The following is a 57671-nucleotide window of genomic DNA, read 5'->3' on the forward strand; positions in this document are numbered from 1 at the left end:
TAGAAACGTGAAGAAGTGCTTTTGATGGAATACAACCAACGTTTAGACATACACCACCAAGAGTGCTGTAACGTTCAACTAGTACTGTTTCTAGACCTAAATCCGCACAACGGAATGCAGCTGAGTAACCAGCAGGACCTGAACCAAGTACAACAACTTGGGCTTTAATTTCTTTGCTCATTGTGACCTCTTGTAGTCATTATCCCTAACAGGCTGAGTAGATGTTCTTAAAATTATTGGGCTTTCAAACAGGAAACATTTTACAGGGATGTTAACAGTGTGAAAGTAGCTTTAAGTTAGCCTGTGAGCTAGACAACAATTCCCTCTCGCTTTCTTAGAAATGCGGGAAACTGTTCTCTAAAAATAGTCTTTATATAAAGAATTAAGGTGACCCGAAAGCCACCTTAATAATTACTTTCTCAATTACAGAACTAGACGACGAATGTCAGATAGTGCGCTGTTTAAGAAAGTAATGAAGCGTGCACCTTCTGCACCATCGATCACGCGGTGATCATATGATAGAGACAGTGGAAGCTGTAGACGTGGTTGGAACTCTTTACCATTCCAAACTGGCTTAATCTCAGACTTAGATACACCTAAGATACCTACTTCTGGAGCATTTACGATTGGTGTAAATGCAGTACCGCCAATACCACCAAGGCTAGAGATTGTGAAACAACCGCCTTGCATGTCTGCCGCAGTTAGCTTGCCAGAGCGTGCTTTCTTAGAAACAACCATTAGTTCTTCAGATAGCTCGTAAATACCTTTCTTGTTCACATCTTTGAAAACAGGAACAACTAGGCCGTTTGGTGTATCAACTGCGATACCCACGTTTACGTACTTCTTAAGAATGATGCTTTCGCCATCGTCAGAAAGAGACGAGTTGAATGCTGGGAATGCTTCTAGCGCTTTAGCAACAGCTTTCATGATGAACACAAGTGGAGTGATCTTCATACCAGTGTCTTTCTTCGCTTCGATTGCGTTCTGTTCTTTACGGAATGCTTCTAGCTCAGTGATGTCTGCGTTGTCCCACTGTGTAACGTGAGGGATCATTACCCAGTTACGGTGCAGGTTAGCGCCAGAGATCTTCTTAATCTTAGAAAGCTTCTGAACTTCAGTTTCGCCGAACTTGCTGAAGTCAACTTTTGGCCATGGTAGTAGACCAAGAGCAGAACCGTCACCGCCTTTGCCAGATGCCGCTGCACCAGACTCAAGACGCTTAAGTGCATCTTTAACGTAAGACTGAACGTCTTCTTTAAGGATACGGCTCTTACGACCAGTACCTTTAACCTTAGAAAGGTTAACGCCAAATTCACGAGCAAGACGACGAACTACAGGAGAAGCGTGCGCGTAGTCACCGTTCTCTTGGAAGTCGCCAGCTGCTGGAGCTACTGTTTCTGCTTTAGGTGCAGGTGCTGCTGCCGGAGCTGCTGCTTGTGCTGGAGCGGAAGCCACTACTGCTACTGGAGCTGCGCCTTCCACAACGAAAGTCATGATTAGAGAGCCTGTTGACACTGTGTCACCAGCTGCAATCTTGATCTCTTTTACTGTACCAGCGAATGGTGCAGGCACTTCCATTGAAGCTTTGTCGCCTTCAACAGTAATTAGAGATTGCTCTTCTTCTACTGTATCGCCAACCGCTACCATGATTTCAGTAACTTCTACTTCGTCACCACCGATATCAGGAACGTTCACTTCTTTCTCAGCAGATGCTGCTGGAGCCGCTGCAACTGGTGCTGGAGCAGGAGCTGCTGCAACTGGAGCGCCAGAACCTGCCACTTCAAATACCATCACTAGAGAACCAGTAGATACTGAATCACCAGAAGCGATCTTGATTTCTTTAACGATACCAGCGAATGGTGCAGGTACTTCCATTGAAGCCTTGTCACCTTCAACAGTAAGAAGAGATTGCTCTTCTTCTACTGCGTCACCGATAGCTACCATGATTTCAGTTACTTCAACTTCATCACCGCCGATATCAGGAACGTGAACTTCTTTAAGCTCTGCCGCTGCTGCCGCTGCAGGCGCAGCTACTGGAGCTGCCTCTGCTGCTGGAGCAGGTGCAGCTTCAGCTGCACCCTCGGCTTCGAAAATCATGATAAGAGAACCAGTAGAAACAGAATCGCCTTCAGCTACTTTGATTTCTTTAACAATACCTGCTTGAGACGCTGGAACTTCCATAGAAGCTTTGTCGCCTTCAACAGTGATCAGAGACTGCTCTTCTTCAACCTTGTCGCCAACGCTTACAAGAATCTCAGTAACTTCAACCTCATCCGCACCGATGTCAGGTACATTAATTTCGATTGCCATTGCTTATTTACCTTCTAGTTAAGCGCTGTATTAAGCGTATTGTGGGTTTGTTTTTTCAGTGTCGATATCGAATTTAGCAATTGCTTCAACAACTACAGATTTCTCGATATCACCACGTTTAGCCAGTTCAGTTAGCGCTGCAACTACGATGTAGCCAGCGTTAACTTCGAAGTGACGACGTAGGTTTTCACGGCTGTCAGAACGGCCGAAACCATCTGTACCAAGTACTTTATAAGACTCAGTTGGCATGTACGCACGTACTTGCTCAGCGTAGTTCTTCATGTAGTCAGTCACTGCGATTGCAGGTTCTTTACCAAGAACAGTTGTGATGTACGGTACTTTTTCTTCCGCTTCTGGGTGAAGCATGTTGTCACGCTCTACCGCTTGACCATCACGAGTTAGTTCGTTGAACGACGTTACAGAGAATACGTCAGATGCTACGCCGTACTCTTCACTTAGAATTGCAGCCGCTTTACGCGCTTCGTTCATAATAGTACCAGAGCTCATTAGTTGAACTTTGCCCTTAGCACCAGCGTGAGATTCAAGCTTGTAAATACCTTTACGGATGCCTTCTTCAGCGCCTTCTGGCATTGCTGGCATTGCGTAGTTCTCGTTCATTACTGTTAAGTAGTAGTAAACGTTTTCTTGCTCAGGACCGTACATGCGACGGATACCGTCTTGCATGATTACCGCTAACTCGTAAGCAAACGTTGGGTCGTAAGAGATACAGTTAGGTACTGTGTTCGCCATGATGTGCGAGTGACCATCTTCGTGCTGTAGACCTTCGCCGTTTAGCGTTGTACGACCAGCAGTAGCACCCAGTAGGAAGCCACGAGCTTGTTGGTCACCTGCTAGCCATGCCATGTCGCCAATACGTTGGAAACCGAACATTGAGTAGTAGATGTAGAACGGGATCATCGGTAGATCGTTTGTGCTGTATGACGTTGCAGCAGCAACCCATGAAGCCATAGAACCTAGTTCGTTGATACCTTCTTGAAGAACTTGACCAGACGTTGCTTCTTTGTAGTAAGAAACGATGCCTTTATCTTCTGGAGTGTAATCTTGACCGTGTGGGTTGTAGATACCAACCTGACGGAATAGACCTTCCATACCGAATGTACGTGCTTCATCACAGATGATAGGAACGATGTTCTTACCAATGTTCTTATCTTTAAGAAGGATGTTTAGCGTACGTACATAAGCCATAGTTGTAGAGATATCACGCTTCTGCTCACCTAGTAGAGGTGCGAATGCGTCTAGCTCAGGAACCTTGAACTCTTGTGTAAACTTAGGAAGACGTGCTGGAGTGTAACCGTGTAGAGCGTTACGACGCGCGTGCATGTATTCGTATTCAGCAGAACCTTCTTCCAGTTTTAGGTATGGAAGTTCAGCGATTTTCTCATCTGATAGTAGGTCTTCAAGGCCTAGGCGATCACGCAGGTGTTGAACATGAGTCATGTCCATTTTCTTAACACCGTGTGCAATGTTCTTACCTTCAGCTGCATCACCCATGCCGTAACCTTTAACAGTTTTAGCTAGGATTACCGTTGGCTTACCGTTTGTCTCTTTTGCATTGTTGAATGCAGCAAACAGTTTAGAAGAATCGTGACCACCACGCTTAAGAGCGAAGATTTCGTCATCAGTCATATCAGCAACGAGTGCAGCTGTTTCTGGGTACTTACCAAAGAAGTGCTCACGTACGTATGCGCCATCTTTAGATTTAAATGTTTGGTAATCACCATCGATAGTTTCGTTCATTAGTTGAAGAAGCTTACCAGTAGTGTCTTTAGCCAGTAGTGAATCCCAGTTGCTACCCCAGATAACTTTAACAACGTTCCAACCTGCGCCTTTGAATAGGCCTTCAAGTTCTTGAATGATGCTACCGTTACCCATTACAGGACCGTCTAGACGCTGTAGGTTACAGTTGATTAGGAAACATAGGTTGTCTAGCTTCTCACGCGCAGCGAAAGAGATAGCACCACGTGATTCTGGCTCATCCATCTCACCGTCACCTAGGAACGCGTATACGCGTTGCGCTGAAGTTTCTTTCAGGCCACGGCCGTCAAGGTACTTAAGGAAGCGCGCTTGGTAGATCGCAGAGATAGGACCAAGACCCATAGATACTGTCGGGAATTGCCAGAACTCAGGCATCAGTTTCGGGTGCGGGTAAGAAGGGATACCTTTACCATCAACTTCTTGACGGAAGTTATCTAGCTGCTCTTCAGTTAGACGACCTTCAACGAATGCACGAGAGTAGATACCTGGAGAGATGTGACCTTGGTAATAAACTAGATCGCCACCGTCAGTCTCGTTTGGAGCACGGAAGAAGTGGTTGAAACATACTTCGTAGAACGCTGCTGCTGACTGGTAAGAAGCCATATGACCACCAAGGTCTAGGTCTTTCTTAGAAGCACGCAATACGATCATGATTGCGTTCCAGCGAATAATCGAACGAATACGACGCTCAAGAGTTACGTCACCAGGGTAAGCTGGCTCTTGTGCTGCTGGAATTGTGTTGATGTAGTTTGTGTTGATGCCTGTAGCCATATCAACACCATCTAAACGCGCTTTATCTAGAACTTGTTCTAGTAAAAACTGTGCACGTTCTACACCTTCTTCACGTACTACTGACTCAAGAGCTTCTAACCAATCTTGAGTTTCCAGAGCATCAACGTCATGCTTCATGTCAGACATGGCGATCTATCCTTTTTGTTAGTTGGATTCTACTAAACACGTAAAAAGCCGAAGTATTACGGCTATTTACCCTGTTGAATTCGACGTAGGGAACGTTCGCGACGCGACTCTTCCTTCGTCAAATCCAGCAATGTTTCTTCGATGTAAGCTAAATGAGAATGTGACATTTCACGTGCCTGTTCTGGCTGCCCTGAAACAATCGCATCTACAATGTTAGCTCGATGTATACTCACTTTCTCCACAACGTCTTTACGACGATGCAACAGCTTTAAATTCTCTAAGACGTTTTGTTCGAGTAACGGAGCCAAACTACGAACAATGTGCAATAACACCACATTGTGTGCAGCCTCTGTTAAAGCAATAAGAAAAGCCATCACTGCTGCAGATTCGGCTTCAATATCACCCTTATCTTGCGCACCATGAATCTTTTCTTGGCATGCTTGAATTCGAGCAAAGTCTTCATCAGTACCACGCAATGCCGCAAAGTAAGCCGAAATCCCTTCCATCGCATGACGCGATTCCAACAAGTCTAGTTGGGTTTCAGAATGGGATGACAACAAATTAAGCAAAGGATCTGAAAAGCTTTTCCAGATATTTTCGCTCACAAACGTACCTCCACCTTGACGGCGAGTAAGCAAGCGTTTTGCTTCTAAACGTTGTATGGCTTCTCGAATTGAAGGACGAGACACATCGAACTGTTTCGCCAGTTCGCGCTCTGGTGGCAGCTGCTGCCCAGGAGCCAGTGTTCCCTCCACAATCAACCTTTCTAACTCTTGTTCGATAACATCGGAGAGTTTTGGCTGACGAATCCTTTGATAAGCCATAGTTTGTTATTCTTCTTTTTCTTCGCTGACAATTGGTAATACCAATTTTAAGTTGCGCAGAAATTAACATAATTAAAACGCCACTGTCCAGTCTAAAATTGACCTGCATCATAGAATGCAGTGTGAATTAACCGTGATTTAACAAATGAAATTTAAAACAGCAACCAAATTGGTCTTACCATTTACAGGGGTAATACTTTTGGGGAGGATTCGTGCTAGAAAGTTTCAGGATAAAAATGAATTGTTTCAGAAAGATTAGTCAAACTAGGTCAAAAATCGAACCGAGCGCACATTAGAGACAGAAATTCTGTTCATAAGTCTTAATATTTAGGCGTTTGATAAGCGCGTCACACTCTGGATTTATTGATGCTTAGCTCCCAACCACTTTATTTACATAGCAACAACAAAAATTCACAAGTCATTATGCTAGGCGTTGATTATTCATACCTAGCTGTCAGTAACATCATTTAAAACTCGAAGCTTAGGCCTTGAGCTTTCTTTTGAATTTCTGCCAGTCGAAAACCAAACCAGGATCAGTCTTACGCAAAGGGGCAATATATTGATGTCCTGTGATGCGTTGTTCTGTGATCTCTGGAAAATTCGACATTAGAGTTTCAGTCAGCTGCGACAAGGATTGATACTGCTGCTCGGTATAAGCCGCAAAGTCACTGCCCTCGAGTTCAATACCAATAGAGTAATCATTACACCTTTCACGCCCAGCAAAACTCGACTGGCCAGCATGCCAAGCTCGGTCTAAGAACGAAACAAACTGCACCACTTCACCATCACGACGAATCAAACAATGGGCAGACACGCCCATTTGGTGAATCACCTGAAAAAACGGGTGTTCAGCGGGGTTCAATTTCCCAGTAAAAAATTGTTCAATATACGGGCCTCCAAACTCACCGGGAGGCAAACTAATATTGTGAACCACCAGCAAAGAAACATCATCAACACTAGGCCTAGCATCAAAATGCGGGGAAGGAACATGCCGAGCGTTGTCATACCATCCGTTGGAGCTGATCGTCATCTTAATCTCACTTTCTTTTCCGCTAACACAATAGATTGTGACTTTGCCCATAGAGCCGTCGTGCTAGCCTCTTTAATTTGAAGTTAAGCAAGAGTATCATTCCATTCCCACTCCCTTTCAAGATTAGATTTGCGATGAAAAACACACATAACAGCCACCAACGCCTTGACTACTTAAAAGAGCAACTGCCTCTAGAGATCACTCGTGCAGTCGCTGAGACTATCCGAGAAGATCTAGGCGGAACACTCGATCCAGCGGCTGATATTACGGCAAGTCTAATCCCAGCAGACGCAATCAACAGCGCGACCATCATTACCCGTGAACACGGTGTGTTTTGTGGTAAAGCTTGGGCTGATGAAGTGTTTAAGCAATTAGGCGGTGAAGTGACTATCGAGTGGAACGTAGAAGACGGCGACAAGGTTGAACCAAACCAAACACTTTGCACGCTAACTGGCCCTGCACGCGCGCTATTAACCGGTGAACGTAACGCAATGAACTTCATTCAAACGCTATCTGGCTGCGCGACGACGACGGCAATCTACGCAGATAAAATCAAGCACACAGAATGCCGCCTGTTAGATACTCGTAAAACGATCCCAGGCCTACGCAGCGCTTTAAAATACGCAGTCGCTTGTGGTGGTGGTTTCAACCACCGTATTGGTGTATTCGATGCTTATCTAATCAAAGAAAACCATATCATCGCCTGTGGTGGCATTGAGAAAGCGATTTCTACGGCAAAAGAGCTTAACCCAGGTAAGCCTGTAGAAGTTGAAACAGAAAGCCTAGAAGAGTTAGAGCAAGCAATCAACGCTGGCGCAGACATCATCATGCTAGACAACTTCACTACCGACATGATGCGTGAAGCGGTTAAAATCAACGCTGGCCGTGCCGCACTAGAGAACTCAGGCAATGTAACTCTAGACACTATCGCAGAGTTCGCTGAAACGGGTGTTGATTACATCTCGGTAGGCGCACTCACTAAGCACTTAAAAGCAATGGATTTATCTATGAGATTCAAAGCTTAATTTATTGAAATATAAATAGCTTATCTTTAAAGGCACGGTTAAATACCGTGCTTTTTTTATTGCTTAAATTATCAGCATTTCAATCACTTATTTAAGTCGATCGCATAATTTTGCGCGCCATATGAAACATCACACTAATAAATACCAAACCACTCGCGACCACACCTGAATCTCATTCCACTTCTCCATTCCGACTTCTATTCTGTCCATCAACCAGTGCCTGCACTGAAATAAACTAAACAATGGAATAGAACAATGAATAACAAAAGTAAAAGAACAAATCAGAAAGGTTTTACGCTGATTGAATTAATGATTGTAGTGGCGATTATTGGTATTTTGTCAGCATTTGCTGTGCCTGCTTACCAAAACTACACAATGAAAGCACACGCTAGTGAAATGTTAAGTGCTTCATCTGCGATGAAAATGTCTCTCGGTATATGTCTAGTAAATGGCGAAGCTAATTGCTCATCAGGTAACGGTGGTGTGCCAGATTCACAGACTCTAGGAGAATTTACTGTCTCAGCAGTTGCTGGTGTTAGTGATGCGGCTACAACGATTCAAGCAATTGTCGATGCAGGCCAAACAAAAGGAAGATTAGTTGAAGGAGACAGCATAACCATAACTCCTGACTTAACAACCTCAGGAGTAACATGGGAAGTGACATGTACAAATGGAGGAACACAAAACGCGGATGTATCTGATTGGTGTCCAGCTAACTAATGCTCACTAACCTCCCAACCGTTCTACGTCAGGCTGGCTTACTTAGCCTGACTCAAGAACAAGCCGTTGCGGAACAAGTACAAGCTTCAGGCATTTCGACACCTGAAGCTTTGCTCGCTCTGGATTTCTTCAGCGGCGATTCCTTAGCAAACAACATTAAAACCATCTTCGGCTTACCCTTAGTACAACTTGCCAATACGGACTATGAAACCTTACGTGACCAATTAGGGCTTCGCGAACTGATTACTAAATATCGTGCTATCCCGATTTCAGTTTCTAGCTCCACCCTCACACTCGCTTCTGCCGACCCTACGGATTTACAAGCTGAAGATGACTTCCGCTTTGCGACAGGATTACAGATTGAATTGGTTGTTGCTAATTACTCTGAATTAGAAGGTGCGATACGCAAGCTGTATGGCCGCTCTATTTCAGGGCAAGATTCTAAGCGTAAAGAGATCACCCAAGATGAGTTAGCTAACCTCGTGAAGGTATCTGACGACGAAATAACGTCGATTGAAGATCTCAGCCAAGATGACTCTCCTGTGAGTCGCTTTATCAATCAGATTCTGGTTGATGCGGTGCGTAAAGGCGCATCGGACATCCACTTCGAACCTTACGAAGAGCATTACCGTGTGCGACTACGTTGTGACGGCATATTGGTTGAGATACAGCAGCCTGCTTCCCATTTAAGCCGTCGTCTGTCCGCTCGTCTGAAAATACTCGCCAAGCTTGATATTGCCGAACGTCGCTTACCTCAAGATGGTCGTATTAAACTGCGTTTAAATGACGAACTAGCAATTGATATGCGCGTATCAACGCTGCCTACCTTATGGGGCGAGAAGATCGTACTGCGATTGCTTGATAGCAGTGCGGCCAATCTCGATATCGATAAGCTCGGTTACAGCGAGGCTCAAAAAGCCCTCTACCTCAATGCACTAAAGCGCCCGCAAGGGATGATCTTAATGACCGGGCCAACCGGCAGCGGTAAAACGGTTTCTCTTTATACTGGACTTCGAGTACTCAACACCTCTGAACGCAACATCTCAACAGCTGAAGACCCAGTAGAGATTAACCTGTGTGGTATCAATCAGGTACAGGTGACGCCTAAGATTGGCTTTGGTTTCGCCGAGGCACTACGATCGTTTTTACGACAAGACCCAGACATCGTGATGGTTGGAGAAATCCGAGATTTAGAAACCGCCGAAATCGCGATCAAAGCCTCCCAAACCGGGCATTTAGTACTTTCAACACTGCACACTAACTCAGCCGCAGAAACCGTGACTCGGCTTGCTCATATGGGAATAGAGCCCTTCAACCTTGCTTCGTCATTGAGCCTAATCATAGCCCAACGACTGGCAAGACGCTTGTGCAACCATTGCAAAGAAACAGACGACTCGCCGGACATATTTCTGCGTCACTCGATTCCTAACAGCCAAATAATCTACAAAGCTAACTCTCAAGGGTGTAATGAATGTAACCAAGGTTACTCAGGTCGAGTGGGTATCTATGAAGTGATGCCGTTTACCGACAAGCTAAAAACCAGCCTTATCAATAAACCCAATGCGCTAGCGATTGAAGATCTCGCACGCCGAGAAGGCATGAGAACTTTACAAGAGTCAGGGATAGATAAACTGCTTGAAGGCACCACCAGCTACCAAGAGCTACAACGTGTTCTATACCTATAATTCACGGAGCGAAAATGAGTAGTAAAAGCAAACAATCACAACTAAAAAACTACCATTGGAAGGGAATCAATAGTTCTGGCAAGAAAGTGTCTGGGCAGACCTTAGCGCTTACTGAATTAGAAGTACGGGAAAAGCTCAAAGAACAGCATATCCAGATTAAGAAAATCAAAAAGAAAAGTATTTCAGCCGTCACTCGTTTAACTCATCGAGTCAAAGCCAAAGACATCACTATTTTGACGAGACAGCTTGCTACCATGCTCGCTACGGGTGTGCCTATTGTACAAGCCATCAAGCTAGTCTCAGACAATCACCGCAAAGCTGAAATGAAATCTATTTTGTCTCATATATGTAAGGGCGTTGAGGCAGGAACCCCGATATCAAAAGCAATGCGAACCGCAAGCCGCCACTTTGACGATCTCTACACCGACCTAGTCGCCACGGGAGAGCTTTCCGGCAACCTCGCACAAGTCTTTGAACGCTTAGCGACATATCGTGAAAAAAGTGAACAGTTAAAAGCTAAGGTGGTGAAAGCGCTTATCTATCCAGCAATGGTGGTCACGGTTGCGCTGACCGTCTCCTATCTCATGCTAACCATGGTCATCCCAGAGTTTGAATCGATGTTTTCAGGCTTTGGTGCCGATCTTCCCTGGTTCACCCAACAAGTCCTCGACCTGTCTCATTGGATGCAAGCTTACAGTTTTTATACCGCCCTAGGCATCGGGGCTACCACGCTGGTTGTTCATCAACTGTGCCAACGTTCTTACTCGATTCGACTATCAGCCAGCCGCTTAGTGTTACGCTTTCCTGTACTTGGTAGCGTAATGGCAAAGGCCTCTATCGCCAAGTTCAGCCGCACCTTATCAACCAGCTTTAGCTCTGGTATTCCCATCTTAATGAGCCTCAAAACCACCGCAAAGACTGCAGGTAATCTGCATTATGAATCTGCGATCATCGAGGTACACCGAGAAACAGCCGCGGGTATGCCGATGTATATCGCGATGCGCAATACCAATGCCTTCCCTGAAATGGTGTTACAGATGGTGATGATTGGTGAAGAGTCAGGTAACCTTGATGATATGCTGAATAAAGTCGCTTCCATCTATGAATTTGAAGTCGACAATACCGTCGACAACTTAGGCAAAATTTTAGAGCCACTGATCATCGTGTTTTTAGGTACAGTTGTGGGTGGGCTTGTTGTCGCGATGTACTTACCAATCTTTAATCTTATGAGTGTGTTAGGATAGTTAAAAGCAACTAAACACCCATGAGTAGAAACCTCTGCTCACCTTGAACAAGTGGTAAAGGACACTATGGAAGTATTTCACTACTATCCTTGGCTATTCCCCGTATTAGCTTTCATTTTTAGCCTCCTTATCGGTAGCTTCCTCAATGTGGTCATACATCGTTTACCGATTATAATGGAGCGTGAGTGGCAACAAGAGTGCTCGGAGTATTTTTCTCAATATAAAATTCCAGCACCAGAGGGAAAGTTTAATCTCAGCATTCCTCGTTCTACCTGTCCGAAATGCAAAACCCAATTAAGAATCGTCGACAATATTCCAGTCTTAAGCTGGTTGTTCTTAAAGGGGAAGTGCCACAGCTGTGCTAATCCAATCAGTGCTCGCTACCCTTTGGTCGAACTGCTTACGGCGATACTTTGTACCGTAGTCGCTAGCCACTTTGGTTTCAGTTATTACGCGATTGCTCTGATATTTTTCACCTTTGCTTTGATTACCGCGACCTTTATCGATCTCGATACTATGTTACTGCCGGATCAAATTACCTTACCTTTGGTTTGGTCTGGTATCGCTTTGGCCTTATTTAATATCAGCCCGGTATCACTGCAAGATTCCGTCGTTGGAGCGATGGCTGGTTACCTAGCACTTTGGTCTGTTTACTGGCTGTTCAAGCTGCTCACTGGCAAAGAAGGGATGGGGTACGGTGATTTTAAATTGCTAGCGGCATTAGGGGCATGGCTTGGTTGGCAACATCTACCAATGATCATCCTTCTATCATCGCTAGTGGGCCTTGTGTTCGGATTGATTCAACTGCGACTGAAGCAACAAGGCATAGATAAAGCCTTTCCGTTTGGCCCCTACCTTGCGATTGCGGGATGGGTAAGCTTGATGTGGGGTAACGACATCATGGGTTGGTATTTCACTTCTGTACTAGGAATTTAACCATGGCAACGATCATAGGATTAAGTGGTGGTATCGCCAGTGGCAAAACCACCGTGGCTAACCTCTTCAACGAACATTTTAATATTGATATTGTCGATGCTGATATTGTGGCTCGTGAAGTCGTAGCACTGGGCAGCGAAGGTCTCAAACAGATTACTGCTCATTTTGGGGAGGCTATCTTACTTGAAGATGGCACGCTCAACCGAAGTAAACTGCGTGAGCTAATCTTCTCAGATCCCAAACAGAAGATGTGGCTCAATGACCTCCTTCATCCCATGATCCGCGATAAAATTGACAGTGACCTGTCTAAAGTGACCTCTCCTTATGCTTTATTAGTAGCACCTCTATTAATCGAAAACCATATGCAAGGCATGGCTGATCGCGTATTAATTGTTGATGTGCCAGTAGAAGTACAAATAGAGCGTACGATGAATCGTGATAACGTTTCTAGGGAACAAGTTGCGTCAATTTTAAAATCACAGGCTTCAAGAGAACAACGCTTAGCAGTTGCAGATGATGTGATTAAAAACCATACTAAAAACCAAGAACTTTTGCCTCAAATCACAGATTTACATCAAAAGTATCTGGCAATCAGTACAGTAGATGGGTCAGAATAGAACAATGTTGAATGAAGGTTTGCTCGATGATCACCCACAAATTTGAACATCCTCTAAATGAGAAAACACGAATCTACTTAAGAGTTGAATCACTCTTGAGGCAGCTGCACTTGTCTTCTACATTTTCCGATGCTCAACAGTATCAACTCTTTTTCCGTTCGATCTTTGATCTGATTGAAATCTTTGAACAGATCCAACTCAAAAGCGAGCTCGCAAAAGATATTGAGAAGCAGCGTGTAACCTACAAAAGCTGGTTAGATGTTGAAGGTGTCGATCAAGAAATGCTGACTTCACTGCTCAACGACATTAGCAATATCTATCGTGAATTGATGCAGGCAGAGCGTTTTGGCCAGTCACTTAAAGAAGACCGCTTCCTAAGTGCTATTCGTCAACGCTTTAACCTACCTGGTGGCTCATGCTGCTTTGATTTACCTGCGCTACATTATTGGTTACACCTTCCTCTCGATAAGAGAATGAGAGACGCCAAAACGTGGATGGATAGCCTACAGCCTTTGTATGAGGCGCTAACGCTATGGCTGAAACTAACCAGAGAAACAGGTCACTTTAAAGATCAAATTGCGCGTGCTGGTTTCTTCCAGAGCGATGCTGATGAAGCGAATATCCTACGTCTTTCTATTCCAATGCAATACGGCGCCTACCCGATGATCTCGGGGCACAAAAACCGTTTTGCCGTGAAATTTATGAGCTTTGAGACTGGACAAGCCTGCACTCAAGATATCGAATTTGAATTAGCAATCTGCACCTAATTAATTGTCTTTTATCGTTTGGCTTGAGTACTTATTCAGGCCTAAACTCATTGTTATTGTACCTCCAAATAAAGAATCACTATGTCGAAAAAAATCACCATCGTTAAATGCCCTCAATGTAATGCTGACGTTGAATGGGGTGAACAAAGCCCACATCGCCCGTTTTGCAGCAAGCAATGTCAGATGATTGATTTTGGAGAATGGGCAGACGAAGAGAACAGTATCGCTGGCGCACCGGATATGTCGGATAGCGATGGTTGGTCAGAAGATCCGTACTAAGCGAATAGCGAATAGCGAATAGAATTTGAAGGATTGGCGTTTAACGTCAGTCCTTTTTTTATTGTCTCTAACATGGCGCTAGTAGAGATTCCCTACTCCTTCCTTCATCGGTCTAGGGAATGACGGTTAAATATGAGTTTAGGTTTTGTCCGTAATCCTCGCGAGCAAGAGATGAGCGAGCTGGGGATCTTTTACCTACGAAACGCTAAATAGCAGGCACAAAAAAGCGGAGCCAAATGGCTCCGCTTTTATCGATAGAATGCAAAAAGAATTACTTCTTAGTAAGCTTCTCTTTAATACGAGCTGACTTACCAGAACGCTCACGTAGGTAGTACAACTTGGCACGACGTACTGCACCACGGCGTTTAACTTCGATGCTATCAACCATTGGAGAGTGAGTTTGGAACGCACGCTCTACGCCTTCACCGTTCGAGATCTTACGAACTGTGAATGCAGAGTGTAGACCACGGTTACGAATAGCGATTACAACGCCTTCGAAAGCCTGTAGACGCTCACGGTCACCTTCTTTTACCTTAACCTGAACTACAACAGTGTCACCTGGTGCGAATTTAGGAAGGTCTGATTTTAGTTGCTCTTCTTCAAGAGCCTTGATGATGTTGCTCATTTGTATAAATTCCTAGAATAAACTGATACTAAATTTAATAGGTTACTGCTTGCTTTTCGTTAAGAGCGATGCTCTTTAATGAATTCAGCCAGTAATTGTTCCTGTTCGTCAGTCAGAGCTAGGTTTTCCAGGAGTTCTGGTCTTCTTAGCCAAGTTCGGCCCAGCGATTGTTTCAACCGCCAGCGACGAATATCCTTATGGTTTCCAGACTTGAGTACCGATGGCACATCTTTATCGTCTAGCACCTCAGGGCGCGTATAATGGGGACAATCTAGCAAACCATTTGCAAAAGAATCTTCTTCTGCTGAAGCGAAATCTCCAAGTACACCCGGAACAAACCGAGATACCGAATCAATCAACGTCATGGCTGGTAGCTCACCACCCGTCATCACAAAATCGCCAATCGACCATTCTTCGTCGACTTCAGATTGAATGATGCGCTCATCTACCCCTTCATAGCGACCACAAATAAGAAGTAAATTCTCGTTTGTTGCCAGCTCTTCAACACCTTTTTGGTCGAGTTTACGACCTTGAGGTGAAAGATAGATAACTTTCGTCTTCCCCGGTGCTGCTTGCTTGGCAGTTTTGATAGCGTCGCGCAAAGGCTGAACCATCATTAACATGCCAGGACCACCACCGTAAGGTCTGTCATCAACAGTGCGATGTTTATCATGAGTGAAATCACGAGGATTCCATGTCTCAATAGATAAAAGACCTTTCTTAACCGCTTGACCTGTTACTCCAAAATCAGTAACAGAACGGAACATTTCAGGAAACAGGCTAATTACGCCAACCCACATGTGTTCTCTCGCTCTGTAATTTGGAGTTAAAATCCAGGATCCCAGTCAACTTCGATCCGGCGAGCTTCGCGATCAACTTTCTTGATCACTTGCTCTTCAAGGTACGGTACTAACCGTTCCTTTTGGCCAAAAGCATCTTTAAGATTTGCTTTGATTACTAGAACATCGTTCGAGCCAGTTTCTAACAGGTCAGTGACCTCACCAAGGTTGTAGCCTTTAGTTGTAAAAACTTGCATACCAAACAATTCGCGCCAGTAGAATTCATCTTCTGACAATTCAGGTAACGAAGCAGGGTCAATAGCAATTTCAAAGTTAGTCATCAGTTGCGCGTCTTCACGAACATCTAATCCCGCTAGCTTACATACATAACCTTGGCCATGACGTTTCCAGCTCTCAACTTTGTACTCAACCCACTTACCCTTTAGGTTTAAATACCAAGGGCTGTAATCAAATATGCTTTCAGCATTGTCTGTGTAGGAGAACACTTTAAGCCAGCCACGAATACCATAGGTAGACCCAAGTTTACCCATGACAATTCTATTGTTTTGCTCGCTCATAGTTTCTTTACCCTTCATCGACATAAGCTATTTCTCTTTAAAAAAGAATTAAGCCGCTTTTTGAGCGTCTTTAACTAGCTTAGCTACACGATCAGATAGAGATGCGCCTTGACCAACCCAGTGGTTAACACGATCTAGGTCTAGACGTAGACCTTCTTCTTGACCTTGAGCAGTAGGGTTAAAGAAACCTACTTTCTCGATGAAACGGCCAGTTGCAGCGTTACGGCTATCCGCAACTACGATTTGATAAAATGGGCGCTTCTTTGCACCGTGACGTGCCAAACGAATGGTTACCATGTCGTCCTCTTTGCTTTCTTAATAAAATAATTAACCCCAAGTATAAGTAAATAGCTTGGGGTCTCGTGCCAAATTAAAGCCCCGGAATTTTACTCTTATTCCGGTGCAATGCAAGGGCTTTAGCTATTTTTTCACCAACATAGCTGCCGAACACTTTCTGTGACACGGCTAACACTATGAAAAGTAACGTAGCTAAAGGTTACATTTGTAGATTATCGACCAAACGGGTTAAAACCACCACCCATTCCGCCCATACCTCCACCGCCGCCCATCATGCCTTGCATGTTGCGCATCATGCCTTTCATTCCACCTTTTTGCATTTTCTTCATCATCTTCTGCATTTGGGTGAACTGTTTAAGCATACGGTTTACATCTTGTACCTGAGTACCAGAACCAGCAGCAATACGCTTTTTGCGAGAGCCTTTGATTAGGTCAGGGCGTTGACGCTCTTTCATTGTCATAGAGTTGATGATCGCTTCCATCTGCTTGAACATCTTGTCATCAACTTTATCTTTAACGTTATCTGGTAGCTGAGACATACCTGGAAGCTTATCCATCATGCCCATCATGCCGCCCATATTTTGCATCTGACCAAGCTGTTCACGGAAGTCTTCTAGGTCAAAACCTTTCTTCTCTTTGAACTTCTTCGCCAGTTTCTCTGCTTTCTCGTTATCAACGTTCTTTTGTAGGTCTTCAATTAAAGACAGTACGTCGCCCATACCTAGGATACGAGAAGCAACACGATCTGGGTGGAACGGTTCTAGTGCATCAGTTTTTTCACCAACACCTAAGAATTTAATCGGTTTACCCGTGATATGACGAACAGACAGTGCAGCACCACCACGCGCATCACCATCAACTTTCGTCAAGATAACACCGGTTAGTGGTAGAGCATCACCAAAGGCTTTAGCCGTGTTCGCTGCATCTTGACCTGTCATAGCATCAACAACGAATAGAGTTTCTACTGGCTTAATTGCCGTATGAAGCTCTTTGATTTCGCCCATCATCTCTTCATCGATAGCTAAACGACCCGCCGTATCGACAAGCAGCACGTCGTAGAATTTCTTCTTCGCATGGTCGATTGCAGCGTTTGCAATATCAAGAGGCTTTTGATCCGCTGAAGACGGGAAGAAGTCTACGCCCACATCGCTTGCTAACGTTTCAAGTTGTTTTATCGCCGCAGGACGGTAAACGTCGGCAGACACAACCAATACTTTCTTCTTGTCACGCTCAGTCAGGAGCTTAGATAGCTTACCTACCGATGTGGTTTTACCCGCACCTTGTAGACCCGCCATTAAGATGACTGCTGGCGGTTGCGCTGCTAGATTAAGAGCTTCGTTAGACTCACCCATCACCGCTTCAAGTTCAGCTTGAACGATCTTAATGAATTCTTGACCCGGTGTTAGAGATTTAGATACCTCAACACCCACAGCGCCTTTTTTTACGCGCTTAACAAAATCACGGACAACTGGCAATGCAACGTCGGCTTCAAGTAGCGCCATACGTACTTCACGCAGCGTCTCTTTAATATTGTCTTCGGTCAGACGACCTTTACCGCTGATGTTCTTCAGCGTTTTGGATAGACGATCCGTTAAATTATCAAACATAGTTTTCTCTTCGCTCAAAACTGCGACTATTACTGTGAGTATACATTAGCGCGGATTAGAGTCATACCCGTTGTAGAGCGTTAATCATCCGTGCTTGTGATGTGAGACATTATTCACTTGGAATTGAATGAGGTTCACCATAGCCCCAAAGAGCGATGCGAGGTATAATTCACCAATTAGTAATCATTTAAATGGATACCATGGACAGTCTTATTGCGATCGCAGCAGCCTTTCTTTATATAATGGCGATTTCCACGATCATTCCAGGTCTCGTGCACCAAACAGGGATCCGTGTAAAAACGGTGCTTATCAGCGCATTACTTGCTCTAGTTTTTCATGCTTTGTTGCTTGGCGATTTGATTTTTAATGCCAGTGGCCAAAACCTAAGTATCTTGAACGTTGCTTCATTAATCAGTTTAATTATCTCTGTGGTAATGAGCGGTGCCATGCTCAAAACCCGTTTGTGGTTCATCTTGCCCGTTGTTTATAGCTTCGCTGCGTTGAATTTGATGGCGGCCACTTTTCTTCCAAGCACCTTCATCAAACATTTAGAGAACGATCCAAAACTGCTCGTACACATCTCTTTGGCGTTGTTCTCGTACGCAACGCTTACCATCGGTGCGCTATACGCCCTACAGCTCGCTTGGCTCGATCACAAACTTAAAAAGAAGAAAGCCCTAGTGATAAACCCTAACTTACCTCCTTTAATGATGGTGGAAAGGCAGCTTTTCAAGATCATTTTGATTGGTAATGGTTTATTAACGGGTACTTTATTGACTGGCCTTATCTTCGTACAAGATATGTTTGCTCAAGGAAAAGCACACAAGGCTGTATTGTCTTTTATCGCTTGGGTTATCTACTCCATCCTTTTGTGGGGTCACTACCAGAAAGGTTGGCGTGGACAAAAAGTGACTTGGTTCGCCTTAGCAGGTGCCAGCATGCTGACATTAGCCTACTTCGGTAGTCGCTTCGTTCAAGAAATAATCCTGAACTAATCTGTAAAATAAAGGCAAGGTCTCGTGTACCTTGCCTTTAATATATTGAGTGCAAGACATTCAATTGACATCTCGGCCATGTTCGGTCATAAATTAATCAAGATACACAAATAGGAAAAGAATAGTTTTGGACGACATATCAACGGGTATCTTATTTGCGCTACTCGCGTGTCTCATTGTAATTTCTGGTTATTTTTCTGGTTCCGAAACGGGCATGATGTCCTTGAACCGCTACCGTTTAAAGCACTTGGCCAATACGGGTCATAAAGGTGCGAAGCGTGTAGAAAAACTTCTGAACCGCCCAGACAGATTGATTGGCCTCATTCTCATCGGTAACAATCTCGTCAATATTCTAGCATCAGCGATCGCGACTATTCTAGGTATGCGCATCTACGGGGATATCGGTGTGGCTATCGCTACAGGTGTCCTGACTCTCGTGATCCTTGTGTTTGCCGAAGTCACCCCAAAAACCATCGCCTCTCTGTTTCCTGAACGTGTCTCTTACGCCAGCAGTATTCTATTGATGATACTGATGAAGGTACTGTCACCACTGGTGATTTTAGTGAACTTCATTACTAACGGGTTCATTCGTATCTTAGGAGTCAAAGCCAGTCACGATGCAACCGACCACTTAAGCTCAGAAGAGCTGAGAACCGTGGTAAATGAAGCGGGAAGCTTAATACCTCAGCGTCACCAAGATATGTTGGTCTCTATTCTAGATTTAGAGCACGTCACCGTGAATGACATCATGGTGCCACGTAATGAGATCACCGGCATCGACATCAATGATGATTGGAAATCAATCGTCCGCCAACTGACTCACTCACCTCATGGCCGTATCGTGTTATACCGCGATCAAATAGATGAAGTGGTTGGCATGCTGAGACTGCGAGAAGCTTATCGTTTGATGCTTGAAAAAAACGAGTTCAATAAAGAGACGCTGTTACGTGCTGCAGATGAGATCTATTTTATCCCTGAAGCGACACCACTCAACATTCAACTACTGAAATTCCAACGCAATAAACAGCGTATCGGTTTAATTGTTGATGAGTATGGCGATATTAATGGATTGGTTACACTAGAAGATATTCTTGAAGAGATCGTTGGTGAGTTCACGACTTCAATTACACCTAGCTTGTCGGAAGAAATCACTCCGCAAAGTGATGGGAGCTTCTTGATTGAAGGTAGCGCTAACATCAGAGACATAAACAAAGGCTTACAGTGGGCTCTGCCTACCGACGGTCCAAGAACGCTTAATGGTTTGATATTAGAGCACCTCGAAGATATTCCTGAGAGCCACTTAAGTGTTCAAGTTGCGAGTCACCCAATGGAAATCGTAGAACTTGAAGAGAACCGTATCAAACTGGTTCGCGTGTTCCCGCAGGTCGTGAATGGGTAATGATTGAGTGACCACTATCGGTTGAGAGCAATTGCTTACTCTCACGCTTAGATAAAAATAGATTGATAAACAAAAGAAGGCCCGGTTCATCGAACCGGGCCTTTTAATATCTAGCTAATTTAAAATAAATCTAAATGATTAGTCGATTTTAAGCTCTTGTAGCATAGACTCTGGCAACGCCAGTTCGTCATTTTTGTTTACAGAGATACCAGCTGAGATGATCGCATTGGCAATCTCTTTCGCTTCATCCAAAGAATGCATTGCCGCAGTACCACATTGGTATTCGTTCAACTCAGGAATTTTATTTTGATTCTCAACTTTCAGCACATCTTGCATTGCTGCCAACCAGCCGTCCGCTACCTGTTGCTCTGTAGGTGTACCAATTAGGCTCATGTAGAAACCAGTACGACAACCCATCGGTGAAATGTCGATAATCTCTACATCTGAACCGTTCAGTTGATTACGCATGAATCCAGCATATAAGTGCTCAAGCGTGTGGATACCTTTCTCAGATAGGATATCTTTGTTTGGCGCAGTAAAACGCAGGTCAAACACAGTGATGGTATCCCCTTTCGGGGTTTGCATTGTTTTAGCAACACGAACGGCTGGTGCGTTCATGCGTGTGTGATCAACAGTGAAACTATCTAATAAAGGCATTGCTCTTCTCCATGACGGTTGGCTTTAGAAAAACCAACTTCGATTGTCTTCCAGTTCTTTGCGGCACTGTTTAAGTTGCCAGCCATAATCTTTTGCTTGTTGTTCTACTTTGCGAGCCACCTTAATTAAAGATGGTTTGCTGTTGTATGATTTACGCTTATAACCACCACGCCCTTCATGATAAGCCAGGTATTGGTTATAAGGATCCCACAAAGAAATTCCAAGCTGACGGCGCGTCTCGTTGGTGTACCAACCAATGAACATCAATGCATCATCGAAGTTGGTTCTTGAGCCACCGTTATTGGTCGCTTTTTGGAAATCTTCCCAAGCAGGATCTTGAGCTTGCGCATAACCGTAGGCACTACTTACACGCCCCCAAGGAATGAAGCCCAGAATATAATCTTTTGGTGGGCGCGCATCATGACGAAAGCTACTTTCTTGTTTCACAAAAGCCATCGCTACGTTGATTGGTGTGCCCCACTTTTCTTGCATATCCAAGGCATCTTCATACCACGATGGGTGTTCTCTGAAGATGCTACACAGATTATCTTGCTGTTTAGGCGGTGGCGTTGCACAGCCAACCAACAGGCTAGAGACAACACCAACAGTGATGACAGGTAACCATTTACCACTCGCATGAGTAGGCTGACCTAATAAGGCTTGCTTCCTTTCCACCAAAGTCTCGCTATGCTTTTAAATACGAAAAATAATCCGCTAAGAAGCTATCAAAGTCTTGAGTGCTAGCTTCTTCACTTTGTTGCTGAGCAATCATAGAGCGTTGAACTTCCGCTTCCATCAACTCAGCTGAATACACTTTGTACTGGTGCGCTTTATGTTGCTGAGCGTAAGTTTTTCCTAACGCACAACCTACATTACCCAAACCACCTAATTTTTTGGTTTCTTCAAGCAACTGACCTGAAATAGTCAGCTCTGGATTATCAATCCAAGTTTCAAGCGTATCGCAAGTTTCTTGGTAAGCGCGGCCACCTTGCTCTGCATCCATCATTTCAGCAATAGAACGCAAATCTTTGAATACACGCTTAGCCCAGTCTTGTAATGATAGTCTCTCGCCGTCACAACCAATTTTCAGTTCTAAACCAACCTGACGACCTTCTAAGATTACCTTGTTCCAGTTATCTCGCCAGCATTCCAACTCACAATTATCCATCTCAGCAGAGTCTGTTAACACGCTCCACGTTAGGAACAGGTCAAGGAAACGAACCTGCTGCTCATTGATACCAACTGAACTGAATGGGTTTACATCTAAAGAACGAACTTCTATGTACTCAACACCACTGCGAGCCAATGCTTCAGACGGCTTCTCACCGTTTTTCGCTACGCGCTTAGGGCGAATTGGCGCATACAGCTCATTCTCAATTTGAAGAACGTTAGTATTAAGTTGACGATATTCACCATCAACCTTAGTACCAATCTCAGCAAACTCTTCTGATGGTGTACGAATCGCTTCATTCAAACCTTCGAGGTACTGACCTAGGCTGTTGAAACCAATTTTCAATACACTTTGAGCGCTGTTAGTGTAGCCAAGATCACTCAGGCGAAGTGCCGTTGCTTTTGGCAGGTATAGTGTCTCACCAATTTTTTCAAAAGGTAGGTTTGTTTCTCTTCCTTTAATGAAAGAAGGGCACAATGCCGGTGAAGCACCAAAGAAATATGGGATTAACCAACCAAAACGGTAGTAATTACGAATCAAACCAAAGTACGCATCTGACTTAGCTTCACAACGCGCTTCTTCTGTTTGCTCACCAAACAAGCTATCCCAGAAACTTTCAGGGAAAGAGAAGTTAAAATGAACACCTGAAATGATTTGCATCAGACTACCGTAGCGGCGCTTTAAGCCTTCACGATATAGCGTCTTCATTTTTCCGTTGTTAGAGGTGCCGTATTGCGCCAGCTGAATGTCATCTTCACTCCCTACGTAACAAGGCATTGAAAGCGGCCACATTTTCTCGCCATCTAACTTGGTTTGTGTGAAATGATGGATATCAGATAACTGATTCAAAAGAGTCGGAACGTCGTTAGAAACAGGCGTAATAAACTCCAGTAGCGACTCGGAAAAATCGGTCGTTACCCATCCGTTCATCAACGCAGATCCCAAAGCCTTTGGGTGCGGCCCAGTAGCAAGATGCCCATCTTCCGTGTAGCGTAACGTTTCCCTTTCAACACCACGACCAAATTGAGAGAAGGTCTTAGGGTTGGTTGCAACTTGCTTTAGTCGCGCAGCAAAATCAGTCAAAATTCAGTTCACTTATCTTATATCGTTCTGATTAGAACTATCATAAATTAGGTTGGAGGAGAAAAGTAGAGTCTATTCCCTCCCCCTTTAATGTGTACTCTAACGAATGATTTCAAGCTCTTCTATTGGAATATCTAACTTTTCTAATTGAGGACGAAGCGAAGTCGCATCGCCAACAACAATTATTTGATAATCATTCGGGTCAAACCATTTCTTCGATAGCTCGTTTAACGTCTCTTTTGAGACGGTTTCAACTATCTGATTACGTTGTTGTAGGTAATCTTCATCTAGGCTCAATGCGACAATATTACTCAACAAACCAGCCTTTTGACTTGGTGTTTCGTATTTAAGCGCATCTTGTTGACCGACGGCAAGGCGCATAAATTTCACCTCTTCGTCAGTTAATCCACTCTGACTAAACTCATTCAGTTCATTAATAAACTCTTGAATCGATGGAACCGTCGCATTGGCTCTCACTTGAGCACTAAATACTACGGCACCGGTTTCTCGAGTACTCGCGAAGTAACCGCTTGCACCGTAAGTGTACGCCTTGTCTTCACGTAAGTTTTGGTTAATGCGGCTATTGAAGTTACCGGCCAAGTTAAAGTTGGCTAGCTGGCTCAAATACAACTCACCAGTCGCGTCGAAAGGTAAACCTTTACGCACTAAACGAACGATGCTCTGTGGTGCTCCTGGCTTATCCACTAAGTACAAACGTTGCCCTGAAAGCTCTTTGATGATCTGAGGACGCGTTAGTGGTGCCGCATCGCCTTGCCATTGTTCGAAGAATTGAAGCTGCTTGCTGGCCTCTTTCTTCGAGATGTCGCCTACAATAACAATATTAGCCCCCTCAGGAGTATAGTGCTGACTGTAAAACAGTTTTACATCGTCTAAGGTTAACGATTCTAAAGAGGCCTTAGTACCATCACTAGCTCGACCAAAGATGCTGTTGCCAAACAAAACTTCACGTGTGGCTTGAGAAGCCATCCAGCTTGGTTGTTGATGCTGATAAACCACCCCTTCTAACATCTGTTTCTTAACGCGTTCGAAATCTTGCTCATCAAACTTAGGCTTAAATAGAACCTCTTCTGCTATTGCTAAGGTTTGAGGCAAATTTTTCTCTAACGTTGAGATAGAAATATCCGTGGTGTAGCTGCCCGCGTTTATGCTAACGCTACTGCCCAATTTATCTAAGGTTGCTTGTAACTCTTCAACCGTTCGTTGAGTCGAGCCTTCTTCCATCATCGCTGCGGTTAGGTTTGCTAGGCCTTCTTGACCTTGACGAACATAACGCTCACCAGCAGGAAGCTGAATTTGTAGCTGTACTGTCGGTGTTTCATTGGTCTCGGTACCAATCAAGTCAGTACCGTTTGCAAAGTGCATGCGATAAAGATCAGGCATAGTTGCTTCAACACCAAAGTTCACTTCAGGCATCACACTGCGATCAAAAGTATTCGGTGCTTTTCTGATATCAAGCTGATCTTCCGTTACCTTGCTGTATTCAGGCAGAGTACGATCGGGGGTAGTGAAAGTGGCTTCACGAACCGCTAAATCGAGCTGTTTTTTCGGAACGACACTCAACGTCACCTTATGCTTACCCTCGATAAAATCTTGATAAGCTTTGCTAACACTTTCAGGCGTAACCGCTCGAATTTGATCTAACTGCGATTCAATACGATCCGGTTGGCCATAGAAAGTTTGATTAGAAGCGAGTTGTGACACCTTGCCTTTGACACTTTGCAGCGCAAAAACCGCATCCGCTTCAGCCATACCAGTAATTTGGTCTAAACGCTCTTGTTCAACACCCTCTTTAGAAAATTGTTCTAAGGTATCCATCAATTCTTTATTAAGAACCGTCAAATCACCTTTTTTACCCGAGTTGCCCATCGCATAAACATACATAGTACAAGCGAGTTCAGCACAATCATGGAAAGATCCTGCGCTTACTGCTTTTTGTGTTTTTACTAGGTTTTGATACAGGTAACTGTTGGTACCAGAACCCAATACGTTAGACAAAGCATTTATTGACGCTTGTGTTTCTTCACCGCGATAAGTAGTCGGCCAGCCGACAAGCACCATCGGCTGACGAATATTATCTTCTAGGGTGATGTATTTATCTTCTTTTAGTATCGCTGGTTGCTTCTCTGCAGCCTTAACTTCCGGGCCTCTAGGGATAGGACCAAAATACTTGTTAATCCACTCTAGCGTGTCATCAACATCGATATCACCACCAATCGTCAATACTGCATTATTTGGACCATACCAACGTAAGAAGAAAGCCTTAAGATCATTCACATCAACGCGGTCTAGATCTTCAACATAACCAATTGGTTGCCACGAATATGGGTGGCCTTCAGGGTAAAGAGCTTCACCCATTCGTTCCCACATTAAACCGTAAGGGCGGTTTTCATAACTCTGAGCTCGTTCGTTTTTAACCGTGCCTCTTTGAACCTCAAATTTCTTTTGAGAAACCGCGTCCAATAGGAAACCCATTCGGTCTGATTCTAACCACAACATTTTCTCAAGTTGGTTAGAAGGAACCGTTTCAAAGTAATTGGTACGATCGCGGTTAGTAGTGCCGTTTAGCGAACCACCCGCTTCGGTAATAATCTTAAAGTGTTGCTGGTCACCGACGTTCTCAGAGCCTTGGAACATCATGTGTTCAAAGAAGTGTGCAAAGCCCGACTTCCCAATCTGTTCACGAGCAGAACCGACGTGATAAGTCACATCGACATGCACCAATGGATCAGAATCATCAGGGGAAAGAATAACAGTTAGACCATTCTCAAGTTGATACTTAGTATAAGGGATCACAACTTTATCTTTGGAAGGTTTAACTTCTTCTAATAAAGTGACGCCTTCCGGTAATGAAGAAAAGAAGGGTGTTGAGCTAGGTACATTGTAAGAACAGCCTACGATGGCGATAAGAGAAAATGTACCAAGTAAAACCTTTTTCATAGGTTCTCCTTAGAAAAAACCGAAGTAAATAGCAGCTAGTAAGCTATAGCGAGCGGCCTTGCCAATTGCTATCAAGATAACGCTAGGGATGAATTTCATTCTTAGCCAACCCGCAGCAAGACACAACGGATCACCAATGATCGGTAACCAACTAAACAACAGAGTCCAATAACCATAGCGGCTCAGCCAAGCCATAGCCTTATGACCATGTTTTTCAGATTCAGTTCGGTTAGGCAACCACAAACCAATCCAATAATTGGTCAAGCCGCCTAAGGTATTGCCAAGTGTCGCCAAAAGGATAATCGATGATGTTGAGAACTGATCTAAGCTCAAGGCAGCCACAAGGCTTGCTTCTGAACCGCCGGGTAACAATGTGGCACTCAAAAAGCCACTGATGAAGAGTACCCATAGCGCTGAATCTGAAAACCACAACGCTATATTTTCAAAAAGAGAATTGAAAAACTCTAGCACTGCATATCAACCTTCTTGCATTTTAAGTAGTACCTTGCCTCTGGTGTGTCCGGTTTCAACCTGTAGGTGAGCCGACTGCGCTTCGTCTAACGGGTAAATACCTTGAATTTCTGTTTTGAGCAATCCAACGCTAACCATGTAAAGCATGGTATCCATTTGCTCTGGGTTTGGCTCAACCAGCATACCTGATGCAGTAAAGCCTAATAATGTTGCTTTTTCGCAAATCAATTCAGCAGATAAAGTTGGGACTGTCACAACTCTTGCACCATCTTTTAAGCACTTCAGTGCATCAAGAGCGGTGTCTCCACCGACAAGATCGATCAAAACATCAACATCAGAGACTCGTTCAGATGCCGGAGCAAATTTATAGTTGATCGCATGAGCCCCTAATGTCGCTAGGTAATCAAGGTTGGATTCACTACAAGTTGTGTAGACTTCAGCTTTTGCCGCCACAGCGATTTGAACCGCTAGGTGACCAACGCCGCCTGCCCCCGCCAGAATGAGTACGCGATCGCCCTCTTTCACTTCAGCTTTGTTTAATGCTTGTGCTGCTGTTTGGCTAGCGAGTGGCAGTGCAGCTGCCGCTTCTAGCGTAACTGAATCAGGTACCATGCTTAAGGCTGCTTCTGGAACACACACATACTGGCTGTAGCCGCCACCTTGCAGTGGGAAACCAATAAAGCCAGCTACATTATCGCCAATAGCAAAGCGCTCAGTCTGATCGCCTACCGTGACGATTTGCCCTGAAATGTCGTAACCAGGAACCCAAGGAAGGTTCTCTTTGTTCTGCGCCGCGGCCCAACCGAGGCCTGCACGAGTTTTAACATCAATCGGATTAATGCCCGAAAAAGAAACTTTAACCACCACTTCTCCAGCTTTAGGCTCAGGAATAGCACGGGTTTGAATACTAAGGTTTTCGACGCCGCCGAATTGAGTAATCGCTATCTGTTTATTTTCCATTTCCACATTTCCTTGATTGATAAAGCCCTAGTGAGCAAACACCCTAATTGATAAAAAGAAAGGGATGCGAAAGCATCCCTTTGACTATAAACCATTTAATAAGGCTAAGTTAACCGCTCATTCGTAAATTGACGACCAATTAACGTAACGATACATGACCTAGTATTTTATTAGCCTACTAGCGCTAATAAAATACCCGCAGCAACCGCACTACCAAGTACACCAGCCACGTTAGGTCCCATTGCATGCATTAACAAGAAGTTCTGAGGGTTTGCCTCAAGTCCAACCTTGTTCACAACACGAGCCGCCATCGGAACGGCTGATACACCAGCTGCACCAATAAGTGGGTTAATGTCTTCTTTCGAGAAGCGGTTAAGCACCTTCGCCATCAAGACACCACCGGCCGTACCAATACTGAACGCCACGGCACCTAAACCGAGAATACCAAGCGTCTCTAAGTTCAAGAACGTATCTGCTTGAAGCTTAGAACCAACGCCTAGACCTAGGAAAATAGTCACGATGTTAATCAGTTCATTTTGGGCTGTTTTTGAAAGACGATCCACTACACCAGCTTCACGCATTAAGTTACCCAAACAGAACATACCTACGAGAGGTGTTGCTGAAGGTAGGAACAAAATCGTCATCAATAGTACAGCCAGCGGGAAAAGAATTTTCTCTGCTTTGCTAACATGACGAAGTTGAGCCATCTTAATCTTACGTTCTTCCGGTGACGTTAACGCTTTCATAATTGGAGGCTGAATAATAGGAACCAAAGCCATGTAGCTATATGCCGCTACGGCGATTGCGCCTAATAGATCAGGAGATAACTTACTCGCCAAGAAGATCGCAGTTGGGCCGTCGGCACCACCAATGATCGCAATTGACGAAGCATCTGCCATCGAGAACTCCATTCCAGGAACATAATTCAGCAAGATTGCACCAAATAATGTTGCAAAGATACCAAACTGAGCAGCAGCGCCTAGCCACAATGTTTTAGGGTTCGCAATTAACGCACCGAAGTCCGTCATAGCACCAACACCCATAAAGATTAGTAGTGGAAAAATACCCGTCTCAATACCGACGTAGTAGACGTAGTAAAGCAAACCACCAGGCTCAGTAAATCCAGCATTTGGAATGTTTGCTAATACTGCACCAAAACCAATCGGTAACAACAATAAAGGTTCAAACCCTTTTCGAATAGCCAAAAACAACAATAAGCAACCAACCAGCATCATACAGATTTGGCCGAACTCAAAGTTAGCAATTCCTGTTTCAGACCATAAGGTCATCAATCCTTCCATGGTACTCCCTTACGCCAAGCTTAGTAGTGGAGCGCCTACAGTAACTGCATCGCCTTCCTTAACATTCAATTCTTGAACGATACCACCACGAGCAGCACGAACTTCCGTTTCCATCTTCATCGCTTCCAAGATAAGCAGAACATCGCCTTCAGCAACCTCCGCACCCGGTTGAACGATAACTTTAAAGATGTTGCCCGCCAATGGCGCAGGTACGGATTCCGCATCAGACGCTGCCACTGGTGCCGTTTGAGTCGCTTGAGCCGGTTTTGCCGATGGTGTTACTGATGTAAGTTCACCTTGTGGGCCAACTTCAACATCATAAACTTGACCATCAACCTTCACGCTATAGCTTTCAATACCACCAGAAGCTTGTACAGGAGCTGCTGCAACTGGAGACGCTGTTTCTAGTGTTGGCGCAGGCTCAAATGCTTCAGGGTTATGACGATTTTTAAGGAACTTAAGACCTACTTGTGGGAACAATGCGTAAGTAAGAACATCATCAACCGTGTCTTCAGCTAATGAAATACCGTCTGATTTTGCTTTTTCTAAAAGCTCTGTCGTTAGCGTATCCATCTCTGATTTAAGTAAATCAGCAGGGCGACAAGTGATTGGCTCAGCACCATCGAGAACTTTAGCTTGCAGTTCAGTATCAACTTCAGCAGGAGCTTGACCGTATTCACCTTTCAGTAGACCAGCCGTCTCTTTAGTGATGCTCTTATAGCGTTCACCCGTTAGCACATTGATAACCGCTTGAGTACCGACAATCTGAGAAGTTGGAGTTACCAAAGGAATGTACCCAAGCTCTTTGCGTACGCGTGGTATCTCTTCCAGTACCTCATCCATACGATCGGCCGCACCTTGCTCTTTCAGCTGGCCTTCCATATTCGTTAGCATGCCACCAGGAACTTGAGCAATTAAAATACGAGAATCCACACCTTTTAACTGACCTTCCCATTTTGCGTACTTTTTACGTACATCACGGAAATAAGATGCAATAGGCTCAATCTGATCAAGTTTAAGGTTAGTATCGCGCTCAGTACCCTCTAACATCGCCACAACAGTTTCAGTTGGCGTGTGACCGTAGGTACAGCTCATTGAAGAAATAGCGGTGTCTAGAATATCGATTCCCGCTTCAACGGCTTTAACCGCGGTTGCTGTCGATAGACCTGTTGTTGCGTGGCTATGTAGCGCTAGAGGCACGTCACACGACGCTTTGATACGAGTAATCAGCTCTTCAGCTTCATACGGCTTCAATAAGCCGGACATATCTTTAATACATAGAGAGTGACACCCTAAATCCTCTAAGCGTTTAGCCAAATCAACCCAAGTATCTGAGTTGTGAACCGGACTGGTTGTATAAGACAAAGTACCTTGAGCGTGACCACCAACGTCGATCGTTGCTTTCACTGCTGTTTCAAAGTTACGTACATCATTCATCGCATCAAAGATACGGAAAACATCCATACCATTCTGGTGTGCACGTTCAACAAATTTTTCGACTACATCATCCGCGTAGTGACGGTAACCCAGCAGGTTTTGACCACGCAGTAGCATCTGCATTGGTGTGTTTGGCATCGCTTTTTTCAGTTCACGCAAGCGCTCCCATGGATCCTCTCCAAGAAAACGGATACACGAATCAAACGTCGCTCCGCCCCAAGTCTCTAATGACCAGTAACCGACTTTATCCAGTTCTGCCGCAATTGGCAGCATATCTTCGATACGCATACGAGTAGCAAATAGTGACTGGTGCGCATCACGAAGTACCACATCTGTGATAGCTAGTGGTTTAGACATGCTCATAAACTCCTTTTTAATCCTTTAAATGCTACTTAGCAGTAGACGCACGGTATTGATGAACCGCGGCCGAAATTGCTGCCACAACTTGTGGACTAACAGCTGAAGGGTTTGATTGTGATTTTTTAATTTTTTTAGGTGCTGCGATCGGTTCAGGTACTTCTTCTGGTACCAGTTTTGACATCAACCGAACGAGGTAAACTAGAATAGTTAGGAAAATAAAGACAACGGACATACCCGTTATCATTAGAGTTGCCGCATCTCCTAGCAGGCTTCCAATATTAGTCATGTTGCTTCCTTTCTTCGTCATCCTGACATGTGCACAGGATTTCAGCGAATAGTTATCCCGACCCATGGATTATCTCGATTGCTAAAAGTTTGTCAATTTTGTTTAAGGTTCTGTTACGGATAACGCACACATCAGGTTAATTATTCGCCTATCAGATCACATAAATCTGTTAAATACGTCATTTTTAGATATTTAAACTGTGACTTAAACGGGGCTCTTCTGGGAAATAATATGAGAAAGGTAGAATAAGAAGGAAGTACTCAAGAACTACTTAAAATACAATAAGTTAAATAATCATTAAATTTAACATTACAGTAACAATTTTATAGCAAGTATAAAAAAAGCCTCGCATAAACGAGGCTTTTTTTAATAATGTGGCGCGCTCTGGAGGATTCGAACCTCCGACCGCCTGGTTCGTAGCCAGGTACTCTATCCAGCTGAGCTAAGAGCGCACGGTTTTAATATCAATTTATTGTTAGTAACAACATATCAATATAAGGATTTCATTCTCATAAGAAAGAAGCCCTAAAGAGTGGCGCGTCCTGGAGGATTCGAACCTCCGACCGCCTGGTTCGTAGCCAGGTACTCTATCCAGCTGAGCTAAGGACGCGCAGTTTTCGATATCGGTATTTCCAATATCAGGAGTTCACAAGGAAACCCTAAAGAGTGGCGCGTCCTGGAGGATTCGAACCTCCGACCGCCTGGTTCGTAGCCAGGTACTCTATCCAGCTGAGCTAAGGACGCGCAGTTTTCGATATCGGTATTCCCAATATCAGGGGTTCATAAAAGAAACCCTAAATAGTGGCGCGCTCTGGAGGATTCGAACCTCCGACCGCCTGGTTCGTAGCCAGGTACTCTATCCAGCTGAGCTAAGAGCGCACGGTTTTAGTATCAACTTGTTGTAATCAACAATTCAATACAAGGATTTTCATTCTCGTAAGAAAGAAGCCCTTAAATAGTGGCGCGTCCTGGAGGATTCGAACCTCCGACCGCCTGGTTCGTAGCCAGGTACTCTATCCAGCTGAGCTAAGGACGCACGGTGTTCATTCACTTAGAATGAAGTTGTGAAATATATCACATTCTTCTTGCTACGAAGAAAAAAAAAGGCCATCGGCCTGTAATGAATGGCGGTGAGGGAGGGATTCGAACCCTCGATGCGGCTACAAACCACATACTCCCTTAGCAGGGGAGCGCCTTCGGCCACTCGGCCACCTCACCTAATTCATTATTCCCAAATCACTTACAAGTAAGAGAAAAGAGAATGGCGCGTCCTGGAGGATTCGAACCTCCGACCGCCTGGTTCGTAGCCAGGTACTCTATCCAGCTGAGCTAAGGACGCACATTTACATTTGTCTAAGTTGCTAATTTTAGACTCGCAAGAAATGGCGGTGAGGGAGGGATTCGAACCCTCGATGCAGCTACAAACCACATACTCCCTTAGCAGGGGAGCGCCTTCGGCCTCTCGGCCACCTCACCGTCTTGCGGAGGCACATATTACGTTTTACCGAAAATATGTCAAACACTTTATTGAAAAAAATTGGACAAAAACACTCAACCGTTTGCTATTTAATCAAAGCGCTTGCAAATTGAACTTCCAAGATCAATTTAACGCATTTTCCCTTAAAAATTAAGGCGAAAGATTGACGATAATAAACAGTCGAAAACAATTATCTATTTTATCCAGTAACAAGTGTTACCGCTGTTTGCACCATACTACGGGATGCATTATTGCGCCATAGGGCAAGCTAACAAAACTTGAGTTTTAGCCAACAAATAAACCGTCAAACGAACGACTTCAATCACATCTGTGTCTCACCACTTTATGAAGTATTCGTTTCACTGCCGCAGTGATCATCTAGCTGGTCGTCAATTTATATAGAAATACTCTTTTCTATTCTGCAAGATCAAAAAAGGCTAGCAATAATGCTAGCCTCTTCTCTACGCAAAAGTATTAGTAGTTGCCAGGTGCAACGTTACCATTACCTTTTTCAGCTTGAATGCGCATGTAAATCTCTTCACGGTGAACAGATACTTCTTTAGGTGCGTTAACACCGATACGTACTTGATTACCTTTAACGCCCAGTACAGTAACTGTTACTTCATCACCAATCATCAGTGTTTCGCCAACGCGGCGAGTCAAAATTAGCATTCTTTGCTCCTTGAGTAATCTCTAAATTTATCTAGCTACGAGAGCATTATCCAACAAAAGTTATATTTTCGTAAACTATCGATTGAGTTTATTTAACCAAAATGCACTTCTTTTTTAGGATAATCCTGTGTTTCACGCGCTACGATGTATGCATTGTGTAATATGTTAGCAGCCATATCGACTTGCGTTGGTGATATCACCAAAGTTAAAGACTGCTGCTGCAATAAGTGATGTTGTACATCAATTTCGCCTTCAGACAACAATCCATGTGAACTGACCACAATATCTTGTGTTCGGCTTCCTACCACAGTTAACAAACTAACCTGTTCACTATTACGGATTTTTTCGGCAAAAACTAGTTTTAATTTAGCACTTATGTCTTGTTTAATAATGAGCGCTGCCCGTTCTGTTTCCTCGATCACACTACAGACTTCGATCCCTAACAAATGGCATTGCGATATAAAAGACGGTAAATCATCATTCAAACACTCAATACGCACCATATCTCTTTGAATGGCGATGCCAGCGATCTCATTCAAACACTGATTGCCCGCAATTAACGTGCCCTCGCCTGATTCAAAACTTGATAGCACTCTCAATGGCAGATTATGTTGCCACGCATACTGGACACACGGTAGATGCAGCACTTTAGCGCCTCTACGGGCCATCTCTTCCATCGAGGGAAAATCTAGCGTATCCAGTTTTTTAGAATGCTTAACGACTCTAGGGTCACAAGAATAAACACCATCAACATCAGTATAGATTTGGCACTCTTTAGCCTGCAGTGCGCCCGCTAGTGCAACCGCCGTGGTATCTGAACCGCCACGGCCTAATGTCGTTATATCGCCTTTGGCACTGAAACCTTGAAAGCCAGCCACTACGACAATTTGACCATCATCTAACAGGGCTTGAATTGGAGCGGTATCAATACGCTCAATCGTCGCATTATTATGATTTGAATCGGTGTGTATCTTAGCTTGATAACCCGTCATCGATGTCGCTTCATAACCTAACTTGTGCAACGTCATCGCCAACAAAGCCATGGAAACTTGCTCTCCAGCCGTTAACAGCACATCCAGTTCTCTAGCGTTTGGTACGCTATCAATTTGCGAGGCTAAGTTAACTAACCGATTTGTTTCACCTGACATAGCAGAAACGACAACCACTACCTGGTTACCTTCATTTTTCGCTTCAATGATTTTATCTGCTACATGATGGATTCGCTCTATTGAACCCACCGACGTTCCACCAAATTTCTGCACGATAAGAGGCATTTTCACCCTTCCTCACCTTCCCAAGACCAATGTCTATATATGACAAAAAAACACTCGCTCCGCGTCATAGCGAAGCAATAAAAATTAACCAAGGAGTCTAACGTTACCATTAGACTTCTTGGTTAATCTCAATCAAACCTTGTTTAAAAGCTCTTGCTATAGGCAAAATAAAAGATGCCCAATCAATTGATTGGGCATCTTTATATCAATTACTTAAGCTTAAAGGCGCTCTTCAAGCCAAGTACGTACCGATTTAAGCGCTTCTGGTAGTGCTTCAACGTCTGTACCACCCGCTTGAGCCATATCAGGACGACCACCGCCTTTACCGCCAACTTGCTCAGCAACCATCTTAACGAGGTCACCCGCTTTTACTTTGCCAACAAGGTCTTTGGTTACGCCAGCAATCAAGCCAACTTTGCCGTCAGCGATATTCGCGATAAGGATGATGCCGCTACCTACTTGGTTTTTAGCGTTATCAACCATAGTACGTAGGTTCTTGTTGTCTGCGCCTTCAATTGCAGCAACCAAAACTTTAGTACCAGAGATATCTTCTACTTTGCCCATGATGTTTGCGCTTTCTGCCGCAGCCATCTTTTCTTTAAGCAGTTGGATTTCTTTCTCTAGCGATTTTGCTTTCTTAGCTGATTCAGCAAGCTTCTCTTCGTAAGCGTTAGCCTGAGCTTCTACTGCATCTAGAGCTGTTTCACCCGTTACCGCTTCAATACGACGAATACCCGCAGCAATACCACCTTCAGAAGTGATCTTGAATAGGCCGATATCACCCGTATTGCTTGCGTGGATACCACCACAAAGTTCAGTAGAGAAATCGCCCATAGATAGAACGCGAACTTCATCATCGTACTTCTCGCCAAACAGTGCCATTGCACCTTTTTGTTTCGCTGACTCGATATCCATGATGTTGGTTTCAATCACGTGGTTCTTACGAACTTGTGCGTTAACCAAGCGTTCTACTTCTTTAATCTGTGCCGGTGTTACCGCTTCAAGGTTGGAGAAGTCAAAACGTAGATTGTCTGGCTTAACTAAAGAACCTTTCTGAGCAACGTGCTCACCTAGCACTTCGCGCAGTGCAGAGTGAAGTAAGTGAGTTGCAGAGTGATTCAGTGAAATAGCAGCACGACGCTCAGCATCAACGCGCGCTTCGACTTTATCGCCTTGAGCAAATACGCCTTCAATTAGCTCGCCGTGGTGTGCAAATGCGTTACCTAGCTTCTGAGTATCTTGTACTTTGAAGAGACCCGACGCAGTGCTTAGCGTACCAGCGTCACCACATTGACCGCCTGACTCTGCATAGAATGGTGTCTCTTCAAGGATGATGATTGCTTTGTCGCCAGCCGATAGTGAAGATACTTCTTCACCGTCAACGAATAGCGCAGAAATTTCACCAGCACCTTCAGTACTTGTGTAACCACAGAACTCAGTGTTCGTGTCTACTTTGATCGTCGCGTTGTAATCAGTACCGAACTGACCGGCTTCACGTGCACGCTTACGCTGTGCTTCCATCGCCTTCTCAAAGCCTTCTTCATCGATGGTAAAGTCGCGTTCACGAGCTACATCGTTCGTAAGGTCAGCAGGGAAGCCGTATGTATCGTAAAGTTTGAATACTGTTTCACCGTCAAGCTCTTTGCCTTCAAGTGCGTCTAGTGCGTCGTTAAGGATAACCATGCCGCGCTCGAGCGTGCGACCAAAGTTCTCTTCTTCAATGCGAAGTACTTTTTCAACAAGCTCTTGCTGTTTCTTAAGTTCATCTGCCGCAGAGCCCATCACTTCAGCCAGTACACCCACAAGTTTGTGGAAGAACACGCCTTGTGCGCCAAGCTTGTTACCGTGACGAACTGCACGACGAATAATACGACGTAGAACGTAGCCACGACCTTCGTTTGAAGGCATAACGCCGTCAGCGATTAAAAATGAACAAGAACGGATGTGGTCAGCAATAACGCGTAGCGATTGGTTAGATAGATCGTCATGACCCACAACTTCCGCTGTCGCTTTGATTAGCTTTTGGAATACATCAATTTCGTAGTTAGAGTGAACGCCCTGCATGATTGCAGAAATACGCTCAATACCCATACCTGTATCTACAGCAGGCTTAGGTAGCGGTTCCATTGTGCCGTCAGCGTGACGGTTGAACTGCATGAATACGTTGTTCCAGATCTCGATGAAACGGTCACCATCTTCTTCAGGTGTACCAGGACGGCCGCCCCAGATGTGCTCACCGTGATCGTAGAAGATTTCAGTACATGGACCACAAGGACCTGTGTCACCCATCGTCCAGAAGTTATCAGACTCGAACTGTTTACCGCCTTCTTTGTCGCCGATTCGAACGATACGGTCAGCAGGTACACCTACTTTCTTGTTCCAGATATCGAATGCTTCATCATCTGTCTCGTATACCGTTACTAGTAGACGATCTTTTGGCAGTTGAAGAGTTTCCGTCAGGAATTCCCAAGCAAACCCAATCGCTTCTTCTTTGAAGTAGTCACCAAAGCTGAAGTTGCCTAGCATTTCGAAGAACGTGTGGTGACGAGCCGTAAAACCTACGTTTTCAAGGTCATTGTGTTTACCACCCGCACGTACACAACGCTGAGCCGTAGTTGCTCGAGTGTAGGCACGTTTTTCGGCGCCTAAGAAGCAATCTTTGAATTGGTTCATACCTGCGTTAGTGAATAGCAGGGTTGGATCGTTATGTGGAACTAACGATGAACTGTCTACGATTTGGTGTTCTTTGCTCTCAAAGAACTTAAGGAACGCGTTGCGAACCTCATCAGTGCTCATGTACATGCAGCTCTTCCTGAAAATAGTCGAGTTAGAATTTTGCCGTATTGTAGATCATGGTTAAGGCTTCGACTAGTTTTCTTGTAGAAAAGACACCCTTGGGCAGGATTTTAGTTGAAATTCGATAAAACGTAGAATATTCCACTATACCTAGCCGTAGAAAAGCAGAACTAAATTGGCGACATAATCACTAAAAACTCAGGTAACGAGAGAGAGTTGATTAAAGAGATATCCGATAGGCTATTCCAATAAAAAAGCCCCGCAAAATATGCGAGGCTTTAAATTCTTTCCAAGTGAATGCTTATTTCAAGCATTCACTTTATAAAACGTTAGCTTATAGCTCTTCGCTTTCTTCTTCTTTCTCTGCGCCCTTCTCTTCAAGAACAGCAGGAGTTAATAACAACTCACGAAGTTTAGTATCGATCTCAAGAGCAACCTCTGGGTTTTCACGTAGGTATTTACCAGCGTTAGCTTTACCTTGACCGATCTTGTCGCCCTTGTAGCTGTACCAAGCGCCTGCTTTTTCTACTAGCTTATTCTTAACACCTAGGTCGATAAGCTCGCCTTCACGGTTGAAGCCTTTGCCATAAAGAATTTGAGTTTCAGCTTGTTTGAATGGTGCAGCAATCTTGTTCTTAACAACCTTGATACGCGTTTCATTACCAACAACTTCATCACCATCCTTAATCGCACCTGTACGGCGAATATCAAGACGAACAGATGCGTAGAACTTAAGCGCATTACCACCAGTTGTTGTTTCTGGATTACCGAACATCACACCAATCTTCATACGAATTTGGTTAATGAAGATAGCCATACAATTAGACTGCTTAAGGTTACCTGTTAGCTTGCGCATTGCTTGAGAAAGCATACGAGCTTGAAGACCCATGTGGCTATCGCCCATTTCGCCTTCAATTTCCGCTTTAGGTGTCAGTGCAGCTACTGAGTCAATAACAAGAACGTCGATAGCACCTGAACGAGCTAGAGCGTCACAGATTTCTAATGCTTGCTCACCCGTATCAGGTTGAGAAACAAGAAGCGCGTCGATATCAACACCAAGCTTCTGAGCGTAAATAGGGTCAAGTGCGTGCTCCGCATCAACGAATGCACACGTTTTACCTACTTTCTGTGCTGCAGCAATAAGCTCAAGCGTTAACGTTGTTTTACCTGATGATTCTGGGCCGTAAACTTCAACGATACGACCCATTGGAAGGCCACCAGCACCTAGTGCGATATCTAGAGATAGAGAACCTGTAGAAATAGTTTCTACGTCCATTGTGCGGTTGTCACCAAGACGCATGATCGAACCTTTACCAAATTGTTTTTCAATCTGACCAAGGGCTGCGGCTAACGCTTTTTGTTTATTCTCGTCCATTTCTATCTCCACATAATCGGTTGTCTCAACAAGCGATTTAGAATCTATTTCTAACCCACATAGGGGTGACTAATTGGCTTTCATTATACTGTTGATTCATACAGTGTCTATACCTGTGTGAAAATAATTTGTACAAATGTTATCTGTCTTCCATTGAGAGGTAATCATAAATAACTTGCAGGGCATGGTGCGTCGCTTGTTGGCGTACTTGTGATCTATCACCTGTAAATACATTCGTTTCTACTTTATTCCACCCATCACAGGCCTTCCAAGCAAAACACACCGTCCCTACAGGTTTATCTTCCGAGCCACCACCAGGACCGGCAATACCACTTATCGATACCGAAATTGTGCCATTTGAATTTTGCAACGCACCATCAGCCATTTCTATTACTACAGGCTCACTGACAGCACCAAACTTAACTAAGGTTTCAGACTGAACACCGATCATCTCTTGCTTTGCTTCATTACTGTAGGTCACAAAGGCGCGATCAAACCATGCTGAACTTCCAGCAATATCTGTAATAGCGGTCGCTACACCTCCACCAGTGCAAGATTCAGCCGTCACTAAGATATGTTGGTGTTTAGCGAGTAAATGTCCAAGCTGTTCACTAAGAACTTGAATCGTATACATCATCGGCTCCCTTTATCTACGGTCATATCATTTGGATTTGCATCTTTTCGCATGTGTCGCTTTTCGCACGAAACGCTTTCACGTATCCTAAGCCGCAATAGAAATAAACGAAAGAAGTTAACTGTGAAAGCCGATCAAAAACATACTCCCATGATGCAGCAGTATCTGAAACTCAAAGCAGAAAACCCAGAAATTCTGCTGTTCTATCGCATGGGCGATTTCTACGAGCTTTTCTACGATGACGCTAAAAAAGCCTCTCAACTACTCGATATTTCACTGACTAAGCGTGGCTCTTCAAATGGTGAGCCAATTCCTATGGCGGGTGTTCCATACCATGCTGTTGAAGGGTATCTTGCGAAGTTAGTGCAGTTGGGCGTGTCCGTAGCAATTTGTGAGCAGATTGGTAATCCAGCAACTTCAAAGGGCCCTGTTGAGCGCGCGGTTGTGCGTATCGTGACACCGGGTACCGTAACCGACGAAGCCCTGCTTTCTGAGCGAGTCGACAACTTAATCGCCGCTATTTACCACCACAATGGTAAATTTGGCTACGCGACGCTTGATATTACTTCTGGTCGATTCCAGCTATGTGAGCCGGAAACCGAAGAAGCAATGGCGGCAGAATTGCAGAGAACGTCACCACGTGAACTGCTATTCCCTGAAGATTTCGAACCTGTAAATTTGATGGCAAGTCGTAATGGCAATCGCCGTCGTCCAGTATGGGAATTTGAATTAGATACAGCTAAGCAACAACTCAATCAACAATTTGGTACTCGCGATCTTGTTGGCTTTGGCGTAGAAAATGCGAAGCTCGGTTTGTGTGCTGCGGGTTGTCTGATCCAATACGTTAAAGATACCCAACGAACAGCCCTTCCGCATATCCGTTCACTCACAATGGATAAGCAAGATCACTCAGTGATCCTTGATGCGGCAACTCGCCGTAACCTAGAGATCACTCAAAACTTATCGGGCGGCACTGATAATACCCTTGCCGAAGTGCTTGATCACACCGCAACCGCTATGGGCAGTCGTATGCTTAAGCGTTGGTTACATCAACCAATGCGCAATATCTCAGCACTCGATCAGCGCCTAGACGCGATAGGTGAAATGAAAGATTTGGCTCTATTCACAGAGCTACAACCAACCTTAAAACAGATCGGTGATATCGAACGCATTCTTGCTCGATTAGCACTTCGTTCAGCGCGTCCTCGCGATATGGCTCGTCTTCGCCAAGCAATGGAATACTTACCAGAGCTTGCTGAAACACTGACGCAACTTAAACACCCATATCTTACTCAACTTGCTCAATATGCTTCTCCTTTGGGTGAAGTTTCTGAACTACTTGAGCGTGCGATCAAAGAAAACCCACCGGTGGTTATCCGAGATGGTGGTGTGATTGCAGAAGGCTATAATACCGAGTTAGACGAATGGCGTGACCTTGCAGCGGGCGCAACAGAGTTTCTTGACAAGCTTGAGCAAGAAGAGCGTGAACGCCATGGCATCGACACGCTTAAAGTTGGCTACAACAACGTACACGGATTCTTCATTCAAGTAAGCCGCGGGCAGAGCCACCTTGTGCCACCACACTATGTTCGCCGTCAAACGCTTAAAAATGCAGAACGCTACATTATTCCCGAGCTAAAAGAGCATGAAGATAAAGTCCTCAACTCAAAATCGAAAGCCCTGGCTATCGAGAAGCAGTTGTGGGAAGAGTTATTTGATTTGTTACTGCCTTATCTAGAGCAACTGCAAAATATCGCTTCTTCTGTATCTCAGCTTGATGTTCTGCAAAACTTAGCGGAACGTGCAGACACTCTTGATTACTGCCGTCCAACGATGACAGAGTCAGCTGGTGTGCAAATTCAAGCAGGTCGTCATCCTGTAGTGGAACAAGTGATGGACGAACCTTTCATTGCGAACCCTATCGACCTCAATGATCAACGTAAAATGCTGATCATCACAGGTCCAAACATGGGTGGTAAGTCGACCTACATGCGTCAGACCGCACTCATTGCGCTGATGGCTCATATCGGTTGTTATGTACCAGCAGAAAGCGCGACGATTGGCTCTATCGACCGTATCTTTACGCGTATTGGCGCATCGGATGATTTAGCTTCGGGTCGTTCAACTTTCATGGTTGAGATGACAGAGACCGCGAATATTCTGCATAACGCTACACCAAATAGCCTTGTGCTAATGGATGAGATCGGCCGCGGCACCAGCACTTATGATGGCCTATCACTGGCTTGGGCAAGTGCTGAATGGCTAGCTAATCAAATCAATGCGATGACACTATTTGCAACGCACTACTTTGAACTAACTGAACTGCCTAACCAACTTCCAACCTTAGCGAACGTACACTTAGACGCAGTTGAACACGGTGACAGCATTGCCTTTATGCACGCAGTGCAAGAAGGTGCTGCAAGTAAATCTTACGGCCTCGCTGTAGCTGGATTGGCTGGTGTACCTAAAGCGGTCATCAAGAATGCACGCACGAAGCTGACTCAGTTAGAGTCATTGAGTATCGACTCTCCAACCTCAAAGCCAAGCGGCGTCGATATAGCGAACCAACTGAGCCTGATACCTGAACCAAGTGAAGTAGAACAAGCACTGGCGAATGTTGATCCTGATGATCTAACCCCTCGCCAAGCATTAGAAGAGCTCTACCGCTTGAAGAAACTACTCTAATTAAAATAACCAAGCGCTGTGTTTTCTAGCTAAGATAGAGCTAGACCAAAAACTAAAAAACGCTGACATTTGGTCAGCGTTTTATTATTTCGAGATCGTGGAATATCGTTTAGTCGTTTTCAACGTTAAACAGGTTTTCCATGTTCAGACCTTGCTTGATCAGAATCTCTCGTAGACGGCGAAGACCTTCAACTTGGATTTGACGAACACGTTCACGAGTCAGGCAGATTTCACGGCCTACTTCTTCTAACGTTGACGGTTCATAGCCAAGTAGTCCAAAGCGACGTGCAAGCACCTCTTTCTGTTTCGGGTTCAGCTCATCTAGCCAGAAAATCAACGAGTTCTTGATATCGCTATCTTGAGTTGAAACCTCAGGATCGGAATTGTTGATGTCCGGAATAATATCCAACAGTGCTTTCTCACCGTCACCACCAATTGGCGTATCAACGGAGCTCACTCGCTCGTTTAAACGAAGCATCTTGCTCACATCACCAACTGGCTTGTCTAGCTTAGTAGCAATTTCTTCAGCCGTTGGTTCATGGTCAAGCTTTTGTGATAACTCTCTTGCTGTACGTAGGTAGATGTTCAGCTCTTTCACAACATGGATTGGCAAACGGATGGTGCGAGTCTGATTCATTAAAGCACGTTCAATGGTTTGACGAATCCACCATGTCGCGTAAGTTGAAAAGCGGAAACCTCGCTCTGGGTCAAACTTCTCTACGGCGCGAATCAAGCCTAGGTTGCCTTCTTCAATTAGATCGAGAAGTGCCAAACCACGGTTGCTATAACGACGAGATATTTTAACCACCAAACGCAGGTTACTTTCAATCATGCGTTTGCGGGCCGCTTCATCACCGCGTAGAGCTCGACGTGCATAAAGCACTTCTTCTTCAGCGGTTAGTAGTGGTGAGAAACCAATTTCGCCTAAGTAGAGTTGAGTAGCATCTAAACTTTTAGACGTAACTTCAGCTTCTTCTTTCGCTTCGGTTTTCTTAGTGACTGTTCGTTTTGCTTTTCCAAGTGTTTCCGATTCCGTGGTTACTTGGTTAAGATCGAACTCTTCTTTGGTTACTGCATTGCTTATACTCATAACGCCTCCCCCTGGCGAAATTAGCATGACATCACAACTTTATATGTCGCTAAATGACTATGTCACTCCATACAATATGTATTATTTGCATATTGTATTTAAGGCAAATATCGTTTTGGATTAACGGACTTACCTTGGTAACGAATCTCAAAGTGCAGCCTAACACTGCTGGCTCCAGAGCTTCCCATTGTTGCAATCTTCTGCCCTGGTTTCACACTTTGCCCTTCAGATACTAATAGTCGGTCGTTATGCGCGTATGCACTTAAGTAATTATCATTATGCTTCACAATCACTAGATTGCCGTAGCCTCGTAATGCATTACCCGAATAAACAACCGTTCCCCCTGCAGTAGATACTATTGGCTGACCTCGCTGTCCTGCTATGTCTATGCCTTTATTTCCTTGTTCGCCTACAGAGAAATTCTTGATTACTCTCCCTTTAGTTGGCCATAACCATTTGGATACTTTATCACTTGTTGGTTTGGTGGACGGTGTAACATTCTGTTTACCTTTAGAACCAACATACTCCTTTGATTTGGATTGTTCAACCTTCTTTGGTGGATCTTTTTTAACCACTTTAGTCGTAGTTTGAGTTGGCGCAGGTTTAGAGTTTTTACTCTTTTTAGGCGTAGTTTTAGGGGTACTTGCTGTCGATGACGTAGTGGATGCCGATGATGTAGTGGATGCCGCGACAGGCGCAGCAACTGCTGCAACCGCCACTGTTGATTTACCATACGCTGGTGCGCTGTAGCTCGGGCGCCACAACTTAAGCTTCTGCCCTGGGTGGATTGTATAAGGAGCAGAGAGCTTGTTATAACTAACTAAATCGTTAACGTCTTTGTTCGTCACATAAGCAATAAAATAAAGCGTATCGCCTTTTTTCACTTCGTAGTAACTACCGCGATAGCTGCCACGATCAATCGAAGAGTATTTTTTATTTAAGCTTGAAACTGGCGCAGGCGAATTCGCTGCACACCCAACAAGGGCACAGCTAAGTAGTAAAGCACTTACTTTTAACAACTTCGAACGCATCGACTCTCTACCCACCTACACCATTAGTCTTGTTATTAAGCTAGTTCACCGGGAACAAGAGGTACAAATCTCACCATCTCGATCACGCTCGATAAAAACTCGTCACCATGGCGAACAATCTTCAACAATTGTTGTTCGTCATCACCAACAGGGATTAATAAACGGCCGCCATCTTTCAACTGCTGTAAAAGAGCCTGAGGAATCGACTCTGCAGCTGCGGTGACAATAATCGCATCAAAAGGCGCCTTGGAAGACCATCCTTGCCAGCCATCACCATGTTTGGTTGAAATATTGTAGAAATCGAGTTGCTTCAACCTGCGTTTAGCATCCCATTGTAGAGACTTTATTCGTTCAACCGAATACACATGGTCAACAAGTTGAGCTAGTACAGCGGTTTGATAACCAGAACCCGTGCCAATTTCCAAAACACGGCTATCTTGTTGTAGTTCAAGTAACTCTGTCATTTTAGCAACGATGTACGGCTGAGAGATCGTCTGCCCTTGTCCAATAGGCAGCGCATTATTATCATAAGCTTGATGATGCATCGCCTGCGACAAAAAACTCTCTCTTGGTAATTGGTAAATCGCATCAAGCACTTTCTGATCTTGAATGCCATTTTCAATCAGAAAAGTAACTAAGCGCTCTGCTTGTGGATTACTCACTTACTTCTCTCCTAACCATGTCGCCATCGCACCCAACGACTCATGCGCCGTTAAATCAACCTGTAGCGGTGTTACCGATACAAAACCATGCTCTATCGCATAAAAGTCCGTACCTTCACCAGCATCTTGTTCTTTTCCCGGAGGACCAAGCCAATAAATATCATGCCCGCGAGGATCTTTCTGCTTAATCATATCTTCAGCATGATGACGAGCTCCTAAGCGCGTCACTTGAGTACCAGACAGTTGATCCAAGGCTAAGTCAGGAACATTAATGTTTAGTAGGCGATTGGTCGGGATTGGATTTGCTAAATGTTGTTCGACGATACGACGAGCAATAACTGCCGCTGTCTTAAAATGTTTTTTTCCAACCAGAGAAAACGCCACTGACTGAACACCTAAAAAGTGCCCTTCCATTGCTGCTGCTACTGTACCTGAATAAAGCACATCATCACCAAGGTTAGCACCGTGATTAATACCCGTTAAAACCAGATCAGGCATCTCATTTTTGAGTAGTTCATTTAACGCAAAATGCACACAATCTGTTGGTGTCCCTTGTACCGAATAGGTATTTTCAGCAATCTCTTGAACACGAAGAGGTTGTTCTAAAGTTAATGAATTTGAAGCTCCCGAACGATTACGATCAGGTGCAACAATGATAATTTCAGCAAGATCACGTAATTCATTTGCCAGCTCATGAATACCTTGAGCGTGCACACCATCATCGTTGCTGAGTAAAATCTTCATCTTGTTTCCTTTCTTTTGTTCCATGCCAAGTGACTCAAATTCCCATATCAAGCCACTTAGCTCCAAACTGAATCATTACTGCTCGTAGCTTCTCTCTACGTGAACTTCTTCGACAAGTTCACGAACGATAGCGGTAGCAAAACAACCCGCATCAAGAGAAAACTTAAGAGTAATATTATCTTCGTCCACTTCCCAAGTTAAACCAGTAGGCTTCAACGAAGCTTCACGGCGATCATGGCGCATGCGGTTACCGCAAATAAGCGCCATTAGATCCGGTTCAGCATCAAGGTGTTTTTGCTCTAAAGCTTGAGACGCATCAATTGTAGGTAACGCATTATCTCCAGCCAAAGCAACCGTAATAAACGAAGAGCCGTTCTCGATGTCTTGATTTACCGCTTCGATATTATCCGCAGTTACCACTAGTTGAGCACCGTCTTTCACGACAATATCGCCAACCAGTGCCGATGCAAACGCATCTTGCTTGATACGGTCTGAAAGGATCAGGTTGTAAATCCAAGAACGAGCTGCAGAAAGGTACAAGCTGCGCTTATTCTGATTACGCGTACGAACATTTTCACGCCCCCAACGTCGAGCTTCAGATAAGTTGTTACCTTCATTACCAAAACGCTGAGCTCCGAAGTAATTTGGCACGCCGACTTGAGCGACTTTTTCTAAACGCTTTACCACATCATCACAATCAGTTACTTCAGACAAAGTCAGCTCAAATTGGTTGCCAACTAAATCACCTGGACGTAACTTTTTGTTGTGTCGTGCCATCGCCAAGATCTCAATGCTTGGATACTGTGCTAAGAAATCTGAAAAGTCAGGCTGACCTTTAGGTAGGTGTACGCTCAACCATTGCTCGGTAACCGCGTGACGGTCTTTCAAACCAGCCCAACTCACGTCCTTCGACTTAACACCACATGCTTTAGCCAGCTCATTTGCTACGAAGCTCGTGTTTTCACCAGTTTTACGAATACGAACCATTAGGTGTTCGCCTTCACCAGTAAACTCAAAACCTAAGTCTTCATTAACGACAAAGTGTTCGGCTTTTGCTTTTAGTTTTGCTTTCGCAGTTGGTTTACCGTTTAGGTAAGCCAATGAAGATAAAATATCTGACATGCTGTTCTTTTCGTGTTGGTGCTTACGCACTTTTAGTAATTAGGACTACCGCTTCACATGCGATGCCCTCTTTGCGACCTGTAAAACCTAAACGCTCAGTAGTCGTCGCTTTTACATTCACATTGCCAATGCTGGTTTCTAAATCTTGTGCAATAGCTTGGCACATAGAGTCTATATGAGGAGCCATTTTAGGCGCTTGCGCCATGATAGTAATATCTGCATTACCAATCACATAACCTTGCTCTTTTACTCGACGGTACACATCTTTAAGCAATTCACGACTATCTACGCCTTTCCATTCATCATCCGTATCAGGGAAATGACGACCAATATCACCCGCTGCAATTGAACCCAGTAAAGCATCGCATAATGCGTGTAGGGCAACATCACCGTCTGAGTGTGCGATAAGCCCTTGCTCGTAAGGAATACTAACGCCACCAATAATTACCGGGCCTTCACCACCAAACTTATGTACATCAAAGCCGTGACCAATACGAATCATCATTATTCCTTATTCTGACTTAAATAAAACTCAGCCAAAGCTAAATCTTCAGGCTGAGTAATCTTAAAATTATCTGAACGCCCCGCTATTAAGGCTGGAGATAAACCTTTCCACTCAAAAGCAGAGGCTTCATCTGTAATTGAAACACCTTGCTCTAACGCCTGACTCAATGCGTTACGTAAAGGCTTAGTTCGAAACATTTGTGGTGTAAGGGCGTGCCATAAATCGGCTCGATCAACGGTATGCTCAACCTGCCCTTGGGCACCTCGCTTCATCGTATCGCGAACAGGCGCAGCTAAAATAGCCCCTACCTCATGGTTCATCGCACCTGAAATCAACTTGTCGATATCACTCAATTGAACACAAGGTCTTGCTGCATCGTGGACCATAACCCAATCACCGAGTTGCTGTCGCGCGATATAATCTAAGGCAGAGAGCACGGAATCAGCTCTCTCGCTCCCACCAGACACTCTGAGCACTTGTGGATTATGATTAAGCGTAAGCTCTGGGTAGTAAGGATCATCGTCACTAACCGCAACCACAATTTGCGACACTTGTGGATGAGAAAGTAACTTCTCAACGGTGTGCTCTAAAATGGTTGTGCCGTGAATCTTAAGATATTGCTTAGGTCGGTCAGCCTTCATTCGGCTACCAATACCAGCTGCTGGTACGACCGCTACAACGCTTTGAAGTTGTGTAGACATTAATGAGATTCCTCACCAATTATGCGGTAAAACGTTTCGCCTTCTTTCACCATCCCAAGCTCATGACGAGCACGCTCTTCTATTGCGTCTAAGCCTTGGCGCAGATCATCAATCTCAGCAAACATTTCTGCATTTCGAATATGCAGCTTTTCATTTACTTGTTGTTGAACTTGGATTTCGTTGTTCACACCGTAGTAATCAGAAATACCATTTTTACCGAGCCACAGTGTATGTTGTAGCCAGCCAAACACTATGAGCAGTACTAAAGCAAAAATTCGCATAACACCTTTCGCCGGTTGAAAAAGAAGGAACTAGAATAAGGCACATATATACCATAATGCGCTTATTGGTGCGAGATATGTGGAGCTAGGGAATAAATAAGTCGGGGGACTATTATTGTTCGTAACACGCGATGAGATTATCAACGCCCTCCTCCGTAGGTCTCGAGAATGACGAATTGTAGGTATAAAAAGGACAGTTTAATAAGTTCACTTTTATACAGGCAAAAAAATACCCCGCATAAGCGAGGCATTTAAAAAGCTTAGATGAATAATTCGCTAGGAATTATTGACCTTTAACTTCTTTAAGACCGTTGAAAGGAGCTTTAGAACCTAGAGCTTCTTCGATACGGATAAGTTGGTTGTACTTAGCAACACGGTCAGAACGGCTCATAGAACCAGTTTTGATTTGACCTGCAGCTGTACCTACCGCTAGATCAGCGATAGTTGCATCTTCAGTTTCGCCAGAACGGTGAGAGATTACTGCAGTGTAGCCAGCGTCTTTAGCCATCTTGATAGCAGCTAAAGTCTCTGTTAGAGAACCGATTTGGTTGAACTTGATAAGGATAGAGTTAGCTACGCCTTTCTCGATACCTTCAGCAAGGATCTTAGTGTTTGTAACGAACAGATCGTCACCAACGATTTGAAGCTTGTCGCCTAGAAGTTCAGTTTGGTGCTTGAAGCCATCCCAATCTGACTCATCAAGACCGTCTTCGATAGAAACGATTGGGAAGTTGTTCGCTAGCTCAGCTAGGTAGTGGTTGAACTCTTCAGAGGTGAAAGTTTTACCTTCGCCCTTCATGTTGTAGATACCAGCTTCTTTGTCGAAGAACTCAGATGCTGCACAGTCCATAGCAAGAGTAACGTCTTTACCTAGTTCGTAACCAGCAGCTGCAACAGCTTCTGCGATAACTTCTAGAGCTTCAGCGTTAGACTTAAGGTTAGGAGCGAAACCACCTTCATCACCAACTGCAGTGCTGTAGCCTTTAGACTTAAGAACTTTAGCTAGGTTGTGGAATACTTCAGCGCCGATACGTAGACCTTCTTTAAGAGTTTTAGCGCCAACTGGTTGGATCATGAACTCTTGGATGTCAACGTTGTTATCTGCGTGCTCACCACCGTTGATGATGTTCATCATTGGTAGAGGCATAGAGAACTGACCAGCAGTACCGTTTAGCTCAGCAATGTGCTCGTATAGAGGCATGCCTTTCGCAGCAGCAGCAGCTTTTGCGTTAGCTAGAGATACAGCTAGGATAGCGTTCGCGCCAAACTTAGACTTGTTATCAGTACCGTCTAGGTCAAGCATGATTTGGTCAACGTCAGCTTGTGCTTTAGCGTCAGAACCTACTAGAGCTTCAGCGATTGGGCCGTTTACAGCTTCAATAGCTTTAAGAACACCTTTACCTAGGAAACGTGATTTGTCGCCGTCACGTAGCTCAAGAGCTTCGCGAGAACCAGTAGATGCGCCAGATGGAGCAGCAGCCATACCTACGAAACCGCCTTCTAGGTGTACTTCAGCTTCTACAGTTGGGTTACCACGTGAATCGATGATTTCACGACCTAGAACTTTAACGATCTTAGACATTGAATGTTTCCTTCTCGTTGAATATATATAAATGTCAAATTTAAAAGGTAGCAGCACAACTTACGCAGCTACCTGTATTCCTTTTTACTTTTCTAATTCGCCGCGCTGATATTCACCAGCTGCTTTAACGAAACCTGCAAACAATGGGTGACCATCGCGAGGTGTTGAAGTGAACTCTGGGTGGAATTGAGCAGCAACGAACCATGGGTGGTTCGGGTTCTCAATAACTTCAACCAGTTTCTTGTCCGCAGATAGACCTGATACTTTTAGGCCCGCTTTTTCAATTTGTGGACGAAGATTATTGTTCACTTCGTAACGGTGACGGTGACGTTCATGGATCGTCGCGCTACCGTATAATTCGTAAGCCTTAGTACCTTTAGCAAGGTGACAAAGCTGTGAACCTAGACGCATAGTACCACCTAGGTCGGATTTTTCAGTACGTTCTTCAACTTTACCTTCGCCGTCGATCCATTCAGTGATTAGGCCAACAACAGGGTATTTAGTTTCCTTACAGAATTCAGAAGAGTGTGCTCCTTCCATCTTCGCAACGTTACGAGCGTACTCAATAAGAGCAACTTGCATACCCAGACAGATACCTAAGTAAGGTACTTTGTTTTCACGAGCGTATTGAGCAGCAAGAATCTTACCTTCAACACCACGATCGCCAAAGCCACCAGGAACTAGGATTGCGTCTAGGCCTTCTAAAATTTCTACGCCTTTTGACTCAACATCTTGAGAGTCTACGTATTTAATTGTGACGCTTAGGCGGTTTTTCAAGCCTGCGTGCTTAAGTGCTTCGTTTACTGATTTGTATGCATCAGGTAGTTCAATGTACTTACCAACCATACCAATCGTCACTTCACCCGTTGGGTTAGCTTCTTCGTAAATTACTTGTTCCCACTCAGACAGATCAGCTTCTGGTGCATTGATACCGAAACGCGTACACACAAGATCATCAATGCCTTGTGCACGGATTAACTGTGGGATCTTGTAGATAGAATCTACGTCTTTCATCGAGATAACGGCTTTTTCTTGTACATTACAGAAAAGAGCAATTTTCTTACGTTCGTTTGCTGGGATAACACGATCTGAACGACAAACTAGGATGTCAGGTTGGATACCGATAGAAAGTAGCTCTTTTACAGAGTGTTGCGTTGGCTTAGTTTTCACTTCACCTGCAGCCGCTAGGTAAGGAACTAGAGTTAAGTGCATGAACATTGCGCGTTCACGACCTAATTCGACAGCTAGCTGACGAATCGCTTCCATGAATGGTAGAGATTCGATGTCACCAACAGTACCACCAACTTCAACAAGCGCGATATCGTGGCCTTTAGCACCAGAGATTACGCGTTCTTTAATAGAGTTAGTAATATGAGGGATAACCTGGATTGTTGCACCTAGGTAATCACCGCGACGTTCATTACGTAGAACGTCAGCATAAACACGACCTGCTGTGAAGTTGTTACGCTTAGTCATCTTGGTGCGAATGAATCGCTCGTAGTGACCAAGGTCAAGGTCAGTTTCAGCGCCATCTTCCGTAACGAACACTTCACCGTGTTGAGTCGGGCTCATAGTGCCTGGATCAACGTTGATGTAAGGGTCAAGCTTCATCATAGTCACTTTAAGACCACGAGCTTCTAAAATAGCCGCAAGAGATGCTGCTGCAATACCTTTACCTAGAGAGGATACAACCCCGCCAGTAACAAAAATGTAATTTGTCGTCATGTTTAACCTGAAATTGGTTGAATGAGGGAAATGGATTACTTCTGGACGGGATGAAAATATACCAGAAGCCCCTTATCGCCACAACGTGAAATCTATCACACTGCTATTTTTTATTTTTTGCTTCAAATCAATTCATGATAAATGCTTTGGTTATCTTTTCTCCGCCACTTTGACTTCATCCCACATAGAATCAAGCTGTTGTAGTGAAAAATCGGTTAAATCCTTATCTTGTTGGCGAACTATTTGTTCGACGCCTTTAAAACGTCGTGAAAATTTCAGGTTTGCTTTTGTCAGAGCCGATTCCGGATTTTTTCCCAGATGTCGGACCAAATTAACCGTCGCAAACAGTAAATCACCCAACTCTTCTTCAACCAGGTCTTCATTTGGTGTCACTTGAAGCGCTTCTTCTAGCACCTCATCGACTTCCTCTAAAACCTTATCTGCAACTGGACCGATAGAGTCCCAATCAAAGCCGTATTTTGCGACTTGTTTTTGAATCTTTGTAGCACGCGAAAGTGCAGGCAGAGAGTTTGGTATTGAGTCTAGAATACTTTCCTGAGTTTTTCCTGCCTCGGCTTTTTCTTTGGCCTTTTCAGCTTCCCAGTTAGCATTAATTTCTTCATCACTTGCAAATTCGGTATCAGAAAAAACATGCGGATGGCGGCGTGTTAGTTTCTCATTGATACCGTCGACCACATCAGAGAACTCAAACAAGCCCTGCTCTTTTGCTAATTGGCTGTAGAAGATTACCTGAAACAACAAGTCACCCAACTCTTCTTGCAGGTTCGGCCAGTCTTTGTTGTGAATCGCGTCCACCACCTCATATGTTTCTTCGATAGTATGCGGCACAATTGTTTCAAAGTTTTGTTTCAAATCCCAAGGACAGCCACCTTCAGGATCGCGCAGCTTAGTCATAATCTGTTCAAGTTGTTCAATCGGGTGATTCATCGTTTTCTTCCTATTCACTGTCTTTGATTTTTTAAATTTATAGCTTCACTGAAACTAAAAGGTACTCAAACTAAAAGATATTAGAACTAAAAAAGGTGAGCAGCCAAAACCACTCACCTTTGTTGATACTGTCTAATTCTCTAAATAATTGAAACTGTGGCTAGGCGACAAGCAAGCGAAACTCCTGAGCATAGCTTGTCTATGTGATGAGCCTGGGCCGGCACTCCGGAGTGCGCTCAGGCAACAACGCCATCAGCTTCAAGTATGACGAGAATTTTAGCCTAGGCGTTTTACGCTCATGACATCTTTGATTTGTTCTACTCGGCTAGTCACTCGACTCAGAATTTCAATATTGGTCACTTCCAAATCAAAATCCATCACCGATAGCTGACGTTTGTAGTCGATACGGCTCTTCATTGTCGTCACACTAATCTTTTCATTTGAAAACAAAGAGGTGATATCTTTCAATAAGCCATTCCGCTCTAGCGCTTCAACACGCAGCGTTAGGATATATGATCCAACGAAGCCATTACCCCAGACGGTATCAATGATACGCTCTGGTGCGTGCAGGTGAAGCTCACCTAATTGCTCACAATCAGCCCGGTGAACTGAGATACCACGCCCTTGAGTGATATAACCTTTGATTGTATCGCCAGGGATAGGTTGGCAACAACGCGCTAAATGCGTCATCAGGTTATCAACGCCTTCAACGACAACCGCATCTTTCTTAGGGCGGCTTTGTTGCGCGGGTTTGTTTTCTGACTCAAGCAGTTTCTCTAACGCTTTTTTGTCTTCTTCTTCCGCTGTTGGTTTGTTAACCAAGGCATTAATGTGATTAACCACTTGGTTAATACGCAAATCGCCACTACCAATACCAGCATAGAGTTCATCTGGCGTATTTACATTGAAACGTTTCAAAGCATATTGATCGGCATCTTTTAGGGTTGCACCCACTTTGGCTAGTTCAACCTCAAGGATGTCTCGACCCGCTTCTAGATTTTTCTCACGACTTTGAGCACGGAACCATGCGTTAATTTTTGCACGAGCACGACCAGAATGAACGAAGCCTGTGGTTGGGTTTAGCCAGTCACGTGAAGGGTTCGGTTCTTTCTGGGTGATGATTTCAACTTGATCACCCATTGATAGCTTATGAGTGAATGGGACGATTCGACCAGCAACTTTGGCACCGATACAACGGTGTCCAACCATAGAGTGGATGTGGTAAGCGAAGTCCAGTGGGGTTGCCCCCATAGGTAAATCAACCACGTCACCTCGTGGTGTAAAGGCATAAACGCGGTCATCGAATACTTGGCTACGAACTTCATCCAGCATCTCGCCAGAATCAGACATCTCTTCTTGCCAGTCGATAAGTTTACGCAACCAAGTAATTTTCTCGTCGTAACCACTGCGTCCGCTTGAAGCACCTTCTTTGTACTTCCAGTGCGCAGCGACACCAAGCTCAGAGTCTTCATGCATCTGCTTGGTACGGATTTGAATCTCAATGGTCTTGCCTTCAGGGCCCAGAACTACAGTATGAATTGATTGGTAACCATTTGGCTTAGGGTTCGCCACGTAGTCATCAAATTCACTTGGTAAGTGTTTGTATTTGGTGTGAACCACACCTAAACCGGCATAACAGTCTTGCAGTTGGTCTGCGATAATACGCACTGCACGCACATCAAAAAGCTCATCAAACGCTAAGCCTTTCTTCTGCATTTTACGCCAGATACTGTAGATGTGTTTTGGTCGACCGCTGACTTCCGCATTAATGCTTGAACGCTTCATTTCTGCCGTTAAGTCATCAACAAAGTCTGTGATGTATTGTTCTCGGACGATACGACGCTCAGACAGCTGTTTAGCAATCTGCTTATAAGTGTCGGGTTGTTGATAACGGAACGCGTAATCTTCGATTTCCCACTTCAGCTGACCAATACCTAAACGGTTAGCAAGTGGAGCATAAATATTAGAACACTCTTTTGCTGCCGCACGGCGCACAGCATCAGGGGCCTTTTTCACTTCAATAAGGTTACAAATTCGCTCTGCTAGCTTGATGACTACGCAGCGGAAGTCGTCGACCATCGCCAGTAGCATACGACGAACGTTATCGACTTGACCCGAGGCAGCACTGCCTTCAAGGGTCACGTTTAGCTGGCCTAACGCCGCCATTTCTTCAACGCCATCAATCAGCTTTACGGTTTCTTTGCCGTAGTATTCTTCAAACGCTTCACGCTCAAAAACACCACTTGAGACGACTGGGAAAAGTTGTGCAGCGATCAACGTCGCACGGTCCATAGACAGCGTAACCAAGATTTCGATCATCTCACGCCCACGCCAAAGCAGGAGAGACGCTTGATCGTGATCTTTTAACAGCTCTTCACAGTGACGATAAACTTTGATCAGTTTATTCGAGGTCTTTGCGTCTTGATTCAATGACGCAATCCAACTTTCTAGCTCAAACTGTTCGCTTGGGTTTAAATGTGCGCTTCTTACCGCAACCATCATGCCTTCCTAGTTATTATGTTTTATACCCAATTCAATATGACTAACTGATTCCAAGTTAGTTCGACCATATTGATATCAGCGCAGGCTTTCCTGCACCTTTTTGATTCATTTTGAAGCCTTATTTATAGGCCTCTAAGCCTTGATAAAGAGAGCCATCGATTCTAGATGACTGGTGTGCGGGAACATGTCTAGCATACCCAATTTGGCCAATTGATAGCCTTGTTTTTCTAAGCTCTCAGAATCTCTAGCTAGAGTAGCAGGATTACACGAAACATAAACCACACGCTTCGCTCCTAGCGCTGAAATTTGATCAACGATCCCACTCGCTCCAGCACGGGCAGGGTCAAGCAATATTTTATCAAATTTCTCTTTTGCCCAAGGTTGTGAAGACAGCTCTTCTTCTAGGTTAGCTTGGTAGAAATCCGTATTGCTTAACTGGTTTAATGCTGCATTAGATGTGGCCTGTTGGACCATTTCATCTACACCTTCAACACCCACCACAAATGCCGATTGTTGCGCGATCGGTAAACTGAAGTTACCCAGGCCGCAGAACAGATCAAGCACTCGCTCATCGGCTTGAGGTTCTAGCCATTCAATCGCTTGAGCAACCATTTTCTGGTTCACTTTCTGGTTTACTTGAATAAAGTGGTTTGGTTCAAACGGTAACATTACGCCAGTTTCGCTATAAGAAGGCGTATCGCCAACTAAACGAATAAGCTTGTCCGTTTCTGGCATAGTATACAACGTAGCACCTTCAAATTTAGCGAGTGCAATCAATGCTTGCTCATCTTTCTCAACCAAAGGCTTAAGATGACGTAGCACCATAACAGGGCCAGTATCGCCCAAAACCAATTCAACGTGTCCTAAAGACGTAAGGTTGCTGAAAGTATTGAGTAAACTTTTCAGCTTTGGCAGCAATATATTAAGGTGAGGATCCAGTACAGCACAGTCGGTGATGTTTTCAATCTGCTTACTTTGTTTCTTACGGAAACCGAATTGAAGCTGCTGTGTCTTCTTGTCAACAAATAGGCTGATACGCGCGCGACGTCGATAACCGGTTTCATCACCTACAATCGGCTGAGTAACTTCAGTATTCGCCGTTTGATATTGGCTCATCAAATGCGTCAAAGATTGTGATTTATGCTCAACCTGAGAAGAGTAACCAAGATGTTGAAGGTGACAGCCACCACACTGATTAAAGTGCTTACAAAATGGCTTTAATCGCAGCTCACTCGGTTTAAGTAATTTGATGAGTTTTGCTCGCGAAAACTTACTTTTGCTCTCAGTAAGTTGAATAACCACCTGCTCACCTGGCAATGCGCCATCAATGAAAACGGGTTTATTCTTCTGATAAGCGATGCCAGCGCCATTGTGATCCATTCGTTCAACCAAAACCGATTGATGCTTGGTCTCGAGTTGAGTTTTCTTTTTTGGTTGGAAAAAACGTGCCATTGCTTGTGCCTAATGTATCTTTTAATAAGTAATTGGTATCCAGGACTCACTATTATGTCTTGGAATCATTGTCGAACGTCACGGCTTTGATTAAGCTTACCGTTCACTTAACCGCCATTGTGTGCGTTATTTTCCCATATCCAGACCTCGATGTAATTAAAGAACATGACCAGATATGGCTTAAGAGCCCGTGTAATTACCTTAACTCTAGCTCCAACCCTGATTATTGGGCTGCTATTGAGTGCATTTTTCTCATTTAACCGCTATCAAGACCTTGAGGGTCAAGTGGTTAATACTGGTACTAGCATCATTGAACCACTGGCGATTGCGAGTGAATCAGGCATGAAACTCGAAAGTCGAGAGTCTGTTCGTCAGTTGATTAGCTATGCGCATCGAAAAAATTCTAAACTGGTGCGCAGTATCGCGGTATTTGATGAACGCCATGAGCTGTTTGTAACCTCAAACTTCCACCCAGACTTCGAAAGCCTTACCTACCCTAAAGATAAACCGATTCCGCATTTAAGCTCATCGAACCTACTCGATAACACGCTGATTCTTCGGACGCCTATCATCGCTGAGGGTCAGTACATCAACTCAGCCAATGGGCAGTCTCAAGCCAACCAAGCGATCGGTTATATTGCGATAGAGTTAGACCTGTCATCACTGCGATTACAGCAGTATCAAGAGGTGTTCTCTGCTTTCTTGGTATTAATTCTTGGGCTTGGGCTCTCTGGTGTATTTGCTTTTCGCTTGATGCATGACGTAACGCAACCGATCACACACATGAAAAATATGGTCGACCGAATTCGTCGTGGTCATCTCGATGTGCGTATCGAAGGAAAAATGCATGGTGAGCTAGACTCATTGAAAAACGGTATCAACGCGATGGCGGTATCGCTATCAGAATACCACGTCGAAATGCAGCACAGTATCGACCAAGCGACCTCAGATCTACGTGAAACGCTGGAGCAGTTAGAAATTCAAAACGTTGAGTTAGACATCGCGAAAAAACGAGCTCAAGAAGCGGCGCGAGTTAAGTCTGAATTTTTAGCGAATATGTCTCACGAACTGAGAACGCCGCTGAACGGGGTGATTGGTTTTACTCGTCAGATGCTTAAGACGCACCTATCGAACAGTCAAACTGATTACCTGCAAACCATTGAACGATCAGCCAACAACCTGCTTAGCATCATCAACGATATCTTGGACTTCTCGAAACTTGAAGCCGGCAAACTGGCTCTAGAGAACATTCCATTTGAGTTCCAAGCTAGCCTTGAAGAGGTAGTGAACCTTCAAGCAACCAATGCTCATGAGAAAG

49 protein-coding genes and 8 tRNA genes (2 of these 57 only partly in view) are annotated in these 57671 nt (G+C 44.4%); 12 read left to right on the plus strand and 45 right to left on the minus strand.

All coding sequences use genetic code 11. The features are described 5' to 3' along the window. From lpdA to ampD, 5 genes are all read right to left on the minus strand, one after another. Positions 1 to 181 carry the 5' end (the start) of a dihydrolipoyl dehydrogenase gene (gene lpdA, locus ACFI6G_RS10315; protein ID WP_010435969.1) on the minus strand. The gene continues 1250 nt to the left of window position 1, outside the view, so the window shows 181 of its 1431 coding nt (coding positions 1-181); the start codon lies at positions 179 to 181; the stop codon falls past the left edge of the window. Positions 182 to 423: 242 nt separating this feature from the next. Continuing rightward, positions 424 to 2310: a pyruvate dehydrogenase complex dihydrolipoyllysine-residue acetyltransferase gene (gene aceF, locus ACFI6G_RS10320; RefSeq protein ID WP_102363583.1), complete on the minus strand. Its 1887-nt coding sequence runs from the start codon at positions 2308 to 2310 to the stop codon at positions 424 to 426. Between the two features lie 30 nt (positions 2311 to 2340). Further along, the gene (gene aceE, locus ACFI6G_RS10325) at positions 2341 to 5004 is read right to left on the minus strand and encodes a pyruvate dehydrogenase (acetyl-transferring), homodimeric type (RefSeq protein ID WP_016768210.1); all 2664 of its coding nucleotides are present in this window, start codon (positions 5002 to 5004) and stop codon (positions 2341 to 2343) included. Between the two features lie 62 nt (positions 5005 to 5066). Further along, positions 5067 to 5828, minus strand: a complete 762-nt coding sequence (gene pdhR / locus ACFI6G_RS10330) for a pyruvate dehydrogenase complex transcriptional repressor PdhR (RefSeq protein WP_016768209.1) — start codon at positions 5826 to 5828, stop codon at positions 5067 to 5069. 481 nt (positions 5829 to 6309) lie between these two features. Next, entirely contained in the window at positions 6310 to 6909 is a 600-nt protein-coding gene (ampD, locus tag ACFI6G_RS10335; RefSeq protein ID WP_016791286.1) for a 1,6-anhydro-N-acetylmuramyl-L-alanine amidase AmpD, read from the minus strand. A gap of 83 nt (positions 6910 to 6992) precedes the next feature. On the opposite strand from ampD, the gene nadC reads away from it, so the two are divergent. The 8 genes from nadC (at position 6993) to yacG (ending at position 14131) form a co-directional block, all read left to right on the plus strand. Beyond that, positions 6993 to 7883 (plus strand): carboxylating nicotinate-nucleotide diphosphorylase, encoded by an 891-nt coding sequence (gene nadC, locus ACFI6G_RS10340; protein ID WP_248389215.1) that lies wholly within the window; start codon positions 6993 to 6995, stop codon positions 7881 to 7883. A gap of 255 nt (positions 7884 to 8138) precedes the next feature. After that, positions 8139 to 8603 carry a pilin gene (locus tag ACFI6G_RS10345; RefSeq protein WP_261895004.1) on the plus strand — a complete coding sequence of 155 codons (465 nt, stop codon included), beginning with the start codon at positions 8139 to 8141 and terminating at the stop codon, positions 8601 to 8603. Next, on the plus strand, positions 8603 to 10288 hold the full coding sequence (gene pilB, locus ACFI6G_RS10350; RefSeq protein ID WP_102265617.1) for a type IV-A pilus assembly ATPase PilB: 1686 nt from the start codon (positions 8603 to 8605) through the stop codon (positions 10286 to 10288). The genes ACFI6G_RS10345 and pilB overlap by 1 nt, the downstream gene beginning before the upstream one ends. Before the next feature lie 14 nt (positions 10289 to 10302). Continuing rightward, positions 10303 to 11532, plus strand: a complete 1230-nt coding sequence (locus tag ACFI6G_RS10355) for a type II secretion system F family protein (protein WP_016795168.1) — start codon at positions 10303 to 10305, stop codon at positions 11530 to 11532. Positions 11533 to 11598: 66 nt separating this feature from the next. Further along, positions 11599 to 12468, plus strand: a complete 870-nt coding sequence (locus tag ACFI6G_RS10360) for a prepilin peptidase (protein ID WP_016795167.1) — start codon at positions 11599 to 11601, stop codon at positions 12466 to 12468. A gap of 2 nt (positions 12469 to 12470) precedes the next feature. Further along, on the plus strand, positions 12471 to 13085 hold the full coding sequence (coaE, locus tag ACFI6G_RS10365) for a dephospho-CoA kinase (protein WP_016795166.1): 615 nt from the start codon (positions 12471 to 12473) through the stop codon (positions 13083 to 13085). Positions 13086 to 13111: 26 nt separating this feature from the next. Further along, positions 13112 to 13852, plus strand: coding sequence for a cell division protein ZapD (zapD, locus tag ACFI6G_RS10370; RefSeq protein WP_010435917.1), 741 nt, complete (start codon positions 13112 to 13114; stop codon positions 13850 to 13852). Between the two features lie 81 nt (positions 13853 to 13933). Beyond that, the gene (yacG, locus tag ACFI6G_RS10375) at positions 13934 to 14131 is read left to right on the plus strand and encodes a DNA gyrase inhibitor YacG (RefSeq protein ID WP_010435916.1); all 198 of its coding nucleotides are present in this window, start codon (positions 13934 to 13936) and stop codon (positions 14129 to 14131) included. Between the two features lie 271 nt (positions 14132 to 14402). Here yacG and rplS read toward each other — a convergent pair whose 3' ends face one another. The 5 genes from rplS to ffh form a co-directional block, all read right to left on the minus strand. Further along, the gene (gene rplS, locus ACFI6G_RS10380) at positions 14403 to 14756 is read right to left on the minus strand and encodes a 50S ribosomal protein L19 (RefSeq protein ID WP_004735514.1); all 354 of its coding nucleotides are present in this window, start codon (positions 14754 to 14756) and stop codon (positions 14403 to 14405) included. 59 nt (positions 14757 to 14815) lie between these two features. Next, positions 14816 to 15556: a tRNA (guanosine(37)-N1)-methyltransferase TrmD gene (gene trmD, locus ACFI6G_RS10385; protein ID WP_010435912.1), complete on the minus strand. Its 741-nt coding sequence runs from the start codon at positions 15554 to 15556 to the stop codon at positions 14816 to 14818. 26 nt (positions 15557 to 15582) lie between these two features. Further along, complete coding sequence (gene rimM / locus ACFI6G_RS10390; protein ID WP_016768202.1) at positions 15583 to 16137, minus strand: ribosome maturation factor RimM; 555 nt, start codon at positions 16135 to 16137, stop codon at positions 15583 to 15585. A gap of 24 nt (positions 16138 to 16161) precedes the next feature. Then, entirely contained in the window at positions 16162 to 16410 is a 249-nt protein-coding gene (gene rpsP / locus ACFI6G_RS10395) for a 30S ribosomal protein S16 (protein ID WP_004410028.1), read from the minus strand. 212 nt (positions 16411 to 16622) lie between these two features. Next, a complete protein-coding gene (gene ffh, locus ACFI6G_RS10400) occupies positions 16623 to 18017 on the minus strand; it encodes a signal recognition particle protein (protein ID WP_462710265.1) in 1395 nt (464 codons plus the stop codon). 200 nt (positions 18018 to 18217) lie between these two features. On the opposite strand from ffh, the gene ACFI6G_RS10405 reads away from it, so the two are divergent. Both ACFI6G_RS10405 and ACFI6G_RS10410 read left to right on the plus strand, forming a co-directional pair. Continuing rightward, a complete protein-coding gene (locus tag ACFI6G_RS10405) occupies positions 18218 to 19012 on the plus strand; it encodes a cytochrome C assembly family protein (RefSeq protein ID WP_010435882.1) in 795 nt (264 codons plus the stop codon). A gap of 127 nt (positions 19013 to 19139) precedes the next feature. Further along, positions 19140 to 20411 carry an HlyC/CorC family transporter gene (locus ACFI6G_RS10410; RefSeq protein WP_010435880.1) on the plus strand — a complete coding sequence of 424 codons (1272 nt, stop codon included), beginning with the start codon at positions 19140 to 19142 and terminating at the stop codon, positions 20409 to 20411. 138 nt (positions 20412 to 20549) lie between these two features. Here the strand turns inward: ACFI6G_RS10410 and luxS are convergent, their stop codons facing one another. From luxS to pncC, 22 genes are all read right to left on the minus strand, one after another. Beyond that, positions 20550 to 21068, minus strand: coding sequence for an S-ribosylhomocysteine lyase (gene luxS, locus ACFI6G_RS10415; RefSeq protein WP_010435876.1), 519 nt, complete (start codon positions 21066 to 21068; stop codon positions 20550 to 20552). A gap of 24 nt (positions 21069 to 21092) precedes the next feature. Continuing rightward, positions 21093 to 21743, minus strand: coding sequence for a transglycosylase SLT domain-containing protein (locus tag ACFI6G_RS10420; RefSeq protein ID WP_010435873.1), 651 nt, complete (start codon positions 21741 to 21743; stop codon positions 21093 to 21095). A gap of 10 nt (positions 21744 to 21753) precedes the next feature. Next, the gene (gene gshA, locus ACFI6G_RS10425) at positions 21754 to 23322 is read right to left on the minus strand and encodes a glutamate--cysteine ligase (protein ID WP_010435871.1); all 1569 of its coding nucleotides are present in this window, start codon (positions 23320 to 23322) and stop codon (positions 21754 to 21756) included. A 99-nt stretch (positions 23323 to 23421) separates the two neighbouring features. Next, positions 23422 to 26280, minus strand: a complete 2859-nt coding sequence (locus ACFI6G_RS10430) for a M16 family metallopeptidase (RefSeq protein ID WP_016768200.1) — start codon at positions 26278 to 26280, stop codon at positions 23422 to 23424. Between the two features lie 9 nt (positions 26281 to 26289). Continuing rightward, complete coding sequence (locus ACFI6G_RS10435; protein ID WP_010435850.1) at positions 26290 to 26751, minus strand: YqaA family protein; 462 nt, start codon at positions 26749 to 26751, stop codon at positions 26290 to 26292. 6 nt (positions 26752 to 26757) lie between these two features. Next, complete coding sequence (locus ACFI6G_RS10440; protein WP_016785576.1) at positions 26758 to 27711, minus strand: NADP-dependent oxidoreductase; 954 nt, start codon at positions 27709 to 27711, stop codon at positions 26758 to 26760. A 170-nt stretch (positions 27712 to 27881) separates the two neighbouring features. Continuing rightward, positions 27882 to 29012 (minus strand): sodium ion-translocating decarboxylase subunit beta, encoded by a 1131-nt coding sequence (locus tag ACFI6G_RS10445; RefSeq protein WP_010435846.1) that lies wholly within the window; start codon positions 29010 to 29012, stop codon positions 27882 to 27884. A 9-nt stretch (positions 29013 to 29021) separates the two neighbouring features. Then, positions 29022 to 30806 carry a sodium-extruding oxaloacetate decarboxylase subunit alpha gene (gene oadA / locus ACFI6G_RS10450; RefSeq protein WP_016768196.1) on the minus strand — a complete coding sequence of 595 codons (1785 nt, stop codon included), beginning with the start codon at positions 30804 to 30806 and terminating at the stop codon, positions 29022 to 29024. 31 nt (positions 30807 to 30837) lie between these two features. Beyond that, positions 30838 to 31095: an oxaloacetate decarboxylase subunit gamma gene (locus tag ACFI6G_RS10455; protein ID WP_010435831.1), complete on the minus strand. Its 258-nt coding sequence runs from the start codon at positions 31093 to 31095 to the stop codon at positions 30838 to 30840. 375 nt (positions 31096 to 31470) lie between these two features. Continuing rightward, positions 31471 to 31547: transfer RNA gene (locus ACFI6G_RS10460), tRNA-Arg, on the minus strand. A gap of 81 nt (positions 31548 to 31628) precedes the next feature. Next, positions 31629 to 31705 (minus strand) — tRNA-Arg (locus ACFI6G_RS10465). A 57-nt stretch (positions 31706 to 31762) separates the two neighbouring features. Beyond that, positions 31763 to 31839 (minus strand) — tRNA-Arg (locus ACFI6G_RS10470). A gap of 58 nt (positions 31840 to 31897) precedes the next feature. Beyond that, positions 31898 to 31974 (minus strand) — tRNA-Arg (locus ACFI6G_RS10475). An 80-nt stretch (positions 31975 to 32054) separates the two neighbouring features. Continuing rightward, a tRNA-Arg gene (locus ACFI6G_RS10480) sits at positions 32055 to 32131 on the minus strand. Between the two features lie 89 nt (positions 32132 to 32220). Next, positions 32221 to 32313: transfer RNA gene (locus tag ACFI6G_RS10485), tRNA-Ser, on the minus strand. A 44-nt stretch (positions 32314 to 32357) separates the two neighbouring features. Continuing rightward, a tRNA-Arg gene (locus ACFI6G_RS10490) sits at positions 32358 to 32434 on the minus strand. Positions 32435 to 32478: 44 nt separating this feature from the next. Then, positions 32479 to 32571 (minus strand) — tRNA-Ser (locus ACFI6G_RS10495). Positions 32572 to 33046: 475 nt separating this feature from the next. After that, a complete protein-coding gene (csrA, locus tag ACFI6G_RS10500) occupies positions 33047 to 33244 on the minus strand; it encodes a carbon storage regulator CsrA (RefSeq protein ID WP_009847619.1) in 198 nt (65 codons plus the stop codon). A 92-nt stretch (positions 33245 to 33336) separates the two neighbouring features. Beyond that, positions 33337 to 34518, minus strand: a complete 1182-nt coding sequence (locus ACFI6G_RS10505; RefSeq protein WP_010435816.1) for an aspartate kinase — start codon at positions 34516 to 34518, stop codon at positions 33337 to 33339. A gap of 219 nt (positions 34519 to 34737) precedes the next feature. Then, on the minus strand, positions 34738 to 37320 hold the full coding sequence (gene alaS / locus ACFI6G_RS10510) for an alanine--tRNA ligase (RefSeq protein WP_462710266.1): 2583 nt from the start codon (positions 37318 to 37320) through the stop codon (positions 34738 to 34740). A 328-nt stretch (positions 37321 to 37648) separates the two neighbouring features. After that, positions 37649 to 38689 (minus strand): recombinase RecA, encoded by a 1041-nt coding sequence (gene recA, locus ACFI6G_RS10515; RefSeq protein ID WP_010435812.1) that lies wholly within the window; start codon positions 38687 to 38689, stop codon positions 37649 to 37651. A gap of 139 nt (positions 38690 to 38828) precedes the next feature. Next, positions 38829 to 39323: a nicotinamide-nucleotide amidase gene (gene pncC, locus ACFI6G_RS10520; protein ID WP_016768194.1), complete on the minus strand. Its 495-nt coding sequence runs from the start codon at positions 39321 to 39323 to the stop codon at positions 38829 to 38831. 123 nt (positions 39324 to 39446) lie between these two features. Between pncC and mutS the strand changes: the two genes are divergently transcribed. Continuing rightward, on the plus strand, positions 39447 to 42008 hold the full coding sequence (mutS, locus tag ACFI6G_RS10525) for a DNA mismatch repair protein MutS (protein WP_462710267.1): 2562 nt from the start codon (positions 39447 to 39449) through the stop codon (positions 42006 to 42008). Between the two features lie 109 nt (positions 42009 to 42117). Here the strand turns inward: mutS and rpoS are convergent, their stop codons facing one another. The 13 genes from rpoS to rlmD all read right to left on the minus strand — a co-directional run bounded on the left by rpoS (position 42118) and on the right by rlmD (position 56353). After that, positions 42118 to 43098, minus strand: coding sequence for an RNA polymerase sigma factor RpoS (gene rpoS, locus ACFI6G_RS10530; RefSeq protein ID WP_010435803.1), 981 nt, complete (start codon positions 43096 to 43098; stop codon positions 42118 to 42120). A gap of 98 nt (positions 43099 to 43196) precedes the next feature. Next, positions 43197 to 44129, minus strand: a complete 933-nt coding sequence (gene nlpD / locus ACFI6G_RS10535) for a murein hydrolase activator NlpD (protein WP_016768192.1) — start codon at positions 44127 to 44129, stop codon at positions 43197 to 43199. Between the two features lie 35 nt (positions 44130 to 44164). Next, positions 44165 to 44791 carry a protein-L-isoaspartate(D-aspartate) O-methyltransferase gene (locus tag ACFI6G_RS10540; RefSeq protein WP_010435798.1) on the minus strand — a complete coding sequence of 209 codons (627 nt, stop codon included), beginning with the start codon at positions 44789 to 44791 and terminating at the stop codon, positions 44165 to 44167. Next, positions 44792 to 45535 carry a 5'/3'-nucleotidase SurE gene (gene surE / locus ACFI6G_RS10545; RefSeq protein WP_010435796.1) on the minus strand — a complete coding sequence of 248 codons (744 nt, stop codon included), beginning with the start codon at positions 45533 to 45535 and terminating at the stop codon, positions 44792 to 44794. Between the two features lie 75 nt (positions 45536 to 45610). Beyond that, positions 45611 to 46657 (minus strand): tRNA pseudouridine(13) synthase TruD, encoded by a 1047-nt coding sequence (truD, locus tag ACFI6G_RS10550; protein WP_010435794.1) that lies wholly within the window; start codon positions 46655 to 46657, stop codon positions 45611 to 45613. A gap of 22 nt (positions 46658 to 46679) precedes the next feature. Further along, positions 46680 to 47159, minus strand: a complete 480-nt coding sequence (gene ispF, locus ACFI6G_RS10555; RefSeq protein ID WP_016783764.1) for a 2-C-methyl-D-erythritol 2,4-cyclodiphosphate synthase — start codon at positions 47157 to 47159, stop codon at positions 46680 to 46682. Positions 47160 to 47161: 2 nt separating this feature from the next. Beyond that, on the minus strand, positions 47162 to 47863 hold the full coding sequence (gene ispD, locus ACFI6G_RS10560; RefSeq protein ID WP_010435790.1) for a 2-C-methyl-D-erythritol 4-phosphate cytidylyltransferase: 702 nt from the start codon (positions 47861 to 47863) through the stop codon (positions 47162 to 47164). Then, complete coding sequence (ftsB, locus tag ACFI6G_RS10565) at positions 47863 to 48144, minus strand: cell division protein FtsB (protein ID WP_010435786.1); 282 nt, start codon at positions 48142 to 48144, stop codon at positions 47863 to 47865. The genes ispD and ftsB overlap by 1 nt, the downstream gene beginning before the upstream one ends. 283 nt (positions 48145 to 48427) lie before the next feature. Then, complete coding sequence (gene eno, locus ACFI6G_RS10570; protein ID WP_010435783.1) at positions 48428 to 49726, minus strand: phosphopyruvate hydratase; 1299 nt, start codon at positions 49724 to 49726, stop codon at positions 48428 to 48430. Positions 49727 to 49810: 84 nt separating this feature from the next. Further along, positions 49811 to 51451 carry a CTP synthase gene (locus ACFI6G_RS10575; RefSeq protein ID WP_010435781.1) on the minus strand — a complete coding sequence of 547 codons (1641 nt, stop codon included), beginning with the start codon at positions 51449 to 51451 and terminating at the stop codon, positions 49811 to 49813. A 150-nt stretch (positions 51452 to 51601) separates the two neighbouring features. Further along, positions 51602 to 52399: a nucleoside triphosphate pyrophosphohydrolase gene (mazG, locus tag ACFI6G_RS10580; protein WP_016768190.1), complete on the minus strand. Its 798-nt coding sequence runs from the start codon at positions 52397 to 52399 to the stop codon at positions 51602 to 51604. A 276-nt stretch (positions 52400 to 52675) separates the two neighbouring features. Beyond that, positions 52676 to 54898 (minus strand): GTP diphosphokinase, encoded by a 2223-nt coding sequence (relA, locus tag ACFI6G_RS10585; RefSeq protein ID WP_010435778.1) that lies wholly within the window; start codon positions 54896 to 54898, stop codon positions 52676 to 52678. A gap of 135 nt (positions 54899 to 55033) precedes the next feature. Beyond that, complete coding sequence (gene rlmD, locus ACFI6G_RS10590) at positions 55034 to 56353, minus strand: 23S rRNA (uracil(1939)-C(5))-methyltransferase RlmD (RefSeq protein ID WP_462710268.1); 1320 nt, start codon at positions 56351 to 56353, stop codon at positions 55034 to 55036. Positions 56354 to 56518: 165 nt separating this feature from the next. Between rlmD and barA the strand changes: the two genes are divergently transcribed. Beyond that, positions 56519 to 57671, plus strand: partial view of a two-component sensor histidine kinase BarA gene (barA, locus tag ACFI6G_RS10595; RefSeq protein ID WP_462710269.1) — the 5' portion only. 1661 nt of this gene lie beyond the right edge of the window; only the first 1153 of its 2814 coding nucleotides appear in the window; its start codon is at positions 56519 to 56521; the stop codon falls past the right edge of the window.

The organism is Vibrio sp. PSi01, from assembly GCF_054960695.1.

What these genes read in the sequence shown, in the direction of transcription:
- aceF (WP_102363583.1), bottom strand. Translation starts at nt 2,310, where the DNA reads ATGGCAATCGAAATTAATGTACCTGACATCGGTGCGGATGAGGTTGAA.
- aceE (WP_016768210.1), bottom strand. Translation starts at nt 5,004, where the DNA reads ATGTCTGACATGAAGCATGACGTTGATGCTCTGGAAACTCAAGATTGG.
- pdhR (WP_016768209.1), bottom strand. Translation starts at nt 5,828, where the DNA reads ATGGCTTATCAAAGGATTCGTCAGCCAAAACTCTCCGATGTTATCGAA.
- ampD (WP_016791286.1), bottom strand. Translation starts at nt 6,909, where the DNA reads ATGGGCAAAGTCACAATCTATTGTGTTAGCGGAAAAGAAAGTGAGATT.
- nadC (WP_248389215.1), top strand. Translation starts at nt 6,993, where the DNA reads ATGAAAAACACACATAACAGCCACCAACGCCTTGACTACTTAAAAGAG.
- ACFI6G_RS10345 (WP_261895004.1), top strand. Translation starts at nt 8,139, where the DNA reads ATGAATAACAAAAGTAAAAGAACAAATCAGAAAGGTTTTACGCTGATT.
- pilB (WP_102265617.1), top strand. Translation starts at nt 8,603, where the DNA reads ATGCTCACTAACCTCCCAACCGTTCTACGTCAGGCTGGCTTACTTAGC.
- ACFI6G_RS10355 (WP_016795168.1), top strand. Translation starts at nt 10,303, where the DNA reads ATGAGTAGTAAAAGCAAACAATCACAACTAAAAAACTACCATTGGAAG.
- ACFI6G_RS10360 (WP_016795167.1), top strand. Translation starts at nt 11,599, where the DNA reads ATGGAAGTATTTCACTACTATCCTTGGCTATTCCCCGTATTAGCTTTC.
- coaE (WP_016795166.1), top strand. Translation starts at nt 12,471, where the DNA reads ATGGCAACGATCATAGGATTAAGTGGTGGTATCGCCAGTGGCAAAACC.
- zapD (WP_010435917.1), top strand. Translation starts at nt 13,112, where the DNA reads ATGATCACCCACAAATTTGAACATCCTCTAAATGAGAAAACACGAATC.
- yacG (WP_010435916.1), top strand. Translation starts at nt 13,934, where the DNA reads ATGTCGAAAAAAATCACCATCGTTAAATGCCCTCAATGTAATGCTGAC.
- rplS (WP_004735514.1), bottom strand. Translation starts at nt 14,756, where the DNA reads ATGAGCAACATCATCAAGGCTCTTGAAGAAGAGCAACTAAAATCAGAC.
- trmD (WP_010435912.1), bottom strand. Translation starts at nt 15,556, where the DNA reads ATGTGGGTTGGCGTAATTAGCCTGTTTCCTGAAATGTTCCGTTCTGTT.
- rimM (WP_016768202.1), bottom strand. Translation starts at nt 16,137, where the DNA reads ATGTCGATGAAGGGTAAAGAAACTATGAGCGAGCAAAACAATAGAATT.
- rpsP (WP_004410028.1), bottom strand. Translation starts at nt 16,410, where the DNA reads ATGGTAACCATTCGTTTGGCACGTCACGGTGCAAAGAAGCGCCCATTT.
- ffh (WP_462710265.1), bottom strand. Translation starts at nt 18,017, where the DNA reads ATGTTTGATAATTTAACGGATCGTCTATCCAAAACGCTGAAGAACATC.
- ACFI6G_RS10405 (WP_010435882.1), top strand. Translation starts at nt 18,218, where the DNA reads ATGGACAGTCTTATTGCGATCGCAGCAGCCTTTCTTTATATAATGGCG.
- luxS (WP_010435876.1), bottom strand. Translation starts at nt 21,068, where the DNA reads ATGCCTTTATTAGATAGTTTCACTGTTGATCACACACGCATGAACGCA.
- ACFI6G_RS10430 (WP_016768200.1), bottom strand. Translation starts at nt 26,280, where the DNA reads ATGAAAAAGGTTTTACTTGGTACATTTTCTCTTATCGCCATCGTAGGC.
- ACFI6G_RS10440 (WP_016785576.1), bottom strand. Translation starts at nt 27,711, where the DNA reads ATGGAAAATAAACAGATAGCGATTACTCAATTCGGCGGCGTCGAAAAC.
- ACFI6G_RS10445 (WP_010435846.1), bottom strand. Translation starts at nt 29,012, where the DNA reads ATGGAAGGATTGATGACCTTATGGTCTGAAACAGGAATTGCTAACTTT.
- oadA (WP_016768196.1), bottom strand. Translation starts at nt 30,806, where the DNA reads ATGTCTAAACCACTAGCTATCACAGATGTGGTACTTCGTGATGCGCAC.
- ACFI6G_RS10455 (WP_010435831.1), bottom strand. Translation starts at nt 31,095, where the DNA reads ATGACTAATATTGGAAGCCTGCTAGGAGATGCGGCAACTCTAATGATA.
- csrA (WP_009847619.1), bottom strand. Translation starts at nt 33,244, where the DNA reads ATGCTAATTTTGACTCGCCGCGTTGGCGAAACACTGATGATTGGTGAT.
- ACFI6G_RS10505 (WP_010435816.1), bottom strand. Translation starts at nt 34,518, where the DNA reads ATGCCTCTTATCGTGCAGAAATTTGGTGGAACGTCGGTGGGTTCAATA.
- alaS (WP_462710266.1), bottom strand. Translation starts at nt 37,320, where the DNA reads ATGTACATGAGCACTGATGAGGTTCGCAACGCGTTCCTTAAGTTCTTT.
- recA (WP_010435812.1), bottom strand. Translation starts at nt 38,689, where the DNA reads ATGGACGAGAATAAACAAAAAGCGTTAGCCGCAGCCCTTGGTCAGATT.
- pncC (WP_016768194.1), bottom strand. Translation starts at nt 39,323, where the DNA reads ATGTATACGATTCAAGTTCTTAGTGAACAGCTTGGACATTTACTCGCT.
- rpoS (WP_010435803.1), bottom strand. Translation starts at nt 43,098, where the DNA reads ATGAGTATAAGCAATGCAGTAACCAAAGAAGAGTTCGATCTTAACCAA.
- nlpD (WP_016768192.1), bottom strand. Translation starts at nt 44,129, where the DNA reads ATGCGTTCGAAGTTGTTAAAAGTAAGTGCTTTACTACTTAGCTGTGCC.
- surE (WP_010435796.1), bottom strand. Translation starts at nt 45,535, where the DNA reads ATGAAGATTTTACTCAGCAACGATGATGGTGTGCACGCTCAAGGTATT.
- truD (WP_010435794.1), bottom strand. Translation starts at nt 46,657, where the DNA reads ATGTCAGATATTTTATCTTCATTGGCTTACCTAAACGGTAAACCAACT.
- ispF (WP_016783764.1), bottom strand. Translation starts at nt 47,159, where the DNA reads ATGATTCGTATTGGTCACGGCTTTGATGTACATAAGTTTGGTGGTGAA.
- ispD (WP_010435790.1), bottom strand. Translation starts at nt 47,863, where the DNA reads ATGTCTACACAACTTCAAAGCGTTGTAGCGGTCGTACCAGCAGCTGGT.
- ftsB (WP_010435786.1), bottom strand. Translation starts at nt 48,144, where the DNA reads ATGCGAATTTTTGCTTTAGTACTGCTCATAGTGTTTGGCTGGCTACAA.
- eno (WP_010435783.1), bottom strand. Translation starts at nt 49,726, where the DNA reads ATGTCTAAGATCGTTAAAGTTCTAGGTCGTGAAATCATCGATTCACGT.
- ACFI6G_RS10575 (WP_010435781.1), bottom strand. Translation starts at nt 51,451, where the DNA reads ATGACGACAAATTACATTTTTGTTACTGGCGGGGTTGTATCCTCTCTA.
- mazG (WP_016768190.1), bottom strand. Translation starts at nt 52,399, where the DNA reads ATGAATCACCCGATTGAACAACTTGAACAGATTATGACTAAGCTGCGC.
- relA (WP_010435778.1), bottom strand. Translation starts at nt 54,898, where the DNA reads ATGGTTGCGGTAAGAAGCGCACATTTAAACCCAAGCGAACAGTTTGAG.
- rlmD (WP_462710268.1), bottom strand. Translation starts at nt 56,353, where the DNA reads ATGGCACGTTTTTTCCAACCAAAAAAGAAAACTCAACTCGAGACCAAG.